General features: G+C 42.1%; 38 protein-coding genes (1 of these 38 running past the window's edge). 32 read left to right on the top strand and 6 right to left on the bottom strand.

Annotated elements, in window-relative coordinates:
* The 6 genes from AC1DYT_RS21125 to AC1DYT_RS21100 all read left to right on the top strand — a co-directional run.
* Positions 1 to 354, top strand: the final stretch of a protein-coding gene (locus AC1DYT_RS21125; protein WP_477471506.1) for a cystathionine gamma-synthase. It extends 786 nt beyond the left edge of the window; only the last 354 of its 1140 coding nucleotides appear in the window; the start codon falls outside the window, past its left edge; the stop codon is at positions 352 to 354.
* Positions 355 to 437: 83 nt separating this feature from the next.
* Positions 438 to 1250 carry a TIGR02757 family protein gene (locus tag AC1DYT_RS21120; protein WP_477471505.1) on the top strand — a complete coding sequence of 271 codons (813 nt, stop codon included), beginning with the start codon at positions 438 to 440 and terminating at the stop codon, positions 1248 to 1250.
* Positions 1251 to 1387: 137 nt separating this feature from the next.
* Positions 1388 to 1615: a hypothetical protein gene (locus AC1DYT_RS21115; protein ID WP_477471504.1), complete on the top strand. Its 228-nt coding sequence runs from the start codon at positions 1388 to 1390 to the stop codon at positions 1613 to 1615.
* Complete coding sequence (locus AC1DYT_RS21110) at positions 1602 to 1895, top strand: type II toxin-antitoxin system RelE/ParE family toxin (RefSeq protein ID WP_477471503.1); 294 nt, start codon at positions 1602 to 1604, stop codon at positions 1893 to 1895. The genes AC1DYT_RS21115 and AC1DYT_RS21110 overlap by 14 nt, the downstream gene beginning before the upstream one ends.
* A gap of 9 nt (positions 1896 to 1904) precedes the next feature.
* A complete protein-coding gene (locus AC1DYT_RS21105) occupies positions 1905 to 2279 on the top strand; it encodes a DUF5655 domain-containing protein (protein WP_477471502.1) in 375 nt (124 codons plus the stop codon).
* A 106-nt stretch (positions 2280 to 2385) separates the two neighbouring features.
* Positions 2386 to 4020, top strand: a complete 1635-nt coding sequence (locus tag AC1DYT_RS21100) for an ABC-F family ATP-binding cassette domain-containing protein (protein ID WP_477471501.1) — start codon at positions 2386 to 2388, stop codon at positions 4018 to 4020.
* 395 nt (positions 4021 to 4415) lie between these two features.
* Here AC1DYT_RS21100 and AC1DYT_RS21095 read toward each other — a convergent pair whose 3' ends face one another.
* From AC1DYT_RS21095 to AC1DYT_RS21080, 4 genes are all read right to left on the bottom strand, one after another.
* Positions 4416 to 5102 (bottom strand): cyclase family protein, encoded by a 687-nt coding sequence (locus tag AC1DYT_RS21095; RefSeq protein ID WP_477471500.1) that lies wholly within the window; start codon positions 5100 to 5102, stop codon positions 4416 to 4418.
* Positions 5103 to 5420: 318 nt separating this feature from the next.
* A complete protein-coding gene (locus tag AC1DYT_RS21090) occupies positions 5421 to 5606 on the bottom strand; it encodes a hypothetical protein (protein ID WP_477471499.1) in 186 nt (61 codons plus the stop codon).
* Positions 5607 to 5701: 95 nt separating this feature from the next.
* Complete coding sequence (locus AC1DYT_RS21085; protein WP_477471498.1) at positions 5702 to 6085, bottom strand: hypothetical protein; 384 nt, start codon at positions 6083 to 6085, stop codon at positions 5702 to 5704.
* Positions 6086 to 6205: 120 nt separating this feature from the next.
* Positions 6206 to 7165: a hypothetical protein gene (locus AC1DYT_RS21080; RefSeq protein ID WP_477471497.1), complete on the bottom strand. Its 960-nt coding sequence runs from the start codon at positions 7163 to 7165 to the stop codon at positions 6206 to 6208.
* Positions 7166 to 7871: 706 nt separating this feature from the next.
* Between AC1DYT_RS21080 and AC1DYT_RS21075 the strand changes: the two genes are divergently transcribed.
* From AC1DYT_RS21075 to AC1DYT_RS21060, 4 genes are all read left to right on the top strand, one after another.
* Positions 7872 to 8690 (top strand): SDR family NAD(P)-dependent oxidoreductase, encoded by an 819-nt coding sequence (locus AC1DYT_RS21075; RefSeq protein ID WP_477471496.1) that lies wholly within the window; start codon positions 7872 to 7874, stop codon positions 8688 to 8690.
* Positions 8691 to 8751: 61 nt separating this feature from the next.
* A complete protein-coding gene (locus AC1DYT_RS21070; RefSeq protein ID WP_477471495.1) occupies positions 8752 to 9648 on the top strand; it encodes a helix-turn-helix domain-containing protein in 897 nt (298 codons plus the stop codon).
* 268 nt (positions 9649 to 9916) lie between these two features.
* A complete protein-coding gene (locus AC1DYT_RS21065) occupies positions 9917 to 10489 on the top strand; it encodes a DUF6088 family protein (protein ID WP_477471494.1) in 573 nt (190 codons plus the stop codon).
* A gap of 3 nt (positions 10490 to 10492) precedes the next feature.
* A complete protein-coding gene (locus AC1DYT_RS21060; protein WP_477471493.1) occupies positions 10493 to 11443 on the top strand; it encodes a nucleotidyl transferase AbiEii/AbiGii toxin family protein in 951 nt (316 codons plus the stop codon).
* A gap of 395 nt (positions 11444 to 11838) precedes the next feature.
* On the opposite strand, the gene AC1DYT_RS21055 is transcribed toward AC1DYT_RS21060, so the two are convergent.
* Both AC1DYT_RS21055 and AC1DYT_RS21050 read right to left on the bottom strand, forming a co-directional pair.
* Entirely contained in the window at positions 11839 to 12606 is a 768-nt protein-coding gene (locus AC1DYT_RS21055) for a hypothetical protein (RefSeq protein WP_477471492.1), read from the bottom strand.
* A gap of 29 nt (positions 12607 to 12635) precedes the next feature.
* Positions 12636 to 13694, bottom strand: a complete 1059-nt coding sequence (locus AC1DYT_RS21050) for a nucleoid-associated protein (RefSeq protein ID WP_477471491.1) — start codon at positions 13692 to 13694, stop codon at positions 12636 to 12638.
* A gap of 355 nt (positions 13695 to 14049) precedes the next feature.
* Here AC1DYT_RS21050 and mnmE point away from each other — a divergent pair, with 355 nt between their 5' ends.
* The 22 genes from mnmE (at position 14050) to AC1DYT_RS20940 (ending at position 57650) form a co-directional block, all read left to right on the top strand.
* On the top strand, positions 14050 to 15408 hold the full coding sequence (gene mnmE / locus AC1DYT_RS21045) for a tRNA uridine-5-carboxymethylaminomethyl(34) synthesis GTPase MnmE (protein ID WP_477471490.1): 1359 nt from the start codon (positions 14050 to 14052) through the stop codon (positions 15406 to 15408).
* A gap of 415 nt (positions 15409 to 15823) precedes the next feature.
* The gene (locus tag AC1DYT_RS21040; RefSeq protein WP_477471489.1) at positions 15824 to 16339 is read left to right on the top strand and encodes a helix-turn-helix domain-containing protein; all 516 of its coding nucleotides are present in this window, start codon (positions 15824 to 15826) and stop codon (positions 16337 to 16339) included.
* Positions 16339 to 17475 (top strand): site-specific integrase, encoded by a 1137-nt coding sequence (locus AC1DYT_RS21035; protein WP_477471488.1) that lies wholly within the window; start codon positions 16339 to 16341, stop codon positions 17473 to 17475. The genes AC1DYT_RS21040 and AC1DYT_RS21035 overlap by 1 nt, the downstream gene beginning before the upstream one ends.
* 288 nt (positions 17476 to 17763) lie before the next feature.
* Entirely contained in the window at positions 17764 to 21879 is a 4116-nt protein-coding gene (locus AC1DYT_RS21030; protein WP_477471487.1) for a two-component regulator propeller domain-containing protein, read from the top strand.
* 585 nt (positions 21880 to 22464) lie between these two features.
* On the top strand, positions 22465 to 25626 hold the full coding sequence (locus AC1DYT_RS21025; RefSeq protein ID WP_477471486.1) for a SusC/RagA family TonB-linked outer membrane protein: 3162 nt from the start codon (positions 22465 to 22467) through the stop codon (positions 25624 to 25626).
* 224 nt (positions 25627 to 25850) lie between these two features.
* Complete coding sequence (locus AC1DYT_RS21020; RefSeq protein ID WP_477471485.1) at positions 25851 to 27212, top strand: RagB/SusD family nutrient uptake outer membrane protein; 1362 nt, start codon at positions 25851 to 25853, stop codon at positions 27210 to 27212.
* Between the two features lie 30 nt (positions 27213 to 27242).
* Entirely contained in the window at positions 27243 to 28457 is a 1215-nt protein-coding gene (locus tag AC1DYT_RS21015; protein WP_477471484.1) for a glycan-binding surface protein, read from the top strand.
* 205 nt (positions 28458 to 28662) lie between these two features.
* The gene (locus AC1DYT_RS21010; protein ID WP_477471483.1) at positions 28663 to 30840 is read left to right on the top strand and encodes a glycoside hydrolase family 3 C-terminal domain-containing protein; all 2178 of its coding nucleotides are present in this window, start codon (positions 28663 to 28665) and stop codon (positions 30838 to 30840) included.
* Positions 30841 to 31504: 664 nt separating this feature from the next.
* Positions 31505 to 35737, top strand: coding sequence for a hybrid sensor histidine kinase/response regulator transcription factor (locus tag AC1DYT_RS21005; RefSeq protein WP_477471482.1), 4233 nt, complete (start codon positions 31505 to 31507; stop codon positions 35735 to 35737).
* Positions 35738 to 36304: 567 nt separating this feature from the next.
* The gene (locus AC1DYT_RS21000; protein WP_477471481.1) at positions 36305 to 39484 is read left to right on the top strand and encodes a SusC/RagA family TonB-linked outer membrane protein; all 3180 of its coding nucleotides are present in this window, start codon (positions 36305 to 36307) and stop codon (positions 39482 to 39484) included.
* 25 nt (positions 39485 to 39509) lie between these two features.
* The gene (locus AC1DYT_RS20995) at positions 39510 to 41102 is read left to right on the top strand and encodes a RagB/SusD family nutrient uptake outer membrane protein (protein WP_477471480.1); all 1593 of its coding nucleotides are present in this window, start codon (positions 39510 to 39512) and stop codon (positions 41100 to 41102) included.
* A gap of 25 nt (positions 41103 to 41127) precedes the next feature.
* Positions 41128 to 42669, top strand: coding sequence for a glycan-binding surface protein (locus tag AC1DYT_RS20990; RefSeq protein ID WP_477471479.1), 1542 nt, complete (start codon positions 41128 to 41130; stop codon positions 42667 to 42669).
* Between the two features lie 305 nt (positions 42670 to 42974).
* On the top strand, positions 42975 to 44432 hold the full coding sequence (locus AC1DYT_RS20985) for a cellulase family glycosylhydrolase (RefSeq protein ID WP_477461198.1): 1458 nt from the start codon (positions 42975 to 42977) through the stop codon (positions 44430 to 44432).
* Between the two features lie 343 nt (positions 44433 to 44775).
* Positions 44776 to 45327 (top strand): hypothetical protein, encoded by a 552-nt coding sequence (locus AC1DYT_RS20980; RefSeq protein WP_477461199.1) that lies wholly within the window; start codon positions 44776 to 44778, stop codon positions 45325 to 45327.
* A gap of 662 nt (positions 45328 to 45989) precedes the next feature.
* Positions 45990 to 47468: a cellulase family glycosylhydrolase gene (locus AC1DYT_RS20975; protein ID WP_477471478.1), complete on the top strand. Its 1479-nt coding sequence runs from the start codon at positions 45990 to 45992 to the stop codon at positions 47466 to 47468.
* Positions 47469 to 47600: 132 nt separating this feature from the next.
* Positions 47601 to 49412, top strand: a complete 1812-nt coding sequence (locus AC1DYT_RS20970) for a family 43 glycosylhydrolase (RefSeq protein WP_477471477.1) — start codon at positions 47601 to 47603, stop codon at positions 49410 to 49412.
* A gap of 61 nt (positions 49413 to 49473) precedes the next feature.
* Positions 49474 to 51036, top strand: a complete 1563-nt coding sequence (locus tag AC1DYT_RS20965) for a glycoside hydrolase family 43 protein (protein ID WP_477471476.1) — start codon at positions 49474 to 49476, stop codon at positions 51034 to 51036.
* Positions 51037 to 51151: 115 nt separating this feature from the next.
* The gene (locus AC1DYT_RS20960; protein ID WP_477471475.1) at positions 51152 to 52813 is read left to right on the top strand and encodes an alpha-L-fucosidase; all 1662 of its coding nucleotides are present in this window, start codon (positions 51152 to 51154) and stop codon (positions 52811 to 52813) included.
* Positions 52814 to 53022: 209 nt separating this feature from the next.
* Positions 53023 to 53253, top strand: coding sequence for a hypothetical protein (locus AC1DYT_RS20955; protein WP_477471474.1), 231 nt, complete (start codon positions 53023 to 53025; stop codon positions 53251 to 53253).
* Between the two features lie 418 nt (positions 53254 to 53671).
* Entirely contained in the window at positions 53672 to 54937 is a 1266-nt protein-coding gene (locus AC1DYT_RS20950; RefSeq protein ID WP_477471473.1) for a glycoside hydrolase family 27 protein, read from the top strand.
* A gap of 402 nt (positions 54938 to 55339) precedes the next feature.
* Positions 55340 to 56695, top strand: a complete 1356-nt coding sequence (locus tag AC1DYT_RS20945) for a glycoside hydrolase family 43 protein (RefSeq protein ID WP_477471472.1) — start codon at positions 55340 to 55342, stop codon at positions 56693 to 56695.
* 133 nt (positions 56696 to 56828) lie between these two features.
* Positions 56829 to 57650 (top strand): carbohydrate binding domain-containing protein, encoded by an 822-nt coding sequence (locus AC1DYT_RS20940; protein ID WP_477471471.1) that lies wholly within the window; start codon positions 56829 to 56831, stop codon positions 57648 to 57650.
* The last annotated feature ends 21 nt before the right edge of the window (positions 57651 to 57671 follow it).

The raw sequence follows: 57671 nt of genomic DNA, 5'->3' as shown, positions 1-57671 counted from the left end.
TTAAAAGATCACCCAAGGGTAGAGAAAATATACTGGCCGGGCTTCCCCGATTCGCCGAACCACGAGGTTGCCAAAAGGCAGATGCGCGATTTTGGCGGCATGATTTCTATCGTTTTAAAGGATGCCGACCTGCAGGAAACCTTCCGCATCGCGGGGTCTTTTAAAGTATTCTCCCTGGCCGAATCATTAGGCGGCGTAGAATCCCTCATCAACCACCCCGTGAGCATGACGCACGGCAGCATCCCCAAAGCCGAGCGCGACAAAGCCGGCGTGGTAGATAACCTGCTACGACTGAGCGTAGGGGTAGAGGATATCGAAGATTTGCTGGAGGATTTGAAACAGGCGCTGGCTTAAATTAGAGCCAAGAGATAAGAGGCAAGAATCAAGAAAGGCAAAAAAGTCTTATCTCTTGATTCTTGCCTCTTGATTCTATTACAATGAACGATAACCTCAAAGCTTTCCTCGACCAAAAAGTCTCCCAATACAACCGCCCCGAATTTATCGCTAACGACCCGGTGAGCATCCCGCACCTGTTTACCAAAAAGCAGGATATCGAGATCATGGGCTTTTGGGCGGCAACTCTGGCCTGGGGGCAGCGGGTTACCATTATCAATAAGTGCAAAGAACTCATTACCTTGATGGATGGCGCGCCTTACGATTTCATCATCAACCACGAAGAGCCGGACTTAAAGAAGCTGCTCCATTTTAAGCACCGCACCTTTAACGATATCGATACGCTGTACTTTATTTCGTTTTTCAGGCACCATTATACTTACCATCAGTCATTAGAAGAAGCATTTGTACCGATGGGCACAAATGCAAATCAAAGGTTCCCCCTTCAGGGGGCGGAGGGGGCTCTTGACCATTTCAGGAGCTACTTCATGTCGCTTCCCGATTTCCCAAACCGCACCAAAAAACACGTTTCCTCTCCCTCGCAAAAATCTAGCTGCAAACGGCTGTGCATGTTCCTGCGCTGGATGGTGCGGAAGGATGAGCAGGGCGTAGATTTTGGGATTTGGAGCCGTATCAGTCCGGCAGAGCTGGTTTGCCCCTGCGATTTGCACGTAGACCGGGTTGCCCGAAAACTCAAACTCATCACCCGCAAACAAACCGACTGGCAAACCGCCCTCGAACTCACCCAAAACCTCCGCGAACTCGACCCGCTGGACCCTGTTAAATATGATTTCGCGTTGTTTGGGCTGGGCATTGAGGAAAGGTGGGGCTTGGAGGGTATATTGCCGGAGTTTTAGTGATTGAATGATTTCACCGATTAGTTTGATTTCACTGATTAGTGATTATCTTTAATCCATGCTACCCGCCGCCGACCTTCAGCTATCTGCTTCCCCAATTTAATTGCTTTTTAAATTAATGATTGTTAAATTTGATTATGACTACAGTAACCGTAAACATACCAGACGATAAAGACCTTCAGGCCTTAGAGGACGTGTTGGCACGCTTTGGCTTGTCATACACAGTTGATGAAGAGCCGGATTACCTTTTTTCAGAAGCGGAGATCGATATGTTGCTGAAACGGAAGCAGGATTTCATCGATGGCAAAACTACCGCGCGCGATTGGAAGGATATTGAAGACGACCTTAACCGTGCCTACTCTTAAACTTCTTAAGCAAGCTGAGCTTGAAGTGAAAGAAGCTTGTGATTGGTACGAGGAACAACAGAAGGGGTTATCGCTTAAATTCAGGAAAGCCCTTAGATACACTTTAGGCATTATAGAGGCAAATCCACTACTATATGCACAAAAATATAAAGGCGATTTACATTTCGCTCCTTTAAGGAAGTTTCCATTCATAGTTATTTATTGGGTTGATTTAAATTTGAATACGATAAATGTTGTATCAGTATTTCATACAAGGCGCAATCCAAACCAATTTGAATAACATCACAACATGACACCCGCCGACGACCGCCAACTATCTGCCTTCCTCACAGGTAAATCAGAATACACCCTGATGCTGTTCCATCATTTTATTGCAGAGTTCAGCAAAGTGGGGGATATACAGGTGGAGGCCACCAAAAGCATGATAGGCATCTCCAACAGCCACAAGCGTATTGCATGGGTAACGCAGTTGGGGAAAAGCTTTATCCATGTGGTATTCCCCTTTAAACAAGAATACCCGGATAACCTATGCTTTCAGAAAATAGCGCAGGTGCCGGGGCAGCAACAGTTTAACCATCATTTCAGGATGCTTGCGCCGGAGGATTTGAATGAAGAAGTGCTTGCGTTTATGAAGCTGGCGTATAATGAGGAAAACATCAGATAATTAGGGGGGCGAAAATCGGCGTAATCAATTCCAAATCGGTGCAATCCCGGTTTCAGTAAACTTAGCACTTTCTTTATCTTTGCCTGCAAATCAATATGCCCACACTGTGATCAATGTAAATAACATTTCCGTATCATTTGGCGGAACTACCCTGTTCAGCGACGTAACTTTCCCCATCAACGAGAACGATAAGATAGCCCTGATGGGCAAAAACGGGGCCGGTAAATCTACCATCCTCAAAATTATTGCCGGCGAAGCCAAACCAACCACCGGGAGTGTTACCGGCCCTAAAGAGGCGGTAATTGCTTATTTGCCGCAGCATTTGTTCACCGAAGACAAGGTGACCGTTTTTGAAGAAACCATGAAAGCTTTTGCCGAGGCGAATAAATTGCAAAAGGAACTGGATGAGGTGAACGAACAGCTCACTATCCGCACCGATTACGACAGTGACGACTACATGAAGCTGATCGAAAGGGTATCGGAACTGAGCGAGAAAGTTTATTCGGTAGAAGATACTAATTATGATGCTGAGGCAGAAAAAGTACTTAAGGGCCTGGGCTTCGAACGCAAGGATTTTACCCGGCAAACCTCGGAGTTTTCGGGCGGCTGGCGGATGCGCATCGAACTGGCCAAGATCTTGCTGAAAAAACCGGACCTGATCCTACTGGATGAGCCGACTAACCACATGGACATCGAAAGTATCCAGTGGCTGGAAGACTTCCTCATCAATTCGGCCAAGGCGGTGATGGTGATCTCGCACGACAGAGCATTTGTAGATAACATTACCAACCGCACCATCGAGGTGACCATGGGCCGCATATATGATTACAAAGCCAAATACAGCCATTACCTGCAATTGCGTGCCGACCGCCGGGTACACCAGTTAAAGGCCTACGAGGAGCAGCAGCGTTTTATTGCCGATAACCAGGAATTTATCGACCGCTTCAGGGGCACCTACTCTAAAACCCTGCAGGTACAATCGCGTGTGAAAATGCTGGAAAAACTCGCGGTTATTGAGATAGACGAAGTTGACACTTCGGCATTACGGCTGAAATTTCCGCCCTCACCGCGTTCCGGTCAATACCCGGTAATTGTAGAAGACCTCACCAAAACCTATGGCGACCACGTAGTATTTAAAAACGCCTCTATGGTGATCGAGCGTGGCGAAAAGGTTGCTTTTGTGGGCAAGAACGGTGAAGGTAAATCTACCATGATCAAAGCCATAATGAACGAGATTGAATTTGAAGGGAGTTTAAAGGTTGGCCATAATGCAAAGATCGGGTACTTTGCCCAAAACCAGGCTGCATTGCTTGATGGCAACTTAACGGTATTTGAAACCATTGACCAGATCCCTTTAACCGATAGCTCGCTCAAGATCAAAGACCTTTTAGGCGCATTCATGTTCAGCGGCGATGATACCACCAAAAAAGTAAAGGTGCTTTCCGGAGGGGAGAGAACCCGTTTAGCCATGATCAAGTTGCTGTTAGAACCTGTGAATTTGCTGATACTTGATGAGCCGACCAATCATTTGGACATGAAAACGAAAGATATCATCAAGGATGCGCTGAAAGACTTCGACGGCACCCTGATTCTGGTATCGCACGATCGGGATTTCCTGGACGGGTTGGCAAAAAAAGTATTCGAGTTTGGCAATAAACGCGTTCGCGAACACTTTGAGGATATCAAAGGGTTTTTGGCCTACAAAAAAATGGATAGCTTAAAAGAGATCGAACAAAGCTAAAAAGCAATACCATATCTGTGGAATAAATTAGTGTTGATGGTAACCGCTAGGATGAAGAGTCTGTATCATAAATATATACAGTGTTAAACAACAAAACTAAATGTGGTCAAGATATGCTTTGTGCCCTTTGCGCTAAACGGTATGCTAATCTTTGCGGACTTTGTGGTTAAATTTTACCACAAAGTCCACAAAGGGAGAAACACAAAGGACACAAAGCCAAATTTATTTCGAGTGTTCCGCCTTTGTGGTTAAATTTTACCACAAAGTCCACAAAGGGAGAAACACAAAGGACACAAAGCCAAATTTATTTCGAGTGTTCCGCCTTGGTTGGTGTTGTTACCACCAACAAAGGCGCTAATAAACCTGCTTTAAAAGATGTTACAATTGCCAATGCCTTAACAAGGCACTTTTGCCATAGCTCTTACCGGGAAGGTACCTATACCCTTAAATTTTGGCGGAATAGCGCTAAAAGTAAAACCATGTGATGGAAGCAGGTGCAGGTTGCACATATGCTCTACAATTAAAATACCCGCTCCTAAAAGTGTTGTGTGCGTTGGCCTTGTACGGCCCGAGGTATCATCTATATTATGGCTATCAATACCTACCAGTTTTGCGCCACTATCCCGCAAATAAATGGCGGCCTCCTCAGTTACAAAAGGGTGATTATCGTAATACAGTTCTGTGTTCCAGTGTTCTGCCCATCCGGTATAAAGCAAAACCGCCTTGTTTTTTAATTCGTAATTCTTTAAGTGTGCTGCGGTAATGGCTAACTCATCCGTAAACGGCAACCCTACAACAATGGCATCCAGGTCGGTAAAGCATTCCAGGCCAATCTGAGAGAAATCCTTCCCATCTGCAAACCGATGAAAAGGACAGTCCATATAAGTGCCGGTATTGGTAACCATTTCAATTTTACCTATCTGGAATTCGGTACCTTCCTCATAAAATTTTTTAGAGTCTTCCCTGCTTAGGTAATCGCACACAATTGGCGCAGGCAAGCCTTTATAGGTTATCAAGCCATTTTCGATAGTGTGGCTTAGGTCGATAAATTTAGTGGCTGGTTGTTTGTCGGATGATTGCATAAAAGATGATAGCTAAGATATAAAACTTTGCTATTAGCCATATAAATTTCCGCCAGTGTTGAACCCCTCATTATACAGAATCACCAAACGTTCCCATGGAACGTAAGCAAACCGACATTTTTATTTCTACCAACCACACGTTCCTATGGAACGAAATTGCTTTCCTCATCCCTTCGGGATGTCTGGCTGGTAGAAAAACGCAACAATACCTATAACGTTCCATCAGAACGTTTGATTAAATCATCGGCCTGTCCATTCATGGGCTATTACGCTCAAAAGGGGAATCGAACAATCTATCGCGCGCATTATTATCGGATGTTAAAATCCGCTTCCCTCCAGTTTATCGTTTGTGATAACTTTTCGCTTATCAAAGTAATTGGGTTCTTTCTTCAAGATATAATACATCAGTACCGACCATACGAACGGTATCAATACAGCAAGGATAATATTTATCCACTTTTGTTTTTTGGTGAGGAGAATCGATTTTGCGATGCTTCTGCCCATGTAGCCAGCTAATAACAAATGGGTTATAATTGGTAAAAACACGAGAAGTAGCCTTAATATCATTTCTATTTAAAATCAGATAATGTGTGTTTTGTTTACTTGTTTTTGTCGGCCATGGCTTTAGTATAGCCGTAATTAATACTTACTAATTCATCCTCCCGGATTTTTCTGCTTTTCAGCTCTTCATAAATAGATACAATCTCGGTTTTGTTCGCTACACCAATTTTTACTACATTGTAGGTCCATATCATAATAGCTATTTCTCTGTTACTGGCAAATAACCCCGGTGCTATTTGCTTCCCGTCCATTTCGTGCCCTTTAATGAGCGTCCAGGTATCCAGCTTGCCTCCGTCTTTAGATTCGCTGATGATCTTGTTGCGAAGCGCAACCGCCGGTTTTGAAGTAGAGTCGGTAGCCGTGGTTTGAGCAGATGCTTTAACCGACAATACGATAAACAACAGTAGTAATATTCTTTTCATTGATGATGTTATAAACAAAATTGGTGCAATCTTCCCAAAATCAGCGTAATCCTACCTATGCTTCTTCCTTAAAATAAACCGTATGATAATTCGCCCTCTTTATTATCGTACGCCCGCCCACTATTTGCTCTGCTTAATCAATTCGATCAAAGCTTCTTTTACGTTGGGCAGCGACGTGCATACCCTTGGGTCCATGATGTTGCCGCCAAAACCAACCTCATCTTCAGATGCGGACGCTTCTAATTTAACAAGTTCCGCTTTTATGGGCCTGGGTTTGTAAGCCTGAAGCGCCCAAACGCACATTACTTTCATGAAACCTACGTTGTGTGGGTTGCCAATTTCGGCCAGCAGCGTTTTGGTGCTTTCATCGGTATCGTAAGCGCCTAAAGCCCTGGCAGCCGATATTTGGTTATGCAGGTTAGCGGTGTCCCTTAAAAACGGCAGCAACTGGTTGTAGTGCCCCGGTAAGTTAAGGTGATAGATGCATTCCAGCGCCACGTGTTGATTGAAGAATAGGTCTCCGTCTGCCTGGCTCAAACCGGCTGGTTTCATGGCTAAATATTTATCTACGAAGCCGTTGATGTACTGCGTATCATAACCCAGGCCATGGTAATTGTTGAAGATGGCCGTCATGGTTTTTTCGTAGGTGTCGCCGTCTACCAGGGCCTGCTGGTAGCTATGGCGATAGGTAGCCACAACATGGCCATTTTGCACCGCCGCATATCCGGTGGTGGGCGTGGCAATACAGTACTGTTTTTTATCGTTCAGGGTGAGGAAAAAGTAGCAGCTATCGACGTTTGCAAAATGGAACTCGGGCCCTTCGCCCGATGAGGTGCTGCAAAGGTTCAGGAGATAGAAATTGGTTATCTTGATTTCGCCCGAGAGGGCACTGCCGCCCAATTGCTTCAAGATACTGATGGTTACGCCCTTGGTTTCGTCGTAACCGGTAATTTTTGCCAGAACGAAGTATTGGGACTGCTTCACTACTTTGTTATGCCAGGGCTCGTCCCAGGTGGTGGCTTTGGCGGCAGCGCATATCAGTAAGAATAAGGCAATCAGCAGGGATTTTTGCTTAGGCATAAAATTGGGGGTTTAGATTTAGTATCTAAAATTAGGCAATTAACAATTGACCAACAAATTAAGATTTGGTCAGCACGTATTTTGTGGTCAATTTTTACCGCAAAGGCCACAAAGGGAGGACGCAAAGGACACTAAGCCAAATTTATTTCGAGTGTCCCGCCTTTGTTGGGGTTGTCTCCAACAAACCGCGATGTTTAAATGCAACGTATTTACCGTTTTGCTGTAACGGTGGAAAAATGTACGGGCATTTCGTTTAATAAAGGCACCCGGTAGGTCGCTGGTGACAACACCAACAACGGCGAAGAATTAAAACAGGCATTAGAAGATGGCGTGAAAGAAGATGCACCTCTTTTGAGAGACAAAGCTATTGCAGACCTTTCTGTGTTACCATCCTATCCATCTCATCCCGATGTCGTTAAGTTCAATAGGGCATTGTTTGAAAAAAATCCTAAATCTGCTTAAAAGAAACTGATTACTAAGTTGATCTTACCTTTAGCATTAAGCAAAATCTGTTTCAAACATTGGTTGGTGATTGTATAGTAAGATCAATCTAATGAACTAATAATAAGATGGTTTTGATATCTGCAATACATCGTGAAAGGGACGGGATTTCGTAAAAACGTTTCATTATTGCCTACTTTTGTATCACAACAGCTATTAATAATTGACTGAACTTTGTCATTATCAAACATTAAAAAATTACATAATGGCAAAAACAATTTTTATAACAGGCGCATCACGTGGATTTGGCAGAATCTGGGCACAAGCGTTTTTACAACGTGGCGATAACGTCGTTGCCGCTGTACGCAACCCCTACGCACTAAACGACCTGAAAAAGGAATTCCCCTCTAATCTATTGGTCTTAGAACTTGACGTAACCGATAGAGCGGTGAGTTTTGAATCGATCCAAACGGCAAGAACACACTTTGGCCGCATCGATGTATTGATCAATAATGCGGGTTTTGGACACATTGGAGCCGTAGAAGAATTAAGCGAGCAGGACGTAAGGTCACAGTTTGAAACCAATGTACTGGGTTCATTGTGGACCATTCAGGCGGTTCTGCCCATCATGCGAGAGCAGAAATCGGGACAAATCATTCAGCTTTCAAGTGCGTTGGGCCTTAATACGGTATCATTGATGGGACTGTACAGTGCATCTAAGTTTGCGGTTGAGGGCCTTACCGAAACATTGGCTGGCGAAGTAAGTGGTTTTGGTATTAAGGTAACCATACTCGAACCCGGTGGTTTCTCTACAGATTTCTTCGGCACCAATTCTCTGGCACTAAGTGCAACCGTAAATGCCTACGATGGCATAAGGAAGGATTTTTATGAGCATGCCAATGAACAGGATTCCGGTAATCCCGAGGCAACTGTCCAAGCTATTTTTAGCTTGGTGGATTCAGAAAATCCCCCATTACGATTGTTGCTGGGTAAAACCACCTACCCCTGGGTTAAACACACCTATGGAGAACGTCTTAAAACATGGGAATCATGGCAGGACGTTTCGGTGGCAGCACATGGTTAATACAAGTTTGAAATCAACGGAACCTGGATTAACCGGGTTCCGGTTTTTATAATTGCTTAAAATGGATCACTTTAAAAAAATAAGCGAACTGCACGAAGCGCTTGGAATAAAGCCACCAGAGCACCCGCTTTTTAGCGTTGCGTATGGTGAACGGGAGAGCTGTGACGGTAATAGTGTAATCGAATTTTCTTCGGCATTTTACATCATAGGTTTTAAGAAGCTGAAATCGGGCAGCATGCAATATGGAAAGACAAAATATGACCATGACCGTGGTTCGATGTCTTTTGTAAAGCCCCATCAAAAAGTGGTCTTTAAAAATGTGGAACTAGAGGAGAAGGGGTTTCTGATTCTTATCCATGAAGACTTTCTGCCGGGAACAGTGCTTTACAACGAAATAAAGAAATACGGTTATTTCGATTATGAAGTCAATGAGGCATTGCACCTCTCACCTTCCGAGGAGGACATCATATGGAATTTGTATTTCAGCATTGACAAAGAATACAACAATAACACCGATGAGCTGAGCAAGGCCATCATCGTTAGCCATCTCGACTCCATGCTTAAATATGCACAGCGCTTTTACAAAAGGCAGTTCATTAACCGCACACAATTAGCTGGCTCCACAATTACCAAGTTCAATGAATTGCTCACAACTAACTTTGAGGAAAGAAAAATAAAAGAAATTGGATTACCCACAGTGGCGCTAATGGCAGAAAAGCTAAATATATCTTCCCGCTATTTAACTGATCTGTTAAAGGAAGAAACGGGAAAAACGGCACTGGAGCTGATTCATCTTTTCCTGATTGGTGAGGCAAAAAACCTATTGGCGGAAGGGGAATTGAATGTAACAGAGATCTCACATTTACTTGGGTTTGAAAACACAACATATTTTTCCCGACTTTTTAAAAAAGAGGTAGGCACTTCTCCCAATAAGTTCAAAGAACACTTCTTAAATTGACAGGAACCGTTCCGCGATGTTTAAATGCAACGTATTAAACGTTTTGCTGTAACGGTGGAAAAATGCGCAGGCATTTCGTTTAATAAAGACATCCGGTAAGTCGCTGGTGACAACACCAACAACTGCGAAAATTTTCCCGGTTTTTGTGGAGCGTTTATAGCACAAATCAGTTGCTATTTAAAATCTTTCATTCGGCTTTGCATGAATTTTTAATGAATATTCTTGCAATATACTTGATTTATCACGAACTTTGTAAAAAGCAAAAGAAATGTCAACGCTGGAAAAACTTAAAGCGCATTTGCAGGAAGGGCAGGTTTATCGCAGAAATGACCTTGTAAAATGGTCAAGGTCGGTGGATAGGCATTTGCATGCCTTATTGGAAGAAGGCGTATTGCAAAAATTATCACAGGGCGTTTATTATTATCCTAAAAATTCCACTTTCGGCAAAACCCCTCCAGAAGAAGAAAATTTAGTGCGCTCTTTCCTGAAAGATGACCGGTTTTTGCTGACTTCCCCGAATCTTTATAATACATTAGGTATAGGGACTACTCAACTATATAATCAGCGTACCGTTTATAATCATAAACGGCATGGCAAATTCAAATTGGGCAACCGTACCTTTGATTTTCAGCTTAAACATCATTTTCCTGAAAAGCTGACACCGGAATTTCTGCTTGTTGACCTCGCCGGTAACTTAAATAAACTGGCTGAAGACCAGCAGCAAGTGTTAACCAACGTTTTATCAAAGGCTAAAGGCATGAATAAAACTGAACTTCAACAGACCCTTGACCGATACGGAAACGGCAAAGCTAAAAGATTATTGACCCCTGTGCTGGTATAAAAAATGGCTGAATATCTTCATGAACACCCGGAATTTCGGGAACTGCTTCGCATATTGGAAGATGAAACAGGCATCCAGGCCGCTTTGATTGAAAAGGACTATTGGATTATGCATGTGCTGTATGGCTTACAGTCGCAGGGCTATGATTTTGAATTAAAAGGGGGAACCTCGCTTTCTAAAGGGTACAAGATTATTGAGCGTTTTTCAGAAGATATCGATATTCATATTAAGCCGCCGGAAGACCAAAAGGTCAATGAGAACCCTAAAAATGAAAAACCTGCCAATGTAGCGGCACGTAAGAATTTTTATGACTGGCTGGCTGAAGATATTAAGATCGATGGTATTGTGCGGGTAGAACGTGATACAGACTTTGATAATACCAAATCTTATTCCAGTGGCGGCATACGCTTGTTTTACAACAATTTCATCAATCTGGTAGCGGGTGTCAAGGAGGGGATTTTGTTGGAAGCCGGTTTTGACCGGGTAACGCCCAATGAAAAAGTAATGATCAGTTCCTGGGCATATGACCGGGCGGCAGCCCAGGGTGTCGAGGTCATTGATAACCGCGCAAAGGACATCGCCTGCTATCATCCCGGCTATACATTTGTTGAAAAATTGCAAACCATTGCGACCAAATTCCGGCGGGAAATAGAAACCGGCAATACAGGCGTAAATTTTATGCGGCAGTATTATGATGTTTACAGCCTGCTCGGCCGGGAAGATGTTTTGGCATTCATTGGTACACCAGAGTATATGGTCCATAAGGAAGAACGTTTCCCTAAGCCTGACTTTGCTACACCGGTAGCGCAAAACGAAGCCTTTCTTTTAACCGACTCATCAGTAAGGATTTCATTCAAAAAACGATATGCGGATACGGCGGCGCTGTATTATAATGGGCCACCGGATTTTGATGTGTTACTGGCACGGATACACCAGTATATCGACAAATTATAGAGGACTATATTTCGCTTTTACCCTGCTTGCGCCGTTCTTTGATCCGTTCAATAATGCTTATATTGTTTTTTGTTACTATTTTGTAACTCAAATCCTATAACTCGATGATAATCAACGCTACTGTGCTTTCTGTATCGGTAGGTAGCCAAAAAAAGTTTCTGTCCCCGCAAAAAAGTTTCTGTCCCCGTCTCCTCAATGCTATTAAGTTAAGGGAAAGCCGTAGGGTTAATTTCACGCAAAGTCGCGAAGGCGCAAAGAATTTTAAGCTTTTACTTTGCGGTCTTGGCGGCTTTGCGAGATAAAAAATCTTAACTCGATAGCATTGAGGAGGCCCTGCGAAAACATTAAGTTGGCTCAAACTATTTTAGTGCAATGCCAAATGACAACCCCATAACTTAATCGATGCTATCTACGTATCGCCCAACAAACTTGCCTTTATTTATCACCCAGGCTACATCGTAGCCGCCGGCGCCATCGCTGTTGCCGGGCATGTATAGATAGATATTTCCCTTTTTATCGAAAAACAGGTTAAGGTTTGCTATCCGCGGCTGGTAAATGTCGCTGAAAGCAGCCATGGGGATATTGACAGGGTTGTTGTTAACGATGAGGATAATATTACTAATCTCCATAGAGGGCAAATCGCCATCTACGCCCCAGGGTTTCTTGCCGTCCACCTTATCTACGAACAGTTTATTGCAATTGCTGCAGCCATCGTTGCTGCGGAGGATCTTATGTTTTTTTGCGTTGAACGGAATAGTAGTAACCGATAGGTAAATGGAATCGCTTTTGATGCTGAGCTTGTTTTTGGAAATGCGGTAATTGGTTTTATTGAGCCTGACATGCGGGAGCAGGGACAAAGGGGTCGCGTTTTTACGATATACGTATCCGCTTAAATATTTTGCGGTTTTTGCAGGCTTCAGTTCCGCTTCATCCGGCGACTCTACTTCGTTTTTACTATCGAAGGCTACATATACCCAGTTTTTGGCGGCTTGCTCGTCGGCAAATAAAAACAGCTGCCCATCGTACAGTTTGCCGGCTATTTTAGATTTGATGCTTTTATCGGTGCGCACATTTACGAATCCGTCGGGGTCGTTCACTATGGCCAGTTGCGCCCTGGCCGAAACACTAACAAACACCAGTAAACAGGCTATCAGGAGTTTCATAGGCCGCTTTTTTTAGTAAATATAAGTGCTTAGGCCTCCTCTTTAAAATAAACCTTATAAAAATTCATGGCTTTATCATCATCAAAGCCTTTCTCTATCAGTTTATTGTCGCCGTGGATATAGATATGGAAGTTCTTATCCAGCTTCAATACGCTTTTGTAAACGCGGGCTTGTTTTTTTACCGCGTTGCCCGATATCTCGAAACTATCGCCAATGGGGTTGCCGAATTCCTCCTCGCATTGGTTCTTGAAATTCTTGAAAGAGGTGATGGCCTCGGGATTGCTGATGACCTCCTCGCTGAATTCGTCGAGGTCGAAAGTCTCCTTTTCCTTAAAGTACTTCATCGATCTGTTCAGCAGGTCTATTTTATCGGCCTTGCTCATATCAAATTCATCGTCGAGTTTTTGGGTAACGAAGTTTTTGTAGATGCCCATCGTATTATTGGTACGGTTGAAGCTGTCGTTGCGTATTTGGAGTTGCAGGAACTCATCCTTCCAGTAAACGGCAGCATCCTGCCCGCCGGTTGCTTTATCAACCACCACCACTTTGTAGCCGTTTTCTTTTTCGATATTGAAGATGAGCACACCTTTATCCAGCTTGTTGATGTTGATGGCATCCTGCTCATAATCAACCGCGAAGCCGCCTTTATCGGGGTAAACCTTCAGGTAAGTTTCCTTATTTTCAGATTTGAAGATGCCGATGCAATCCAGCGCGTTGCCTTCTATCTGCACCTGGTTAAAATACACCACATAAAGCTCGCCGCCCTTGATGTTGGGGTGGGTGCTCACCTTGTACAGGTGTTTGGCAATCTGCTCAGATGCTTCCTGGAATTTCTCCTTATCCTCAAAAGCCATGGTAGCAAAGTGGTGCAGCTCGTTCAGGGCCAGGTCGCCGCTGCTGTGCATCAGGTGGTAAACCTCGTTGGCCTTCTCAAAAGGCTTCAAAAAATACTGCATCAACAGGTTGGGGATGATATCATCCTTCAACTCCAGGGGCACGTCAGATAGGGAATACATCTCGTTTTGCGACTGGTTACCCACATGGTGCACCGAAATTGTATCAAGCGAAGCTTCGAAAAAAGTTACCATAATTAGGGCGAAGGTAAATATTTGTCATGGAGTCACTGGGCCATTAAGTCATTATTTTTGAAGCCGGCTTATGAAATAGAGTCTATTTGTAAGTGTTTCATTACATTTTTTATCATTTTAGCTATTTTATATAAATTGCTGATAATGAATATTTTGATGATTGTATTTAAAGAACAGGGATGTCCCAAAGTGTTTCACTGATTTTGTTTAAAGCGCTGATAATCAATAATAATCAAAAACAAGGTGTCCCACTCGCAAAGTGGGACACTTTAATATCCGGTTGCTTGCCCCGTTCACGCTAAATAGCGACTTTTGCACTGGGTGGTTGGCAATGACCCAATGACCCAATGACCCAATGACCAACGAAACAGAAACTATCGTAGCACTTGCCACCCCCAACGGAATCGGGGCAATAGGGGTTATCCGCCTTTCGGGGCCGGAAGCTATTACTATTGCCCAAAAGGTTTGGAAAGGAAAAGACCTGACCAAACAGGCATCGCATACGCTGCATTTTGGCCGCATCATGGATGGCGAACTGGAACTTGATGAGGTAGTGGCATCGTTGTTTGTGGCCCCGCGGTCGTACACCCGCGAGAATGTGGTAGAGATCTCCTGTCACGGCAGCAATTATATCATCGAATCCATCATTAAGCTGTTCATCAAAAACGGTGCACGCTCTGCTAAAGCAGGCGAGTTTACTTTACGGGCCTTCCTGAACGGTCAGCTCGATCTTTCGCAGGCGGAAGCTGTTGCCGACCTGATAGCATCAAACTCCAAAGCATCGCAGCAAATTGCCCTGCAGCAATTGCGGGGTGGCTTTAGCAACCAACTCAGCATCCTGCGCGATCAGCTGGTAGCTTTTGCTTCCCTTATAGAGCTGGAACTTGATTTTGCTGAGGAAGACGTGGAGTTTGCCAATCGCGATCAGCTGAAAAAGCTTATCCACGAGATCACGAAAGTGATAGGCAGCCTGATACAATCCTTTGAGCTTGGCAATGCGATTAAAAACGGCGTAAATACGGTAATTGCCGGTAGGCCTAATGCGGGTAAATCAACACTGCTGAATGCTTTACTCAACGAAGAACGTGCCATTGTTAGCCATATCCCCGGCACTACACGCGATACTATAGAGGAAGTACTGAACATCAAAGGTATCAATTTCCGCCTGGTAGATACCGCCGGCATCCGCGAGGCCACCGATGCTATTGAGCAAATAGGAGTACAGCGCACCATGGAAAAAATTAGCCAAAGCGCGCTGCTGTTATACGTTTTTGATGCCGAACAGATAACCGCTGAAGAACTGCAAAGTGATTTAGAAAGCCTGCAAAAACCCGGCGTGGCCATGCTTATTGTTGCTAATAAGGCCGACTTGTTAACCGAATTGCAAATTACCAGCCTGCCAAAGGACGCCATTGTGATCTCGGCAAAAGAAAAGCAACATATAGATGAGTTAAAGCAAAAGATCTACGCCTCCGCAATAAAAGAAAACCTTACCGGCCACGAAACCCTGGTAACCAACATCCGCCACCTCGAAGCCCTGCAAAAAACGGAAGAAGCCCTCATCAGGGTGCTGGGTGGAATAGATAGCGTAACATCCGACTTCCTGTCGATGGATATTAAACAAGCCCTGCATTACTTAGGCGAAATAACCGGCGCAGTTACAACAGACGACCTGCTGGAGAATATATTTAGTAAGTTCTGTATCGGCAAATAGTCGATATAACTAATTGATTATCAATTAGTTATTTATTAAAGACAAAAAGTAAAAATCACTATTTTGATTTCTTAAATACCATGTTATCAGAAGGTTATAAATAAGACCAATTGGTATATTTATAATTTTTGTTACTAATAGAAAGTAATTCTGTTGCTTTTTTGGTTCCCAAAGTACCTTTTGTTCCTCACTTTTCAGTGTCATGTAAATCGTTGTAACTATCGATAACTAAATAGCATTAAATGACACTAAATGTTACAAAACACTACAATTTTAGGGAGATACAACGACCGATATCTTTGCGATGATTTGTTGGGGCGGGTGTTATGTGGATAATTAAATTGTAGAAATTTAAAATACATGAGTTCAAATTTCACGATCCAAAGAAAATGTGTGCATTGTAAACAAACATTCAATGCCAAAACCACTGTCACCCGATTTTGCGGTAAGCTGTGTAATAAACGTTTTAACGCTACAAAACAGAGAAATGAAAAGATTTGAAGCGGAAAATCTACAGCCTGTTATTTTGTCCGCTCAAGCAATGCAACCGCTTAAAAATGTAGAGTTTTTAGATACTCAAAAAGCTGCAATACTGCTTGGCGTATCGCGCAGCTTTATTTATTATTTAATAAACACTGGTAAACTCGTCGCCTACAATCTTTCCGTTCGCCGAACGATCATTCTAAAAAGGGACATCGAGCAGTTATTTCAATCGAAGTTACTTATGGCACCTCTTCCAAAAAAGCAGGTGTCCAAAATGCCCGTAATGGACGACTGTTATAATATGAGCGAGCTACACGAGAAATTTAAAATCTCAGACGCAGCGATATATAATTTAATCAAAAGAAATAACATAGATAAGTTCCAGGTAGGCCGATTCACTTATGTTTCCAAGAAAAATATTGATTCAATTTTATTTAATCAAATCTGATGGCAAACGTAACTATAAGAAGGAAATCGCTATCAAAAAGCCGCCAATCACTTTACCAGGACTATTCACCACCCATATTCAATCCATCCAAAAATAAACTTCAACGATATGAATATTTAAAACTGTTCATTTATGATAAACCTAATAGTAATATTGAAAGAAAGCATAATAAGGAAACAACAAAGTTAGCTGAGTGGGTTAGGCTTAAACGACATCTTGACGTACAGAGTGACAGGTTTGGGTTTTTATCTGAATCTAATAGGGGAGGTGATTTTATCAATTACTTTAAAAAATACACCGCAAGGCGTCAGAAGGCGGATTCTGATAACATGGCGATGGCTTTTCGGTATTTTGAGGATTTTATAACCAATAATAACCTGAAAACTTGTGATTTGAATGAATCAATATGTGAGGGTTTTAGATCTTATCTTTTGAGTGGTCCTGGAATCAGCTTTAGAGAAAAGCCAATTTCAAGAAATACAGGCGTTAGCTATTTTGCAAAATTTCGATCCGCTTTAAAAGAAGCGTTTAGCAAGGGATTGCTGGTGGAAGATTTCTATTCGTTAGTCAAGCCTATAAAAGCAAACGAAACACATCGCGAACGTTTGGAGTTGACGGAACTCCAAACATTAATATCGACGCCAATGGAACCAGACGTAATTAAGCGTGCTGCAATATTTTCTGCTTTAACAGGTCTTAGGTTTTCAGATGTTAAAGCCTTAAAATGGTCTGAGCTACGAGGTCAGCCTGGTAAGTACTACTTGCAATATCGCCAACAAAAAACGTTGGTTGCTGAATACATGCCAATTTCTGATGATGCTGTTACATTAATGGGCAGCAAAGGAAAGCTTCACGAAGCAGTTTTCAAAAACTTGAAATACTCTTCGATCAGAATTTTCTTAATAAGGTGGCTCGCAAAGGCTGGTATTAAAAAGAATATAACGTTCCATTGTTTCAGACACACCTATGCAACCTTACAACTTGAATTTGGAACGGATCTTTATACCGTTTCTAAGATGCTTGGTCATAAGCATATTAAAACAACGCAGGTTTATGCCAAAGTGGTGGATAGGAAAAAAAATCAAACGGTGAATAAAATTAAGGTAGATATAAGTAAGCTGAATAGGGTTGATTAGTTTTAGAGCCATCAATAAAAATGGGGCTGGTAGGTTTGATTCTGGCCCCTTTTTGTTAATTTGTATAGGACATCCTTTTTTTGATAAAGAATTAACAACTCCAATACGTAGAAAGGTTCGCTTTTTGCCGTTCCGAGAATATTAGCCAATAATTCAAATCCAAGCAAATTGAATCAAGCTATCAACTTCAGCTCAGCTTCATATTTTACCACTTCACATCCAGTTTAATTCCGCTATATTAGTCGGTCAGTCCTATAATGTTATTTCCTTTTATATCGGTTTCAAACAATGCGTTTAATTTTATTGATAACGGCTATTATCATAAGCGTCTTAAAAACAGCCGCTGCGCAAAACAGTCAATATCAATTTTCACATTTGGATATTACCGATGGGCTTTCAAACAATCAGGTAAATTGTATTTACAAGGATACGAAAGGTTTTATGTGGTTTGGGACCATGGCTGGCTTAAACCGATATGATGGTTATAAGTTCAAAATATTCAAAAATAACATCCGTGATACGACCTCTTTAAGTGATGATTTTATAATAAATATCGTAGAGGGACCCCTGAATAAGCTTTGGATACAAACACGCAATGGACTTAACATATATGACCCGCTAACCGAGCGGTTCGAACGAAATATTAACCGTACATTATTTGCTCTCTCCATTCCGGGTAACTCAATCAATAACGTAAAAAAAGACAGGTACGGCAATTTCTGGTTCTTGCATCCCACGCTTGGTGTTTATAAATATAATCCCAACACGAAAAAAACAATACATTTTGTACATAAGACCGGCGATACCACTTCGCTTTATGCTAATAGCCCAACAGATCTGTCAGAGGATTTAAATGGTGATATTTTACTGATCTATCAGAACGGAATTATTGAAAAGATAAATCATCATGCCAATAAAATCGATCAGAGAATTTACGCCGTTAACAAAATATTCAGCAATGAACAAAGTACGTTTAGGATTTTTATTGACCGCCAGAACGATTTATGGGTGTTTAATGTAAATAGTCCGCACGGTATATATTATCTGAATTTAAAACGTAATATCGTTAAGCACATCAATACAGCTTCTGCTGGCAGTCACTTAAATTCCGATGTTGTTACTAATATTATTCAGGATGACAAAAATACGATCTGGATAGCAACGGATAATGGCGGGATCAATCTTTTAAATAAAAGTGATTTCACAATTCAATATTTAGTAAAAAGGGAGGACAATAATAAAAGTTTGGCGCAAAATGCTACAATATCACTTTTTAAAGATAATACAGGAATTGTTTGGATAGGTACTGTTAAAGAGGGCATCAGTTATTATCACGGGGATATTATCAAGTTCCCCCTGTATAAACATTATTCCTCCGACCCCTCCAGCATAGGTTATGATGACATCAATAAGTTCGCTGAAGATAAAAAAGGCAACTTATGGATAGGCACTAATGGTAAAGGCCTTATTTATTTTAACAGAAAAGACGGCACTTTTAAGAGTTACTTGCACAATGCAGCCAATGCTAATAGCCTAGCCAATAATGTTATTGTTAGTTTATGTATGGACCATGAAAATAAGCTGTGGATTGGCACCTATTTTGGCGGGTTGGATTGTTATGACGGCAAGACTTTCACGCATTACCGGCACAACGACGCTATTCCCACAAGTATATCTGACAACAGCATATATGAGATCATGGAAGACTCTTCTCATCGCTTATGGATAGGAACGCTTAACGGCGGGCTTAATTTATTAGAACCTGGCAGCCAAGTCTTTAAATATTTTAAAAACGATACTCCCGGTTCTATTCTAAATAACTATATATCAGGTTTGGCAGAAGATGAAGACCACAATATATGGATCAGCACTTCCTACGGGATCAATGTCTTGCTGAATAAATCTCATAAATTCATTTATTATTTAGCCGACCCCAAAAACGGCAATAGCCTGATCAACGATAACGTCACCAATTTAACCGAAGATTCGAGGCATCTTTTCTGGATAGCTACCCGCAATGGCTTAAGTATTTTTGATAAATCAAAAAGGCAATTCACAAATCTCAGGAAAGAAGACGGACTACCCGATAACGCGATCCTGGATATATTAGAAGACGATAACCATAATATGTGGGTAAGCACACCCAATGGATTGTCGAACATTATAGTAAAACAACAAAATGGAAAATTGAAATTCCGGTTTGAAAACTATAATGAAACCGACGGTTTACAAGGGCGTGTATTTAATGAAAATGCATCGTTAAAGACAAAAAGCGGCGAACTGATTTTTGGAGGGCCGCATGGCTTTAATGTTTTTAACCCTTCATCGATAAAATTGAACAAAGGAGCCCCCAATTTAATCTTGACTGATTTTCAGCTTTACAACAAGAGTATAAATGCAGGCGACACTTTAAACGGGCATGTTGTACTTTCAAAATCTATAACGGAAACCAAAAACATAACCTTAAAATACAATGAAAGCGCCTTTTCGATTGAATTTGCAGATCTGAATTTTTTCAGTCCGGGTAAATCTAAACTGGAATATAAATTAGATGGCCTTGATAAAGAATGGATAACCAGCGACACGAGGATAAGAAAAGCTACCTATACCAACGTGGACGCTGGTAATTATGTGTTCCGGGTAAGGGCCTCAAACGCCGAAAGGATACCGAATACCGATAGTTTGACCTTAAGTATAAAAGTATTGCCCCCATTCTGGAAATCGCCAATAGCCTATGTTATTTATGTATTTTCCATACTTGGGATATTGTACTACATCCGCAAACAGGGCATTAGAAAAATAGAAACCCGCTTTGAGATTGAGCGTGAGCGAAAGGAAGCAAAAGATAAGCACGAGCTGGATTTAATGAAAATAGATTTTTTTACCAACGTTAGTCACGAATTCAGGACGCCTATTTCCTTGATTATGGCGCCGGTTGAAAAATTGCTAAAGCAGGCTGACGATAATTATAGCCGGCGAAAGCTTCAATTGATCCACGAAAACTCTAAGAGGTTGCTTAATATGATCAATCAGTTATTGGATTTTAGTAAAATAGCAGTAAAAAAACTTCAGCTTGACCTGCATGAAGCTGATATTATTAAAAGCATTAAAGAAGCATGCGATTTATTTATCGATGTGGCAGATAAAAAACATATCAGGTTTTCATTTAGGTGCGATATAGATTCGGTATTTGTGTTTTTCGATCAGGATAAAATTGAAAAAGTGCTTTTTAACCTGCTCTCCAACGCCGTTAAATTTACACCCGACTACGGTATTATTGGGGTGGAAGCAAAGCTGCTGGAAACCGACAGCAAAGAAATGACTTTGCTCGAAATCAGGGTGAAAGATTCAGGTATTGGTATCCCGGTTGAAAAGCATAATAAAATATTCGAGCGATTTTTTCAGAGTGACATGCCCGCTTCGTTAATTAACCAGGGAAGCGGGATTGGCTTATCAATTACAAAAGAGTTTGTTGATTTGATGGGCGGTATTGTTTCTGTTGAAAGTGAACCTGGAAAGGGAAGCTGTTTTATAGTTAGGCTGCCACTAAAAAAAACGGCAAAGAATAGCTTTGCCGGCGTTGAAAATATTCCTCAGGAAGTTGAAGTCCCTAAGCCTGACATGCCACGCCAGGAGAAGCGCAATAAAAATATTACCATTTTGATTGTAGAGGATAACCCCGATTTCAGGGCGTATCTCAAAGACGATCTGAGGCATCTATATACCATTGCCGAAGCTGCAAATGGTAAAGAAGGTTGGCAAAGGGCATTGGCTTTACATCCCGATTTGATCATCAGCGATATTAACATGGCCGAAATTGACGGCATTAATTTTTGCAAAAAGATCCGAAGCGATAAACGCACCGAACATATACCATTTATATTAATTACCGCTTTTACCGGCGATGAAAAGCAACTGGCCGGTTTGGAGACGGGGGCGAACGACTACCTTTCCAAGCCTTTTAATTTTGAAATACTACGTTTTAAGGTTCATAATCTGCTTAAAAACCATCAGTTAGTAAAAGAAACCTACCGAAGGCAAATTGAAGCTAAACCAGGCGATCTGGAGATCGAAACACCCGATACAAAATTCATGAAAAAGTTATTGACGGTCATTGAAGAAAATATTTCAAATGCCAGCTTTTCAGTTGAATTGCTAAGTAGCCAAATGAATATGAGCCATGGGGCTTTATATAATAAGGTATTTAAGCTTTCCGGCAAAACGCCGGTTGAGTTTATCAAGTCGGTAAGATTAAAAAGAGCCGTACAACTCCTGCTCACAAAACAATTTACCATAACGGAAATCTCCTATGAGGTAGGCTATAACGATGCGAAATATTTTTCTAAAGTATTTAAAGGAGAATTTTTGGTGACACCGTCCCAGTACCTCGACAGTATCGATTGATTTTTTTCTGCCTCGATCCCGACCCATTCAATAGTTTATAGTTGTGAAAAAAGCTGCTTTTGCAAAGGGCAGCCATAACCATTTTTTACCCCTGCATTTATTTTAATCTATTGATTATCAATGCGGTGGTTTTTAAGTAGCTGCATATTTTTCATACTAAACATCCAAATTATAGCTCTCCGTGATCTAAGCTCGCCGGTAACTTTACCCCAATATAATACAGCCAATTTATTATATGTAAAGCCCTGATTTATAAACCAACAACTTAGATTATGCCTAAAAAGTTACTATTTAAACGTTTAGCGTTTTTTGACCCTTTTCGTCCTGCGGGAATCCTTCTATTTAAGACTTCGCTGCTCGTAGGGTAGCCCCCATTTTAAAGCCTTTTTTATATAAGCCGATACGTGTACCGCCTAACTTTTTGGCGCAGTACCTGATCGGTGCATTAAATAATACTGAACACTAAATTTCAAACCCAATAAAGATCACCCTTTAAATTATGAAGAAAAAGCGACACTGAAAACTTAACAACCAAACCAAGTACAATAAACCAATTATTTGATTTCTATTAAAATTCCTTTATAAATGGAAAAAAGTTTACAAAAAAAATTAAGATACAGTATTTTGCTATTTATAGCAGCTATGTTTCTGGGCTTTTCAGCTTACGCGCAAAGCCAAAAGATCACAGGAAAGGTAACAAGCGCCGATAATTCCGAGCCACTTCCCGGCGTCAGCATCAAAATTAAAGACGGAAAAACCGGGGCGATATCGGGTGCCGATGGTACTTATGCCATCGACGCAAAACCGAGCGACGTGCTGGTATTCAGTTTTATCAGTTATGCCACTCAGCAAATATATGTAGGATCGCGTGGCATAGTTAACGTAGCGCTTACCCCATCCGTTAATGGCCTGGAGGAGGTTGTTGTAATTGGCTACGGTAAAGCGACAAGAAAAGATTTAACGGGCTCCATATCATCTGTCAGAGCAGCTGATATTGTACAAACGCAGCCTACAACAATAGACCAGGCTTTGCAGGGTAAAGCAGCCGGCGTTATCGTACAGCAAGTATCCGGGCAGCCGGGCGGGGATGTTAACATACAAATACGAGGCATAGGTGGCTTTACAAGTTCTCCGCCATTGTACGTTATTGATGGCGTACAGATCCCGCCTAATACACAATCCCCCATCTCCGGTAATGGTTCTAATCCGTTATCATCTCTCGATCCCTCCCAGATAGCCTCCATCGATATTTTAAAGGATGCTTCTGCTACCGCTATCTATGGTTCCCAGGCCTCAAATGGCGTGGTGATCATTACCACCAAAAGAGGGATTGCGGGCGCGGCTGCAATAAGCTACGATGGCTACTTTGGCTGGCAAAAGCTGCCAAAATATTATAACACGATGGACCTGCGGCAATACGCCACTTTTATGAATGAAAAAGCGGCCATCATCGGTTATGACGTTCGCCCGCAGTTTGCCAACCCACAGTATATGGGTCTCGGCACCAACTGGCAAAAGGCATTGTTCCGGACTGCTCCGGAGCAAAACCATAATGTGTCGATCAGCGGCGGCAACGACAAAACTAAATATTTTTTATCGGGCACTTACTTTTCCCAACAGGGAATCGCGTTAGGTTCAGATTTTAAGAGAGGTACACTTAAATTAAATTTAGATAATAAAACAACCAACTGGCTAAAAATAGGTACCAGTTTAGCTTTCGCCAGTGTATCTGAAAACGTAGCCACAAGCAATACCGGGGTAATTTTGCAGGCATTGCGGCAAACCCCCGATGTTGAAGTAAAAAACCCTGATGGTACCTGGGGCGGCAACGATCCGAATATATATGGCGCATACGGGGTTAACCCATTTGCTATAGCTACCATATTGACCGACGTAAAAAGCAGGTACCAGTTGATTGGAAATGCCTATGCTGAAATTCAATTTACAAAAGACCTTTCCCTGCGCAATGAAGTATCCGGAAATTTTGATTTTGCTGATGAAGATTACTTTAATCCTACTTACACGATGGGCGCTTATACCAGGACTTCTAACTCGGGAACAACCACCAGCGGCAAAAATCTTTATAAATCGATCACAAATTACCTGACCTACCAGCATACGTTCAATAAGAAATACTACGTGAGTACAACCGCCGGGCATGAGGCCCAGAAGGTTAACACCAGTTCAGTTTCGGCGAGCAGGACCAATTTTGTGAGCAACAGCGTTACAACAATAAGCAGCGGCGATCCAACTACCGCAACTAACACAGGTGTTAAAGGTAGTGGCGCATTGGAAGCTTATTTTGGGCGGGCAAACTTTACTTATGATGATAAGTATTTATTAACCGCAACAATCCGCAGGGATGGTACGTCAAAGATCGACTCTGCGAACAGGTGGAATACGTCTTACTCTGGCGCCATCGCCTGGAGAATTAACCAGGAGACCTTTTTGAAAAATGTAAGATCAATAAACGATTTGAAACTCAGGCTAAGTTACGGTTTGGTAAATAACCAGAACATTGCTGAATATGCTTACGGCTCAACATTAACCACCGTGGCTACAGGGCTTTCAGGCAATTCACAGTTAACTGCCACATTAGGGAATCCCGACATAAAATGGGAAACAACAAAATCTTACAATCTTGGTTTGGATGCAAGCTTTTTAAATAACAGGATTGAATTTTCTGGTGATGTTTACTACCGCAAGACAAATAATTTATTATTGAGCCTTACCGAACCTTATTATTCGGGCACGTATGCTGCAGGCGGATACTCGCCAGGCGCAGTGCTGGCCCCTTACGTTAATATTGGATCTGTTAGCAATAAAGGATTTGAGTTTACGCTGACAACCACCAACATTAAATCAAAAAACCTGAGCTGGAGAACCAGCCTGGTCTATTCGCAAAACAAAAACACCGTTTTGGCGCTGGCACCCGGAACACCGGCCATTTACGGTGCCAATTCCAAAACAGTTGTAGGAGGCTCAATAGGCGAGTTTTATGGATATCAAACATTGGGTATATACAAAAATGCGGCTGATTTTGCTAAATACCCTGCCGTGTGGCAAAATGGAAGCGGCCCGATTCCTATTACGCCGGGCTCTGGCGGGGTTTGGGTAGGCGATGTTATTTTTAAAGATAACAACAACGACGGTAAAATAGACGCCAACGATCAAACCCATTTAGGTTCGCCGCTGCCCAAATTTCAATATGGCATAACCAATACCGTTACTTATAAAAACTTTGATTTAACCGTTTTTATGACCGGCGAATACGGCAATAAAGTTTATAATCAGGTAAAAGTAGCCGGGAATGACCCCAATCAAAATTTTGGTTATTTCGCATCAGTACTTAATTATTCCAGGATTGGTCTAATTAGCCCTACTGGTTCCACATCGGATATTAACAATGTTTACATTACTAATTCGGGCACCAATATCACAAGGATCAGCCAAAGCAGCGGTGATCAAAACACCATCTTTTCCGACAGATATGTTGAAGACGGCTCTTTCCTGAAGTGCAAAAGCATAGCGCTTGGCTATAAATTCTCGCCAAGTCTTTTATCAAAAATTCACATAAGATCATTGCGGGTATACTGCAATTTATCTAATGTGTTTACGATCACAAAATACACAGGGTACGATCCTGAAATTGGTTCATGGAACCCCTTAAATGCAGGTATCGACAACGGTTATTATGCGCAGCCCCGCGTTTTGACCATTGGAGCCAACATATCCCTAAATAATTAAAAATTACTATTATGAAGCAGCTAAAAATATTTATTTCTTTATTAATTGTGATTGTGGTGGCAAACGGTTGCAAAAAGGAATTCCTCAACAGGCCACCTTTAACCGGCATCACAACCGATAACTTTTATAAAAGCACGGCCGACTTAAGACTGGCTACAGCCGCTATTTACGCGCAGCCATGGTTTAACTGGAACAATTTCGGCTACCTTGGTATTGGCGACGTTATGGGCGGTAACATGATGGCGCCTTACAATCCGCAACTCGTACAGTATACCACATTTTCACTAACCAGTGATAACAGTGACCTTGCAAATGCATGGCAAGGTTTTTTTGATATTGTTGCCCACTGTAACATCAATATAAAAGCCATCAACACAAAATTACCCGATAGTGTATCGGTAAAAAGTAAAAATGGTGCACTTGGCGAGTTAAGGTTTTTACGGGCCGCTGCTTATTTTCATATTGCCCAGTTATGGGGGGCTGTGCCGATCATTGAAGATAACGACAAACTAATTGCAAACCCTCTGGTGCCTCGCCACAAGCTTACTGATGTTTACAGGTTCATCATAAACGATTTAAGGTTTGCCACGACCAATTTGCCCACTTCAGATCAGCCGGGCAGGGTAACAACCTGGTCTGCACAAGGAATGCTGGCAAAGGTATATTTAACCAGGGCCGGTTTGGGCCAAAGTGGTACCAGGAACCAAACTGATCTGGACAGCGCCGCCTATTTTGCGGGCAATGTATGTAAGACAAGTGGCTTATCGCTTTTAGCAAATTATTACAACCTGTTCCGTACACAGTACAATGACAATCCGGAATCTTTATTCGCATTTCAATGGGCCCCCGGAGTTGGTTATGGTAACGGCAATAGTATTCAGACTTTTTTTGCTCCAAGTCCCCTGCTTATAACAGGCGGTGGCGGCTGGGGCGGCTCCTATGGTCCGACCATTGATTTGGCCAATTTATACACTCCGCAGGATTCTGTCCGCCGTAAAGCAACCTTTATGCTTACAGGTGATCATTACCCCGAATTAAATGCCGCAGCCGGTGGGTATATATCCGGTGGCTGCAATGTGAAAAAACATATTGTAGGCACTGCCGCGGATAACAACTCCCCAACAATGGACCTATGGTCATCCATTGAACACAATACCGTATTGCGCTTAGCTGATGTGTATTTAATTTATGCGGAAGCATTAATGGGCAATAACAACTCAACCACGAACGGGCAGGCATTGCAATATTTCAATGCGGTGAGAACAAGGGCGGGAGTATCTGCGGTAACCAGCATTACCACTACGTCGTTGATGAATGAACGAAGAATCGAACTGGCATTTGAAGGCCAGCACTGGTTTGATTTGGTCCGTCTTTCCTATTATAACCCACAGGAGGCAGTTAATTCACTTAATAAGCAAACAAGGCAGCAGTTTACATATGATCCAGGCACCGGTATAAAAACACCTGTTGCAAGTGGCCTGGTTATTACACCTGCAACAATTGCAAACTTCACATTGCCGATACCAGCGAATGACCAAACCGCCGACCCATTATTATTGCAAGCACCTGTGGCTTATTATAAATAGAATTAAAGCATTTTTTATTAAATAAAAATCATGAAAAAACTATTCCCAAAAAGCAATTATTGTTTATTGCTTGTTTTACTCGCAGCTGTGTTTTTTGCCCAGTCAGGCTGCAAAAAAGAAGCATCGTCATCCACCGGGATGCCTGCAATCACATCCATACGCAATTATGTTGCACATCCCGGCGATTCCCTTTTAAGCAAAGTTGGCACCGGCCAGTGGGTTGTTATTTCCGGTCAAAACTTAAAAGGTGCCCTCCGTATTTATTTTAACGGTGTTCCTGCTTCATTTAATGATGCCTGGTTCTCTGATACCAGCGCTATCGCATTGATCCCTGCTGTTATCGCTTTTCCAACAGTAGCCGCAAAGGAGCTAAATACCGTACGTTATGTTACTACACATGGCGAAACCACGTTTTCTTTTCCTATTGTAGCTCCCGCACCCACCATTTCCGGTATTTCAAATGAGAACGCTAATCCCGGAGATTCGGTTACCATAAATGGGTTGAACTTTTTCTATGTTCAAAGTTTAACTTATGCTGGTTTGCCCGTAACCGGTTATACTTCGTCAAACGATGGTACAGCCATTAAATTAGTCGTGCCAGCCGCGGTTACGCAAACCGGTGGAATTGTTTCGGTTACTACAAAATCAGGCTCGGCTACTACCGTTTATAACGTTCATGATTTTGTTGATGGTGTGCTGAATAATTACGATAACGTCAATAATTTCAGCTGGGGCTCCGGAACTTCAAACAGCTCTGCAACCTATCCCGGAAATAACGACAATTATGGTATAATGAACGCGTCGAACGTTGGTGGCGGAGATGGCTCCTGGTGGAATTGGGCCCGGTCAATTAATCTCAATTCGGTTCAGTGGGTGCCTGTCGCCAACCTGCAGGATCCAGTGGGTAATTATGCTTTAAAGTTTGAAATATCGGTCACTACGCCCTGGACAGGCGGCACAATCGGGATTTTAAAGGATTATTCCTGGAATTATGCAGTCAACTACAATCCATGGAAAAAAGGCAATGGCTCAACAACTGCCTTTACAACAAAAGGCTGGCAAACAGTAACCATGCCATTATCAAGCTTTGTAAATGGTTCGGGCCTTCCTGCCGCAAACCTGACTGATTTACTTGGCTCAGGTGGAGCGGGTGGCGTAAACTTTTTCTTTGTAAACAATGGTTCAACAACCGTTGCCTCGTTTGAAGCTGCAATTGACAATATCCGTATCGTAAAAATTAAATAAAAGCTTGTTTTAGTTGGTTAATATAATGCCATGGGCCTTTGAGAGGGCCCTGGCATTTTTTTATGATCAGTACAATTTGTTAACATAAATGACAGGAATCATACCAATCCAATCATACCACAATTCTACTTTAAACCGGATTTAAAACGCAATTGAACAAATAAGTCAGTGTAATTCACATATTATAAACAAATACATATAACGAATGGCCAATACCCATAAAAGTTGTCTTTTAGGCTGTGCATTAGCACTGCTAACTGTAGGCTCAGCCAAAGCGCAAAGCCTTGTAAATACTGCAACAGAAGTAAAGATCAACAAGCTGATCAAAAAAATGACTTTAGAGGAAAAAGTGAACATGATACATGCAAGTTCATCATTCACATCCGGCGGGATAAAACGCTTAGGAATCCCCGAACTGGTTATGTCTGATGGGCCACATGGTGTGCGTTCAGAGCATGGCCGGGGCTACGATGCAATCGCCAATGTTAACGATGCAGGCACCTATTTGCCTACAGGCAATACGTTAGCTGCTACCTGGAACCCTGCATTAGGGTACGCTTTCGGCGCGGTATTGGGCAGCGAAGCGAAATATAGGGGCAAGGATGTAATACTGGGCCCTGGTATCAACATTATACGATCACCGTTAAACGGGCGAAATTTTGAGTACCTGAGCGAAGACCCATACCTGATATCGCAGATGGCAGTCGGTTATATTAAAGGCGTACAGGATCAGGGTATATCCGCCTGTATAAAACACTTCGCCGCTAATAACGAAGAGGTTGACCGGGGAACCGTTGACGTTCAGATGAGTGAACGAGCCTTGCGCGAAATTTACCTCCCGGGTTTTAAAGCAGCCATCACGCTTGGCGGTGTGAATACTGCCATGGGTTCTTATAATAAGTTTCGGGGACAGTATGCTACGGAGAATGCATATCTGATAAACAACATACTGAAAGGAGAATGGGGATTTAAAGGCGTCTTGATGAGCGATTGGGGTGCTGTGCACAATACGATGGAAGCCCTGCAAAATGGTACCGACCTGGAAATGGGCACTGATCTGAATATGTTGCCCAATCCCAATTATCACAAGTTTTTTATGGGTGATACCGTGATCAGCCTTGTTAAAAGTGGCAAAGTACCGGTAGCCCTTATTGACGATAAAGTGCGACGCATACTGCGGATAATGTACAAAACCCACATGCTTGGTGGCGCAGCCCGCACACCCGGAGCTTACAATACCGTTAAGCACCAGCAAACGGCATTAAAAATAGCCGAAGAAGGTATTGTATTATTGAAAAATGAAGGCCAGGTACTGCCGCTTAAAAAATCGGTAATAAAAAGTATAGCCGTTATAGGTAATAATGCCGACCGGGAAAATGCTTACGGTGGAGGCAGCTCGCAGGTTAAGGCTAAATATGAAATCACACCGTTGCACGGTTTGAGGAATTTATTGGGTAATAACGTAAATGTACAATATGCCCAGGGCTATAAAATAGCAAAAGACGCCGTCGCTGATCCGCAGTTAATACAGCAAGCCGTTGACGCGGCCGCAAAAGCCGATGCAGCCATCATATTTTGCGGATGGACGCATGGCTACGATTACAATGCATGGGGTGATAATGCTTTTGATGCAGAGGGTGTTGACAAACCCAACATGAATATGCCTTTTGGGCAGGACGAACTGATAAAGGCCGTATTGAAAGCCAATCCTAACACTGTAGTGGTATTAATGGGCGGCGGCCCGATAGATATTAGCCAATGGGTAAGCCAAAGTAAAGCTATTATTGAAGGCTGGTACCCCGGTATGGAAGGTGGCAATGCGTTAGCTAAGATTATTTTTGGCGAGGTTAACCCATCAGGCAAGTTGCCAATGACATTCCCTAAAAAACTGGAAGACTCGCCCGCGCATAAATTGGGTGAATTTCCGGGCGTAAATGGCACGGTACATTATAACGAAGGCATATTTGTAGGCTACCGTTATTTTGATACCTATAAAATTGAACCCCAGTTTGCTTTTGGTCATGGTTTATCATATACAACATTTGATTATAGTAAGCTTACAGTACAAAGGGGTGCCGGTAAAAAAGTAGTAGTTAAATTTATGATAAAAAATACAGGTAAACTTGCAGGTGCAGAGGTAGCACAGTTATACGTAAAACAAGCCAAACCATCTGTTGATCGCCCTGATAAAGAATTAAAAGCATTTAAGAAAGTGTTTTTGCAACCTGGCGAAAGCAAAGAGATTAGCGTTACCCTTAATCAGGATTCGTTTTCTTACTATGATGAAAAAAGGAATATATGGGTTGCTGATGGCGGTCAATATAATATTTTGGTAGGCAGTTCATCCAGAGATATTCGTATTAGTAAAAACATGGACTTATAAAGCACATCAATACTTCATTGACATAACGTCATCTTTAAAATGCCAAAGCCTCTGCCAGATAATGGTCAGGGGTTTTGTTGGGATAAATAGAATCTTTTTCGACCTTACTCAAATAAGATTGGATCATTGAGGCACTAAAGGTCATTAAGTGTGAATGCTTTTCAAATGTTATCTGATTTGAAAAGCTGGATATACGAGTTTTGTTACTTAAAGTGATTTAACCAATTGATATTCAGCACTATGATATTATCTGTTAGAAAATGCTTGAAAAAAGTTACTAACGTATTTATTTTCAATGAAATAATGTATATATTCTTTCTTGTTACTCATTTGTTGCTCAAACCTCATAACTATCTGATAATCATTTGGTAAGTACTTTTTGTATCGGCAAGTAGGCCATGGACGTGCCGCCAATTTTTTTAATGGGATAATCCGGATAGCCTCCTAAACGACAACCTGTAACAATCCTCATTTCACTGCAAGTCGTACCATAACATCGGCAACTCGTTTGCTTCAGAGGGAGGTTATTTATATGCTGGTGATTAGATAAGGAATTGCCACTTTTACCTCGTTAATTACGAATTTATCTTACTTTTATGCTATCTAAGTGTACTGGCTTGCTAAAGGCCGGGTTGCTGGTTTCGAAAATCTCAACTAAGTTTTAATGCGTGTAAAATTTTATATTGTTGTTTCAGTGTTGTTGTTTGCTTACACGAACAATTTTGCGCAAAACAGCCAATACCAATTTTCGCGTCTCAATAAAAGCAACGGACTATCTCATAACCGAGTTAATTGCATATTTAAAGATACACAAGGCTTCATGTGGTTCGGCACGACGTCGGGCCTTAACCGTTATGACGGTTATACTTTTAAAGTATTTAAGCACGACGTAAATAATAAAAACTCCATTAATAATGACGATATAATTGGTATTTGGGAAGGGCCCGAAAAAAAAATATGGATAAGAACGCGGGCCGGATATTCGTTTTATGATCCCGAAACGGAGCAGTTTAACAATGATGTATTGCCCATACTCTATTCTTTCAAACTTCCCGGGTATACGTTCGCTTCCAAAATACTCCACAACGGCAATGGCGACTTCTGGTTTTTGTGCCCCGACTCGGGCCTTTACAGGTATAACGAGCTGAAGAAAACTGCCAGGCGTTATTATCATCACCATAGTTCCAAGCCATCATTATATTCAAATTCTGTTACAGACATGGAGCAGGATGCAAGCGGCAATATTTGGCTTGCTTATGACGACGGCGTAGTGGAGCTATTTGATGTAAAACGCAACGCAATTACGTACCATACAGATATTTTTAAAAAAGCTGCTAATAACAGGGGCAGGGTCTACTCGATAACTATTGATAGTGATGGCGATCTCTGGGTGTTTAACCCCAATATGGATTCCGGCGTTTATTATTACAGCCCCCGTACGGGGCGGTTCCGATACATCACAAAAGAGTCGGCAGAAACACCGCTTACGTCGAACGACATTACTAGTATTATTCAGGCCGACGACGGCCTTATGTGGATCTCCGCTGATCATGGCGGAATAAACTTATTGGATAAAAAAAGCGGCAAAATTACTTATTTACTAGATAGGGAAGATGACACAAAATCGTTGGGACAAAATACCGTGGCGCTTTACAAAGACAACACAGGCATTATGTGGGCCCGCACTGTTAGGGAGGGGGTGAATTATTATCATAAAAATATTATCAGGTTCCCGTTATACAGGCATTTTTCCTCGGATCCCCGGAGTCTTAGCTTTGAAGACATTAATAAATTTGCAGAAGATAAAAAGGGTAACTTATGGATCGGGACCAATGGAGGCGGTTTAATTTATTTTGATCGCAAAACAGGTAAGTTTACCCAGTATAAACACGATCCGGCAAACCCGAACAGCCTCAGCAGTGATATTATAGTAAGCTTATGTATCGACCATAATCAACAACTATGGATAGGTACGTATTTTGGCGGGTTGGACCATTTTGACGGGAAAAAATTTATCCACTACAAACATAATGACAAGGTGCCCACGAGCATTGCTGATGACCGCGTGTGGAATATCCTGGAAGATTCATCAAACCGGTTATGGATAGGCACTTTTGCGGCGGGTTTGCAAATATTTGACAGGGACAAAAAAATATTTTTGCCTCCCTTTAAGCAAACGGATATCAGGTGCTTGCTTACAGCCACTTTATTTGAGGACAAACTGGGAAACATTTGGACCGCTGGGTATTTTGGCGTAGATAAAATATTAAAAAATGGGCGTGGCGTTACACATTATAATGCAAAGAAAAACGACCCTAACAGTTTGATAAGTGATGACATCCGTAGTATTACGCAGGATAGCCGTGGCCTGATGTGGATAGCGACAGGGGACGGACTGAGCATACTGAACCCCGAAACCAACCGTTTTATCTCGCTGACGAAAAAGGACGGGTTGCCCGACAACCAGGTTTTGAATGTATTGGAAGATAACATGGGGGCCATGTGGGTAAGTACATCAAACGGGCTGGGCCGGATAACATTGACACCAGGCAATGGCACCTATAAATTTCAATTTGAACGTTTTGATGAAACAGACGGCTTGCAGGGCGGGGAGTTCATAGTAAATGCAGCTTTAAAAACCAATACAGGGGAATTGGTATTTGGCGGCTCGCACGGCTTCAATATTTTTGATCCACTGAGTATACATCCCAATATAGATAAGCCTAAATTAATTTTCACCGGTTTTCAGCTATTTAACAAGAATATAGCAGCCAATGAAGAAATTGATGGCCATGTTGTATTATCTAAAGCAATTTCGGCCACACAGGAGATAACGCTGAAGCACAGCGAGAATGTGTTTACCATTGAGTTTGCTGCCTTGAATTTTTTTAACCCCAATAAAATAACGCATCAGTATATGATGGAGGGGTTCGATAAAGGGTGGCTCACTGCAGACAATGCTACCCTGAAAGCTACCTATACCAACCTTGACGGAGGCGATTATACCTTTAAGGTAAGGGCTATTGGCCAGGAGGGGAAATGGAAACCCAGCTATATAAAATTAAAAATCAAAGTATTGCCGCCATTCTGGAAATCTACTTTAGCTTATGTTATTTACCTGCTGCTGATTACCGGGGCCCTCTTTTTTATACGCCGGCGCGGAATACAAAAAATAAGAAGACAATTTATAGCAGAGAAAGAAAAAATTATAGCAGAGAATGAAAAATTTATAGCAGAGAAAGAAAAACAGGAAGCAAAATTGATAATTGAACAGGAGAGGCAGGAAATTAAGCGAATGCAAGACCTGGATCAGTTGAAAACTAAATTTTTGACCAACGTAAGCCACGAGTTCAGAACGCCGATTTCGCTGATCATGGCACCGGTCGAAAAAATGCTTACCCGCGCTGACCAGGAACAGAAGCAACAGCTGGGCATGATAGGGAAAAACGCCCGGCGATTGTTGAACATGGTAAACCAGCTGCTCGATTTTAGAAAGATGGAAGTTCAGGAGTTGAAACTCCATAGCAAGCCTGGGGATATTGTGAAGTTCATCAACGAGATATACCTTTCATTTACTGATATCGCTGAACAAAAAAAGATCAATTTTATTTTTGATACCACGGTCGATTCGCTGTTTGCCAATTTTGACCATGATAAGATAGAAAGGATATTGTTTAACGTGCTTTCAAATGCCTTTAAATTTACACAGCCTGGCGGCCAGGTAAGCCTGTTGCTTAATGTAGATAGCGAAGCCGGCGATGCCCCGCTTGAAATTAGGGTGATCGATACCGGTATTGGTATTCCGCATGAAAAACAGGGTAAAATTTTCGAGCGTTTTTTTCAACACGATATTCCGGAGTCGATGATCAACCAGGGCAGCGGCATCGGCCTGGCAATTACGCATGAGTTTGTAAAGATGCACGGAGGCGAAATAATTGTTGAGAGCGAGCCTGGTTATGGAAGTTGTTTCATTATTAGACTACCCTTGCCAGTAAATGATAGTTTATTGACATCCATGAACCTTCCTGATGAAATTGAAAATGGATGGATAGCCGTCAGGCAAACCGAAGAGGAAAAGGTTTTGACGAAACCGCAATATCCCGATAAAAAGCCAGTAGTATTGTTAGTAGAGGATAATGAAGACTTTCGTTTTTATTTGAAAGACAACCTTAAAGGTATATTTTTCATTATCGAGGCTACAAACGGTAAGGAAGGATGGCAAAAAGCTTTGTCTCAGCACCCGGACATTATGGTAAGCGACATCAGTATGCCCGAAATGAATGGCATTGACCTCTGTAAAAAAATGAAAAGTGATAAACGGACTTCGCATATTCCGATTATTATGCTAACTGCTTTAACTGGTGAGGAGGAGCAATTAAAAGGATTGGAAATTGGTGCTAATGATTATATGACCAAACCTTTCAACTTCGAGATACTGCTTTCAAGGATCAGAAATCTATTGACCCTGCAGGACACATTTAAGCAAACGTATCAAAAACAGATGAATGTTGCTTTACAGGAAGAAGCTATAGAGTCTGAAGATGAAAAGCTTTTCAGAAACGTAGTTGAATATATTGAGCAGAACATTTCAAATGAAAAACTTTCTGTTGTAGAATTAAGCCGCCAGGTGAACATGAGCAGGGGAACACTTTATAAAAAGCTGTTAACGATTACAGGTAAATCACCTGTTGAATTTATCCGTTCGGTAAGGCTGAAAAAAGCAGCGTATTTGCTGGAGAATAGCCAGAAGACTATAAGCCAAATATCCTACGAAGTTGGCTTTTACGCGCCCAAATATTTTACAAAACTATTCAAGGATGAATATAAAGTCGTTCCGTCTGACTACGTCAATAGCGTTCGTCAAAATAGAATTTCGACAAAAGCCAACAATAAATAGTAAGCCAAACTTTATCCGTATTTATTTTTTACCTCTGTTCCTAAATACCATTATCCCAGTAGCTGTTCGTTAATTTGTTTGTTATTATTTGGGTTAAAATAAATTTAAAAAGAAATGTTTAACTAATTGTATATTTAACTATCTTATTTACAATTAGTTATCTACAATTGCACATTTGCGGTACATTCCCGCACAAATTAGCTACCGCCTTTTTGCCCCCCCCATGTAGCTTTACCTCCCGATGATATATGCTTTATACAGTTAACAAACTGTTCGCTGTCACTTTCCATATTCATCAAATTATAAACAAATAAACCGGACTAAATAAAATTTATTACGCTGAAAATGCTGCATACTCCAACGTATTGGTTTCTGCCTGCGTGCTTTTGGCGATCAATTGCTGGGGTAAAAATGAAAAATTATGCGGCAGTTTTCGCGGACCTGTTTTTCAATGGTTCATTTAATAATCATACAATAAACTGATAATAAATTATGAATAGAGAATAAGATCCAAGTTAAACCAACCAACAATGAACCAATTAAAAAACCTTAAAATCCTTTTATAAGATGGATATAAATTTACAAAAGAGAGTGAAATACCGAATTTCATTAATTATTATGGGCGTGTTCCTTTTTATTTCGGCCCATGCACAAACCTTAAGTATCACCGGGAAAGTAACAAGTGCTGACAATGGCGAGCCCATGGCGGGAGTAAACGTTAGGCTTAAAGGAACAACTATCGGATCTGTAACCGGTGTAGATGGTAGCTATTCAATAACCGCTGCACCCGGAAACATACTCGTTTTTAGCTTTTTAGGGTATTCAACCCAGGAAGTTAGTGTTAAACTTGCAAGTGCGATAAATGTTAAGCTAAGACCTACCTCCAGTAATTTAAATGAAGTGGTTGTAACAGGTTACGCCCGCACAAAAAGAAAAGATGTTACGGGTTCGATAAGTTCAGTATCAGGCGACGAGCTCCGTAAAACCCAACCCACTACTTTTGACCAGGCTTTGCAGGGCAAGGTTGCCGGCGTTGTGGTCCAGCAAGTATCGGGCCAACCCGGTGGTGGTGTGTCTATCCAGATACGTGGTGTGTCGTCAATAAGCGGCACCAACTCGCCTTTGTACGTGATTGATGGTATTATTATCCCGCCGGTAGGTGACCCTGGTAAAGGCGGCAATCCGTTAAGCTCCATCAACCCCAACGAAATAGCATCAATAGACGTATTGAAAGATGCATCGGCAACGGCCATATACGGTTCGCAGGCAACCAATGGTGTAATTGTTATTACCACAAAAAGAGGAAAGAAGGGGGCACCGCAAATAACCTATGATTTCTATTCAGGATATCAGGCGATAGCGAAAAGGCTTCCCACAATGAACCTGAAGGAACATGCGGGTTTCATTAATGCAAGAGGGCAAGTATGGGGCTTTGATGTAAGGCCAGAATTTGTCAATCCAGAGTACTTAGGTACCGGTACCGATTGGCAGGCGGAATTATTCCGCAGAGCGCCGATGAACAACCATAACCTTACCGTAAGCGGCGGCGATGATAGAACGCAGTATTTACTGTCGGCCTCTTATTTTGACCAGGAAGGTATAGCCATTGGATCTTCTTTTGCAAGAACCTCGGTGCGGTTAAATCTGGATAACAAAACTACTAACTGGCTTAAGGTTGGAACCAGCCTTCAGTTGGTCCACCTTAACGAAAATCAAAATTCAACAGCTTCGGGCGTTATTGGTTCGGCGCTATACCTTACACCCGATATCCCGGTGAAAAACCTTGATGGCTCATGGGGGGGTATTACTAACACAAATGGTTGGGTGTCCTCTACTCCTAACCCTGTGGCTATGGCCGAGATCATAAAAAACCTTAGAAAAAGAAACCAGGTATTCGGCAACCTATACGCCGAAATACAATTTACCAGAGATCTGTCCTTAAGGAACGAAGTGTCGGGTAATTTCGATTTTAACACCGAAGATAATTTTTACCCCACTTATACCTTCGGCAAAACCGTTAACAATACTAATAATGCCTCAACATCAATGGGTCAAAATTTTTATACGGTAATCCGCAATTTTTTAACGTATAATCACAAGTTCGGCAAGTATTATGTCAATGTATTGGCGGGGCATGAATCGCAGGTTGGGTCTTTTCAAAATGTATACGCCTCGCGGTCAAATTTCCCTTCCAATAACGTACAGGCCATTAATTCGGGTGATGCTACTACCGCCAGAAATGGCGGCGACTACGGTTCAGGCGGCGCGCAGGAATCTTATTTCGGCCGTATCAATGTATCATGGGATGATAAATACCTGCTTACCGGCAATATACGGGCCGATGGTTCATCAAATTTCTTCCGTACCAATCGCTGGGTAAACACTTACTCAGGCGCATTCGCCTGGAAGATCAATAACGAGGCATTCCTGAAAAATGTTAAAGCTGTAACTGAATTGAAATTAAGGATTGGTTACGGGGTTACCAATAACCAGGGCATCCCGGGCAATACCTTTGTAACCCAGTTGCAAACAGTAGCTAATGGTTTATCGGGTATAGCGCAGTGGCAAAGCAATTTGTTGAATAAAGATGTAACATGGGAAAAAACAGACTATTACAATGCCGGGCTTGACGGTGCATTTTTTAACGGGCGGTTAAGTTTTTCACTGGATGTTTATGACCGTGAAACAAGCGGACTATTGTTAAAAGTTCCGCTGCCTTTATATAGCGGCACTACGTCCGGATACTCCCCGGGATCTATGCAGGCACCATTTATCAATATTGGTAAGGTACGTAACAGAGGCTTTGACTTCAGGGTTAGCGGTACCAACGTTAGTACTAAAAATTTTACCTGGAAAAGCGATCTTACTGTATCGCGAAATGTTAATACCGTGCTGGATCTGGGCCCGGGTGGTGCTGATGCCAGCTTAACCCAAACATCCTACACCATAAACCAGGTGGTTGAAAAAACCGTAGTAGGCAGATCTATAGGCGATTTTTATGGCTATGTATTTGACGGGATTTTCGCAACCGCTAACGATTTTAAAACGCATGCCTTGCCTGCTGACCAGGCCGGTAAAACTTATCCGATCTCGCCTTCAGGTGGTGGTATCTGGTACGGCGACCGTATGTTTAAAGACTTGAACGGCGATGGCATTATCGACACCAAAGACCAGACCTTTTTAGGCTCTCCTATTCCTAAGTTCCAGTTCGGGATCAACAACTCGTTCACCTACAAAAACTTTGACCTGAATTTCTTCCTGAGTGGCAGTTATGGCAACAAAGTATTTAATGAACAATCAATAAGACAAACCAATTCGCAAAATAATACAGCCTATTTTAAAAAGGTGTTGAATTACGCGAGGGTAGAACTGATCGACCCGGCCGGTTCCGCGTCAGACATTGATAACGTGCATGTTACCAACCCCGGCACAACCGTTGTGGGCTTAAGAAACGACAATACCAACGATAATAACCGTTCTAACAGCCTGTTTATCGAAGACGGTTCGTTCCTGCGGTGTAAAAACATCACGCTGGGTTACCGGCTGCCCGAAAACCTTTTGTCAAAAATACACGTGAGCAACTTCCGGATATACGCTACAGTAACCAATGCTTTTCTCATAACAAAATATTCCGGAATGGATCCTGAGATCGGGTCATGGAATCCGCTTCAGGCGGGTTGGGATTACGGTTATTATCCGCAGCCAAGGGTATTTACGCTTGGCGCTAACATAACTTTCAGCAAATAAGGCAATCACCAACAAAATAGATATTATGAAACCAATTAACAAAATATTCGTTTTCGCGCTATTGGCGGTAGCATTTACCGCGTGCAAAAAGAGCTTTTTAGATCGCCCATCCAACTCACAGATCAGCTCTAATAATTTTTACCAAAGCCCCGCCGACGTGCGGCTGGCTACGGCAAGCCTGTATGGCGGTGCGCACTGGTGGCAATTTAATAATAGTGCCCTACAATTGGGCGATATATTAAGCGGCAACGCTACCTTCCCGTGGAATGGTGATATCGTTCAGCTTTATACCCGTACTATTACTGCCCAAAACCCTATTATATCAAGCGCATGGACTGGTTTGTACAACGTTGTAGCTCAATGTAATACCGTTATCAGTGCTATAAAAAACGCCGGCCCCGATGTCTCAACAGCTGATAAGAATGCTGCCATAGCCGAAGTCAGGTTTATCCGCGCAGTTGCCTATTATCATTTGGCTGTTTACTGGGGCGCGGTACCCATTATTGAAGACAACGCCAAACTGTTAACAGACCCTTTACTTAACCGTAATCTTGTTTCTGACGTGTATAAATTTATTGCCGCCGATCTTACATATGCAGCGCAAAATCTTCCAAAAACCGATCAAACCGGGCGTGTTACCACCTGGTCGGCACAAGGAATGCTGGCCAAAGTTTACTTAACCATGTCCGGTGTCGACAAAAGTGGTGGTATGCGCGACCAGGCATTGTTGGATAGCGCTAAATTATATGCAGGCAACGTGTGTAAAAACAGTAATTTACAGTTGCTTGGACAGGATGACCCGAACCATATGGGTTATTATAATCTTTTCAAAACGCAATTTAATGATAGCCCCGAATCATTATTCGCGCTTCAGTGGGCGGCCGGCGTCGGTTACGGCAATGGCAATACATTTGTAACCTTTTCGCCGAGCAATGAGATCAACCCTCAAAAGAATGGCGCATGGGTAGCTTTATCACCCAATTACGAGCTATATCAGCTTTATTCTGATAAGGATTCGATCAGGCTCAAAGCGAGTATGTTTCTCACCGGTGTACATTATCCTGAGCTGAATGCAGCGGGCGGCGGGTATACAGCAGACGGTGTGGCTATGAAAAAGCACATTGTTGGCAATGAGAAAGATAATAACGCGCCTACTATGGAAATCTGGTCATCTCCGGAACACAATGCTATTTTAAGGCTGGCTGATGTGTACCTGATCTATGCCGAAGCTATTTTGGGAAATGATGCCTCAACCTCAAATGGCGATGCGCTGAGGTACTTTAATTTGGTTAGAACAAGAGCGGGTGCAGACCCTGTTGTGTCGCTAACCTTTAATACCATATTGAAAGAGCGGAGAGTTGAACTTGCTTTTGAAGGGCAATACTGGATAGACCTGGTGCGGTATTCTTATTACAACCCGCAGGCAGCCGTTAATAACCTTAACAACCAAAAACGGGCGAAGTTTTCATACGACTATCCAACGCGGACAGCCAAAGTGGATACAAACTCAGTAGCACCTGCGTTGCCGGCAACCATCAGTTCGTTTACATTGCCAATTCCGGCATCGGAGATGACAGCTGATCCTAAATTGGCTCAACCACCTGTACCATATTATTAATTTAACATAGTTAAAATATATTATTATGAAAAAGATTTTAAATACCCGCCTGTTTTTTTTGCCACTGCTATTAGTAATAGTGGCCTTACTGCCCGCTTGTAAAAAAGAAGCAACAACAAACAGCGCCCCGCCTTCCATTACAAGCATAAGGATGTATAATGTATCTCCTAAAGATACGCTTATGAGTACCGGTAATCCCGCAACTGATACCAGTTGGTCTGGACGAACAGGACGATATGTGGTTATAATCGGGCAGAATTTGCAAAAGGCAACTCAAATCACATTTAATGGAGTTCCTGCCAGCTTTAACCCTACTTTGTTTGCACCCACCAGCGCAGTGGTGCAAATACCTGACATTGTGTATTCAAAAGTTGATTCTACTAAACTCTATACTATAGAGTATACCACGTCAGCAGGTACCACAAAATTTTCTTTTAAATTAGGTCCTCCTGCGCCTGTTATTTGGGCCATCTCCAATGTATTTGCCAACCCGGGCGATTCGGTTTATCTTTTTGGTGCAAATTTAGTATTGGTTCAACACCTGGTATATGGGGGCACCGATATCCCCAAATTTAACTCGAGCCTTCATGGGGATTCCCTTGGCTTTTTGATGCCGGCAACAACATCCAACAAGCTCGTAACAGTTACTACCAGATCTGGTATTGCCCGGGATACAATAAAAGCCACACCAGTTACTTCCTGGATTTCCAACGAAAATCCCAGCCCTGGCGATTCGGTTTATATTTATGGCACTTATTTTAAGGACATTCAATCGCTAACCTTTGCGGGTACCGCAGTTACTACTTTTACAACATCAAATGATACAAAGTCAGTTGGTTTTGTTGCGCCTGCGCTATCGCAAAGCGGACCGGTATCCATTACCACAACGTACGGCACTGGTACTACTCCTTACAATGTTTATACTCCAACATATCTAAAAAACGGTGTTATAGAAAATATGGATGGTTCTGGTGTTCTTTATGCGGATTATGGTGGTAATGCTTCTGGCTGGGGGGACGGTATAGGTGGTATTGATGCTAACATCAATAACCGATACGGCTGGTTTACCGAAACAACTGCCTTTAATGGCGTAATGGGCACAAACCATACTATGTTTATTTTTGTGAATACCGGTGTTTTGAGTGGCGGCTCTTCTAATGGTGGTATTAATTTAACAAGTAATCAATGGGTACCAGCAGCCAACCTTACTGATGCCCCGGACAACTGGGCCTTGAAAATGGAAATAAGTGTACCGACAGACTGGAATGGTGGTGCACTGGATATTAAAACAGATGTAGGCGGCTATATATACAGATGGGAACCATGGAAAACCGGAAAAGCGTACAAAACAAAGGGGTGGGTTACTATAACTATCCCGTTGTCGTCGTTTCGTGCAAGTAATGCATTGGGCGAGGGTATGGGAGCTCCCTTAACTAATATCACCGATTTGGTGGGCTCATCAGGAAAAACCGGCGCTTACCTATATAGGCATAATTATGGCGCAGCAACTACAACAACTGGCTTTTATGCTGCATTCGATAATATCCGTATTGTAAAAATTAAATAAGCTAAAGCCCCCACGGCAGCATATCGCTGTGGGGGCTTTTTGTCTAGAAAAATATTTGTTAAAAAGGATAGGAAAGCGAAACGAGGAAATAGGCAAGAGAGTTTAGGAGGATCCCGATATGACAACCTCTATTTTACCATTTTGGATTCGCGCCATAACGGAGAAGAATTTAGAAGAACGAATTAACAGTAAAAGATCAACGTACAATTGAGCCTCTATCATAGCGGGCGACAAAAAGATATCAATGCTGATATTTTTTAGTGCGGGGGATTTGTATACAATTTCTAATCAAATGATAGAACAAAATGAAAAAAAACTATTTTTTTAAATCCGTAGTATTATTTACTGCGATCATTGCGCTTTTCGCCTGCACAAAGGCGAAAACTCCGGCACCGGCCCTCACGGTTAGCGTGTCGACGATTTCTTTTGCGCCCGAAGGAGGAAGCCAAGACATAAACGTTACCAGTAATGCCGACTGGAGCGTAAGCAACCCCGCTTTTTCATGGCTGCAATTAAGCGCAACTGCCGGCAAGAGCGGGAGTACCGTTATTCATGTGACGGTGACGTCGCCAAATGGAACCGGGGCAAGCCAGTCGGCCATTTTAAACATAAGTTCATCAAACGGGCAGGCCAGAAGGGTGACGGTTACCCAAGCCCCCACCATATACCCAAGTTATAACACCTCGCCAATAGCGCCAGACATGACTGGAGTGACGAGTACTGCCGTGCAACTGGCTGCAAAATTTCAAATGGGAATAAATTTTGGCAATACCATGGAATCCCCAAACGAAGGTGATTGGCAGAATAGTAAATTGACCCTATCGTATGTGAAATATGTAAAACAATTAGGTTTCAATTTTGTACGGCTTCCCTGTAACTGGGCTTGGACTCATTTAAGCGATCGAAAAAAGGCAACAATTGACCCTGCATGGCTTGCGCGGGTGAAAGAAGTGGTTGGATGGTGTGTGGCTAATGATATGTATGTGATACTGAATTCTCACGATAGTGCCAATGCCAATGCAATTAAGCAAGATTCTGTTAATGCGATGCAAAAGGCACTTTGGGAGCAGATTGCTACAACCATGCGTGATTTTGATGAGCACCTTATTTTTGCCGGCTTGAATGAACCTCCGGCCGATAATGCCGCGCAGATGGCCATACTTAATGGTTACCACGAAACATTCATCAAGGCAGTTCGCTCTACCGGAGGCAAGAACAGTTACCGGGTGCTGGTGGTGCAGGGGCCTCACACTGATCCTACTTTAACTACTACTTTGATGACTACACTTCCTCACGACCCGGTACCTAACAAGTTGATGCTCGAGGTGCATGACTACACGCCCTATGCATTTACCATTCTGGCGGATGGAGATGCAAGCTGGGGCAAAATGCTTTACTATTGGGGCGCTGGGAATCATTCTACTATTGAGCCGGACCGCAACGCCACCTATGGAGAAGAGAATGCGATCACTACTGAATTCCAGGCGGTGAAACAGAATTTTATTGACAAAGGTATCCCTGTGATACTGGGTGAATATGCAGCCTGGAGGAGGACTGCCGACGTCACCAACGCCAATTATCTTCCTAAGGATATGGCTATGCACAACAAATCTGTGGATTACTGGACAACTTTTGCGACCAAAACGGCTAAAGCGAATGGTCTTATGCCATTCTGGTGGGAGGTAGGGTTTCTCTTAGACAGAAGTAATAATGTGGTAAAGGACCAGCCTATGTTTGATGCCCTTATTGCCGGATATAAGTAAAAGTAAGGTTTGTGGGGGCAAATAAACGGATTCAACAATCCTCAAATAATCCAGGACAATTACACTAAAAAACTGCAGGTGTCACGAATAAGAGTTCGTTCGTGATATCGGCAGGTTATAAAAAATATTATAAGATGTTTTTAGTGCGGCGATTATTTATAAAAATAATATTGAACTAAGGCTTTCCCAGGGTAACGGTACTGTGAACCGAATGGAGAAGTATGAAAATAATGCATCAATAAGCACTAAAAGGAATATACCTAAAACTATTTATACCAATTTTTTCAAACAAATAATCAACAACTTTTAATCAACAATTATTAATATTTAAAACTCAAGTAAAATGAAAAAAATCGCTCTATTATTTTTGGCTCTAACAACAGGGATGTTTGCCAAAGCACAGCAAACTGTGTATTCCGAAAATTTTGAATCAAATGTTGCCGCCGTTAGTGATCGCTATACGTATACATTTGCACCAACTACAAAGGCAGGAACATGGAATGGCGGAGTAAATTTAAAAACCGCTGGCGATGCCAATATAAATTTGCGTCAAGGGTGGGGTGACGGATTTGTATTGAAAATAGAATTCAAAGGTGCTCCTGTTACCATACCTAATATCAATGTGGCTGGTTTTACAAATTTAAACCTGTCTTATGAATTTGCTGTTGAAGAAGGAGGAGATGCTGTAAAACCAAAAATTGAAGCAAGTATTGATGGCGGTGCTTCTTGGGTAACTCTACCTACAGTTGCCAGTGGTGCAGGGTGGAATAAAGATGCAAAATCGGTTGCTTTGCCTTCAGGAAATTATAAAACAATAAGCCTCAGATTGAATCCTAATACTGAAACTTCTAATGCTATAATGTTTGATAATATTATTATTACCGGAAAGCAGTAAGCCTGGCGACTGAATCGAACCAATCATGTGACAATTCAATTAAGGTTTAGATTGAAGGAGTAAAATCAAATTACTTCTTCAATCATTTAAGTTGGTTAAAAATAAATCATTGAATTTTTTATATGCAGGCCAGACGCATTACTATTGAGCCAGACTGCAACGCCGCTTTTGGAGAAGATGATGTGATCGATTCTGAATTCCAAAAAGATTAAACAGAAGTTTGTTGATAAAGGTATCCCTGTGATACTGGGTGAATATGAAACTTTTAGACGGACTCCCGAATGCAAAGTGGTACTTCCTTGGATATGGCGGCGCACAATAGGTTTGTGGATTACTGGCTAATTTATTCGACCAAAACTATGAGAGCGAATGGTATTTTACCATTCTGGTGGGAGGTAAGTAATGGTTTTGACAGAGCCAATAATGTGGTAACGGACCAGCGGATGGTAAATGCCATTATTGCAGGATATAAGTAAAATTAATGTTAGCCAGAGGCAAATAAACGTGATTCAACAATCCTCAAATTATCCTGGACAATTACACTAAAAAAACTGCCGGTGTCACGAATAAGAATTTGTTCGTGATACCGGCAGGTTATAAAAAATATTATAAGATGTTTTTAGTGCGGCGATTATTTATAAAAATTTCAATTATAGAGGAAAATGAACAAAATATATGTTTTTAGATCCGTAGTATTTCTTACTGCGATTATTGCACTAATAGCATGCAAAAAGGCTAAAACTCCTACCCCGGAACTAACGGTTACCCAGTCTGCTATAGCATTTACGCCCGAAGGCGGAACAGAAGATTTATCTTTTACCTGTAGTAGCGATTGGACCATCAGCAATCCCGCTTATTCGTGGTTGCAATTAAGCGCAACATCAGGTAACAGCGGCAGCACTGTTATTCAAGTAACAACCTTGTCAGACAATGCTACAGGGGCAACCCGCTCCGCTGTTTTATACCTGAGCGCTTCCAACGGGCAGGCCAGAAGGGTGACGGTTACCCAGGCTCCCACCATATACCCAGGTTATAACACCTCGCCTATAGCGCCAGACATGACTGGAGTGACCAGTACTGCCGCGCAACTGGCTGCAAAAATGGGAACGGGAATGGGAACAAATATTGGCAATACCATGGAGCCCCCAGGCGAAGCTGATTGGCAGAATGGTAATAAAATTACCGAACCATATATAAAATTTTTGAAATCAAAAGGTTTCAGTGCGATACGACTTCCTTGTTCATGGAATTGGAATCATCTAAGCGACCGGAAAAAGGCAACAATTGACCCGGCATGGCTTGCGCGGGTTAAAGAAGTAGTTGGGTGGTGCGTGAATAATGATATGTATGTGATAGTGAATATTCACTGGGACAACGGCTGGCTGGAAAATAATATTACCGATGCTAAGAAAGATTCTGTTAATGCGAAGCAAAAAGCACTATGGGAACAGATAGCTACAACCCTGCGTGATTTTGATGAGCACGTTCTATTTGCCAGCGCGAATGAACCTAAGGCTGATAATGTCGCGCAGATGGCCATACTCAATGGTTATCACGAAACATTCATCAATGCCGTTCGCTCTACCGGGGGCAGAAACGCCTACCGGGTGCTGGTTGTGCAGGGGCCTCACACTAATATTTCTATAACTGCTACTTTGATGACTACTATGCCTCACGACCCGGTACCTAACAAGTTGATGCTCGAGGTGCACGACTACAACCCTGCTGGATTTACGTTACTAACGGATGGAGATGTAAGCTGGGGCAAAATGGTTTACTACTGGGGGGCTGGGAATGTTTCTACTATTGAGCCAGACCGCAACAACACCCCTGGAAATGGAGATGAGGCTGCGATCACAGCTGAATACCAAAAGATGAAAGTGAATTTTGTTGATAAAGGTATCCCTGTGGTGCTGGGTGAATATGCAGCCCCGAGGAGGACTGACCCTAACAAGCCTATGCCTAAGGATACGTTGATGAACAACAGGTCTGTGGACTACTGGGCAACTTTTACGACCAAAACGGCTAAAGCGAATGGTATGCTGCCATTCTGGTGGGAGGTAGGAAATATGTTAGACAGGGCTAATAATGTGATAATAGACCAGCGCATGTATAATGCCCTTAAGGAAGGATATAAGTAAAATTAATGTTTTCTGGAATAGCGTTACTGTGAACAGATCACACAGTGCCGCCTTCCCGTGAGCTAAATACCAAATTTGCCTTGACGTACATGATCGGTATTGATCGTGAAAAAATAAATCAAACTAACAAAAATGAACAAATTAATAAATATGAGAAAGGGTCTTGGTATATTTTTAGGCTTACAACTCTTTTTCACATTGCTTGCTTTTTCATGTAAGAAGAAACAGGTTGAGCCTCAACTTCAATTCACTGTTTCTTCTGCGCAAGTTGTTTTTGAACCCGAAGGAAGTAGTTCCGATGTTTCTATCACCAGCAATGTTAAGTGGACGGCGACAGCCAACACCTCACTTCCATGGTTAACGATAAATCAGTCATCGGGAGGCCCGGGAAATGCTACGCTTAAATTAACCGCGAACGCTAACAACACCGGGGCTATTCGCGAGGCGATAGTGACTATCACAGCTTCGAATGGTAATGCCAGGCGAATTCAAGTTACGCAGCCAATTAATGAAGATCTGGAAGTAAAATGGGCAAAAGTTTCGCCGAAACTTCTCACCAATAATGCGAATCCTTTATTAGATTTTATGTTTACGGCCGACCCGACAGCTATAGAATACAACGGAAGGATTTATGTGTATGCCACGAATGATCATCAACAGTTTGAGAAGGTAGGAAAGGATGGAAAAAATAGTTACGAACATATCCGTACATTGGTCATGATGTCTTCCGATGATATGGTCAACTGGACTTATCACGGCCTCATAAATACAGCAAAGCTGGCGCCATGGACTTCTGCGTCATGGGCACCTTCCATTACATCCAGGCTGGAAGCAGATGGTAAAACGCACTTCTATTTGTATTACTCCAATAGCGGTGGTGGCTCAGCCGTGCTTACTTCCACCTCTCCCGTTGGCCCCTGGAAAGACCCATTAGGAAAGAACATAGTGGACCGCTCTGTCCCCGGTGTGGATGTCGATGCTCCATTCGATCCCGGAGTTTTGATTGACGACCAGGGCACAGGCTGGCTGAGTTTTGGAGCCGGAACGCCTAAAACGAAATATATGCCGGATAATGCCCGAATCGTCAAATTAGGAGCAGATATGATCAGTTTGGCCGGCAACGTTTCTAAGATACCTGCTCCTTATTTTAATGAGGCCAGTGACCTTAACTTTATCAATGGGACCTGGGTGTATAGCTATTGTACGAATTGGGACGAACGCACGGAATGGCCTTATACCAATATTGCTAAACCAACCGCATGCAACATATCTTACATGACGAGTAAAACACCCTTAGATAAGGATAGTTGGAAGTACCGCGATAATTACTTTAGGAATCCTGGCGAAAACGTGGGTGATAAAATAGGCCCGTTGACAAACAATCACAGTCACGTATTCAAGTTTAAAGGGAAATATTATCTTGCTTACCATGCCATGTATCTACAAGATTATTTTGGCACCACGGGTGGTTTTCGTAATGTGGGTATCGAGCCAATGCAGGTGGATGAATCAAATGATGTGACTTTCCCCATGGTCAACGCAACTTTTAAAGGCCCGTCACAACTTAACCTATTAAATCCATTCGTTCTTCAGCAAGCAGAAACCACTGCAGGCACTTCGGGGCGCGTCCAGTTCGATACTGTTGGTAATGTGGGTAATATGGTTGCCAAAGGGCAAATAGATAAACAATGTCTCATGGTGCGGGGAGCCGATTTTAGCAAACAGGTCCCTGCCAAATTCGAAGCCCGGGTGAAAGGAACAGGTACAATTGATGTTTATGTAAATAATCTTAAAGGCCCGGCTCTTGTTTCCCTGAGGTGTGATGCGAAGGACTGGACCATGCTCTCAAAGCAAATAGAACTGAACGTACCTAAAGGAGTGGGAAATATCTATTTTGTATTTCATGGAGAGGGTTTTTTGTTTGATGAATGGAAATTTTATTAAGTCCGGTTGCATTCAGATGTGAAACAGGTTCAATAAATCATCCACCAATTCTTTTCCACTAATGATCAAATTTTTTTTATCCGGTGTTGCGCTTTTAAGTTGCCTGTTTGGCTCAAATAATGTTCATGCACAACAAGCAACCAATCCATTAATTTTTGCCGATGTGCCAGATATGTCTATGATCAGGGTTGGTAAAAATTATTATATGAGCAGTACAACAATGCACATGAGCCCGGGTGTGCCCATTATGAAATCTACAGATCTTGTCAATTGGAAAATCATCAACTATGCCTATGATACTTTGGCCGATATGCCGGAGCTAAATTTGACCGAAGGTAAAAATGCATACAGCAAGGGTTCGTGGGCCAGCAGTCTGCGCTTCTATAAAGGGATGTATTATGTAACCACTTTTGCATATACCACAGGTGTAACTTATATTTTTAAAACGAAAGATATAGAAAAAGGAAAATGGGAAAGAATTTCCTTTAAACCAGCGTATCATGATCATTCTCTGTTTTTTGATGATGATGGCAAAGCCTATTTAATTTATGGTGCGGACAGGCTTAAAATTGTTGAATTAAATGAGGATCTAACGGGAGTTAAACCAGGCGTTCCGGAGAGGGTTCTCATCGAAAACGCCCACGCACCAGCAGGAAACGACATGGGCCTTGCAGCTGAAGGATCTCAATTATATAAAATAAACGGAAAATATTATCTATTTAATATTTGCGCCCCACGCGGTAAAAACCGAACTGTAGTTATACATAGGGCAGATAATATCAATGGTCCCTGGGAAGGAAAAGTTGGCTTACAGGATAGAGGAATTGCTCAGGGAGGATTGATAGAAACTTACGATGGACGCTGGTTCTCTTATCTTTTCCGCGATTTTGGTTCTGTCGGCCGAATTCCCTATCTGGTTCCTGTAAAGTGGGAAAACGGTTGGCCCATATTAGGAGAAAACGGTAGAGCCCCGGATACATTAGACCTGCCAGCCAGTATAGGTTTGATTCCGAATTTGGTTGCTTCTGATGAATTCAAACGACAAAAAGGACAGGCAGCACTCCCTTTAGTATGGCAATGGAATCATAATCCGGATAACAAACTTTGGTCAATACAAGAAAGAAAGGGATATCTCCGATTAAAAACAGCCCGAATTGACACCTCATTTGTACAGGCAAGAAATACACTTACGCAACGTACTATCGGCCCAGTATGCACGGGTTCAACTTTGTTGGATGTTTCCAAAATGAAGGAAGGTGATTTCGCTGGATTAAGTGCCTTTCAAAAAAAATTCGGACAGGTTGGAATAAAGTTCGAAAATGGTCAAAAATTAATAGTAATGGTAAATGCCAGTTCAGGTAAACCTATAGAAGTACAGCAAGTTCCCTTGACACAAAACTACGTTTACTTAAAAATTGATTGTGATTTTACCAATAAAAAAGATGAAGCTAAATTCTCGTACAGCATAGATGGAAAAGTGTGGAATCCTATTGGAAATATATTGAAAATGACGTACGACATCCCGCATTTTATGGGGTATCGTTTTGCCTTGTTTAATTATGCAACAAAGAATACTGGCGGATATGTAGATTTTGATTTCTTTCATATTACGGGCACGATTTAATGATAAGATTTAGCGCCTGACAGGTTGATGTTTGAAGAGCATAACTAAACGCCTTCTCAGTTTATATAGGGGATGGAGATGTATTAATTAAAAAACTTGTAAAATTTAAATATCAATGGAACGTAGAACATTAATAAAAGGAATGGCTGCAACATTGCCTTCATTATGGTTATCCCGGGCTATGGGTAATAATTTGGGGGGTGAACAATATTTAAGTGAACCCATCGCTGATGGCCCATTTAAACCCATATGGGAATCGTTGGAGAATTATAAAACACCTGAATGGTATCGTAATGCAAAGTTTGGAATGTGGGCACATTGGGGACCACAATGCCAGCCTGAATCCGGCGACTGGAATGCAAGAGGAATGTACCAGGAAGGATCCGGGCAATACAAAATTCATTTGGAGAAATACGGCCATCCGTCAAAATTTGGATTCAAAGATGTGATCAATGAATGGAAGGCGGAGAAATGGGATCCCGAAGAATTAGTGAGCTTGTATAAAAATGCGGGTGCACAGTATTTCATGGCGATGGCCAATCATCATGACAATTTTGATTTGTACGATAGTAAATATCAAAAGCATTGGAACGCAACTAAGATAGGCCCGAGAAAAGATTTGATTGGGGGTTGGGCAAAAGCTGCAAAAAATAATAGTCTTCCTTTTGGTGTGAGTATTCATGCATCGCATGCATGGCGCTGGTTTGAAGCTGCACAACGTTCAGATAAAACCGGTACCTATGCGGGCATTCCTTATGATGGAAAACTTATCAAGGCAGACGGAAAAGGAAAATGGTGGGAAGGATTGGATCCGCAGGAACTCTATGCACAAAATCATCCTTTAAGTAAAGACAGCCTGGATGATAATTCCATTCACGGGCAGTGGGGCTGGGGAAATGGCGTATCCCCGCTAAGCACGGCCTACATTGAAAAATTTTACAACCGTACAATTGACCTTATAAACAAATACAATCCTGATGTAGTCTATTTCGATGATTCGCAATTGCCCTTATGGCCTGTCAGTGATGTAGGCTTGAAAATCGCAGCTCACTTGTACAACAAGAGCATTAAAGAGCATGGAGAACTTCGTGCTGTTCTTAATGGAAAAATGTTGAATGAGAACCAACGCAAAGCAATGGTATGGGATATTGAGAGGGGGCAGGCAAACGAAATTCAACCATTGCCCTGGCAAACCGATACCTGTATTGGCGATTGGCATTACAATAGGAGCGTATACAACGACAACAGGTATAAAACTTCAAAAACGGTGATTCAGACTTTGGTTGATATTGTGAGTAAGAATGGAAACTTGATGCTAAACATTCCTGTTCGTGGTGATGGCAGCATCGACGAAAAAGAAAGGAAGATCGTTGAAGAAATAGGTGTGTGGATGAAATTAAACAGTGAAAGTATTTACGGTACAAGACCGTGGAAAATATTTGGTGAAGGCGGTGCGCAACAAACATCTACGCAACTAAGCGGCCCTGGTTTTAATGAAGGGCAAGCGAAACCATTTACTTATGAAGATTTCCGCTTTGTTACTAAGGACGATGTGCTTTACGCCACAGCGATGGGTTGGCCTCAGGATGGAAAACTTGTTATAAAAACACTTGCAAAGAACAGTGCACACTTTCCAAAAGAAATTAAAAAAATTGAATGGTTACCGACTAAGCAGTCTCTACCATTTGAAAGAAATGAAAATGGACTGACCGTTTCTTTATCGGGAAGAACTTCTGATGATTTAAATTATGCAAATGTGATAAAGATTTTTTCGTAAAGTTTGGTAAGGTGCTTGAACAGGGTGTTCCAAATGCCATTAAAGCAGGATACAAGTAAACGCTGATCCAACGATCGTTAAATTATCCAGGATAATTACACTAAAACTGCAGGTGTCGCTAATAGGAGTTGATTAGTGATACCAGCATGTTTCCGCAAGTTCAAACTGATATATTCAATTAGCTCTAAATAGTATTAAAAAATAGGAATATGAAAGATCAAATTATTTCAAAAGAGCCGGAATTAGATGAAAGTGAAATTAAGGCTTTGATAGAGAATTTTGAAACGATCGGTATTTTGCTGAAGGAGCACCCTGCCTTCTTCAGTAACCCTATCATATCGCCTGAATCGAAAAAAATATTTAACGAGGGCCTGGTACTTATTAAGAGCTTCACTCAAAAATGTTTAGAGCATTATGGGTTGAGGTACCTTTCAGAATAGCGCAAATTAAAAGTGGTTAGTAATTCGGCGAGTGTAATAAACTCACCAGACCTGTTTATTCTTATTGAAAATGAAACTAATGTTAGGCTCATCCCTACAAGGGAGGGCAGTTACAACCAATTATTAATCTGCGGCAAATTATGTGTCGCCACCTAACCATCTTTATGAAAAAAACTCTAAATTATTTATTAGGCATCCTGACATTAACAAGATGCAGTAGGCAAGAAATTGCTGATTTAAGCGTAAAACCAGTTATCACAAACACTAATAAGTCGTTCGACGCAACCAGTTACGTATTATTTACAATATAAATCTCCGATAGATGACCACAACTTTGAAAATTTCGACTTTTTTAATAGTATTTAGTTTTTGTACATCTGTAAAGGCACAAAACAGGAGTGTTGCGCTAACCCCCCCGATGGGATGGAACAGTTACAATTGTTACGGTATGACGGTTCATGAGGATGAGGTAAAAGCAAATGCTGATTACGTTGCGCAAAACCTGAAGGCGCATGGCTGGCAATATATAGTGGTGGATTTTTTATGGTCCTATGATAGCCGAAGTGGCGACCCGTTTCAAAAAAGACTTAAAGATGGCTCCTATAGCCCCTGGCTGGCAATGGACAAATGGGGGCGTTTAACCCCTGATACAATTAAGTTTCCGTCGGCATTTGGCGGTAAGGGGTTTAAGCCATTGGCTAAATATGTCCATTCGCTGGGGTTGAAATTTGGTATTCATGTAATGCGTGGCATCCCACGCCAGGCAGTATGGGCAAAATCACCCGTAATGGGCACTAATGGCATAACTGCTGATATGATAGCCGATACTAATTCAAAATGCGCCTGGAACAACCACATGTTTGGCCTGAATATGGCTAAACCCGGTGCGCAGGAATACCTGAATTCAATATTGAAGTTATATGCCGCTTGGGACGTTGATTTTATTAAAGTTGATGACTTATCGGCTCCTTATCGCACTGCGGAGCTTGAGGGCTACCACGAGGCAATTGATAGTTGCGGCAGGGCCATCGTGTTCAGCACATCACCGGGGGCTACGCCTGTTTTTAAAGCTGATAACCTAAAACACAATGCCAATATGTGGCGGGTGGCCAATGACTTTTGGGACGAGTGGCCCGCCGTATTGGAAATGTTTAATTATGGCAAACAATGGGAAGGCATTGGCGGGCCCGGCCATTGGCCCGATTGTGATATGTTACAGATAGGCAAGTTGTCAAAACGGGGCCCTGTAGGTCCCGAGCGTTATAGCAAATTTACAATAGACGAGGAGTATTCGCACATGACATTTTGGACCATCTTCCGCTCCCCGTTAATTTTGGGCGGCAACCTGCCCGAAAACAGGGAACAGGAATTGAAACTGTTTACAAACGATGAGGTGATAGCCGTTAACCAACATGGAACCGATCCGCGCCAGTTATACAAAACTAATGATGCAATGGTTTGGTATTCGCACGTACCCAACAGTAAGGATATTTATGTCGCTTTATTCAACCTGGCGGCCCAGCCGCAGGATGTGGATGTAAACTTTGCCCAACTTGGCCTGACAGGAAAGGTAGCCGTTCGGGACCTTTGGGAAAAACAAGATGTAGGTACCTTTAAAGACGGATATAAAAAAAGGATCAATACACACGGGGCCGCTTTGTTAAAACTATCGTTGCTTAATTAAGATGATCTTGGTGGTAATACACGCTCAAACAAAAAACTATAAATGAGCGTGTTAAGTGCGCGAGTCGCCGTAGTCACAATTTTTAAAATGATAAACACTTATTTCCGGTACCATTTTATCAATTTCTTTCAAATAGGCAGGCTATTCACACAAAACAATTACATGTTTTTTTGACAAATTAACATTTAGTACCCTATTTTCTAACTTTTATCCCTCAGCATTAAATTATCTCTTCTTTAGTTTTGCCACTCCATTAATAAACCTGATACCAATTCAAATATTGCTAAATAAATTTTTTAAAAAAAAGTATGCCAATGTTTGAGCGCATTCCGAATAATGGAAATGCCCCGTTGGCCTTATAAATAAGTGAAAAAAAAACAATAAATAATATTGACTTTAACGATGAAAAAAATATTACCCATTTCAAGTTTGTGCCTGTTCCTGTTTACGGCAACAAGCTTGAAAGCGCAAAACCCAATTATCCAAACCAGGTTTACAGCCGATCCGGCACCCATGGTGTACCACGACACCGTGTTTTTGTATACAGGCCACGACGAGAATAAATCTACAACGTTCGTTATGAATGATTGGCACTTATTTTCAACCATAGATATGGTGAATTGGACCGATAGGGGCGCGCCGTTATCGGTAAAAACATTCTCATGGGCAAGTAAAGATGCCTGGGCCGGGCAGTGTATTTTTCGTAATGGTAAATTTTACTGGTATGTGCCAATGACCCGGGCCGACGGCAAAGGTATGGCTATTGGGGTAGCCGTTGGTACAACAGCCGAAGGGCCATTTATTGATGCCATTGGCCACCCCTTAGCTTATACTGGTCGTGGCGATATTGACCCTACGGTATTTATTGATACCGATGGCCAGGCTTATCTGTATTGGGGAAACCCACAGTTGTTTTATGTGAAATTAAATCAGGATATGATCTCTTATTCGGGAGAGATACAAACAGTGCCGCTTACAGAGCAAGGGTTTGGGAAACGTACCGGAAATCCCAACCGTTTTACCCAATACGAGGAAGGCCCCTGGTTTTATAAACGAAAAAAAATGTACTATATGGTATATCCTGCCGGCGGTGTGCCGGAACATATAGCTTATTCTACCAGTACGGGGCCAACTGGTCCGTGGGTGTACCGGGATACACTTATGCGCATTATCAAGAAACGCGGCGCATTTACAAACCACCCCGGGATGATAGATTACCATGGTAAATCATACTTTTTTTATCATAACGAAGCTTTACCGGGCGGAGGGGGCTTTACAAGGTCGGTTTGTATTGATCAATTTACTTATCAACCTGATGGTACAATTCCTATGATCACCCCTACTACCGAAGGCGTGATCAAAGCAGTAAGAAACCTGGATCCTTTTGTTCGTCAGGAGGCAGAAACAATAGCCTGGGAATTGGGTGTTAGTACCGCAAAAGGTAATAATGGAATATACGTAACAGATATAGATAGTGATGATTATATTAAAATACGAAGCGTCGATTTTAAAAGCGGCCCAAAGTCATTCTATGCAAATGTGGCAACAAATACAGATGGGGGTATAATAGAGATACGCATTGACGAGCCTGACGGTTTCTTACTGGGCACTTTATCCGTAAAAAACACAGGCGGTTTGGAAATATGGGGAACGCAATCCGTTGCGGTTAACAAAGCAAAGGGTATTCACGATGTGTACTTTGTGTTTAAAGGTGGCCCGGGGCATTTGTTTAATTTCAACTGGTGGAAATTCAATTAGAAATAAATAAGGGCTCAAGAATTTACTTAATGTAGTCGTTCGCGTAAGATTTGTACCCGAGGGAAATTTCAACGGGAATGCCCCGTCGGCCTTATAAATAAGTTTAAAAAAACAATAAATAATATCGATTTTGATGATGAAAAAACTAATACCCATTTCAGGTTTGTGCCTGTGCCTGTTCCTGTTCACTGCAACAAGCTTGAAAGCGCAAAACCCTAAGCTTACGCTTGATTTAACCAAGCCCGGCGCAAACGTAAGCCCGCAACTGTATGGGCTGATGACCGAAGAGATCAACCATTCGTACGATGGGGGTTTGTATGCAGAGCTGATCAGAAACAGGATATTTAAAGACAACCCAAATACGCCGGAAGCGTGGAGCGTGATCAACGAGGGCGGCGCGAAGGCCACAATTCAATTAGTTGCCCCAAACCCCAACAATGTACCCGTCGATCAGCGGCACCACGCAATTAATGGCGCGTTAACTACTTGTTTAAGGCTATTGGTTGATACCGGCGGCGGCCGGGCCGGCATTGCCAATGAAGGTTATTGGGGCATACCTGTTTTGCCGAATACAACATATAACGCTTCTTTTTATATGAAGGGCGCAGCAAGCGGGCCACTCCCTCTTAGCCCCTGGGACCCCAAGCCTACAACCCCTCTTCCTGTAATTGCGAATAACACTGCCGGGCCCATAACCGTAAGCATAGAAAGCAATGACGGTAAAACGGTGTATGCTTCGGGGACTATTAATTTGGTAAAAAGCGCCTTTTGGAAAAAATACGAGCTTAAATTAACAACCGGCGCTGCCGTTAAACCAACAACTGATGCCCGTTTTGTTATTTCGACAAACCGTACCGGGGTTTATTATTTTAACCTCGTGTCATTATTCCCGCCGACTTACCATAACCGTCCGAATGGGAACCGGGTAGATTTAATGAAGTTATTGGCGATTTAATGAAGTTATTGGCTGATATGA

The sequence above is a fragment of the Mucilaginibacter sp. P1_D10 genome, assembly GCF_056406215.1.
This window is presented reverse-complemented; position numbering and strand designations above follow the sequence as displayed.

Bases quoted from the DNA above. Each gene is read 5' to 3' on its own strand.
- AC1DYT_RS21025 (WP_477471486.1), top strand. From the start codon at position 22,465: ATGGAAAAAAGTTTACAAAAAAAATTAAGATACAGTATTTTGCTATTT.
- AC1DYT_RS20945 (WP_477471472.1), top strand. From the start codon at position 55,340: ATGAAAAAAATATTACCCATTTCAAGTTTGTGCCTGTTCCTGTTTACG.
- AC1DYT_RS20950 (WP_477471473.1), top strand. From the start codon at position 53,672: ATGGGATGGAACAGTTACAATTGTTACGGTATGACGGTTCATGAGGAT.
- mnmE (WP_477471490.1), top strand. From the start codon at position 14,050: ATGACCAACGAAACAGAAACTATCGTAGCACTTGCCACCCCCAACGGA.
- AC1DYT_RS20940 (WP_477471471.1), top strand. From the start codon at position 56,829: ATGATGAAAAAACTAATACCCATTTCAGGTTTGTGCCTGTGCCTGTTC.
- AC1DYT_RS21020 (WP_477471485.1), top strand. From the start codon at position 25,851: ATGGGCGGTAACATGATGGCGCCTTACAATCCGCAACTCGTACAGTAT.
- AC1DYT_RS20965 (WP_477471476.1), top strand. From the start codon at position 49,474: ATGATCAAATTTTTTTTATCCGGTGTTGCGCTTTTAAGTTGCCTGTTT.
- AC1DYT_RS21030 (WP_477471487.1), top strand. From the start codon at position 17,764: ATGCGTTTAATTTTATTGATAACGGCTATTATCATAAGCGTCTTAAAA.
- AC1DYT_RS21035 (WP_477471488.1), top strand. From the start codon at position 16,339: ATGGCAAACGTAACTATAAGAAGGAAATCGCTATCAAAAAGCCGCCAA.
- AC1DYT_RS21015 (WP_477471484.1), top strand. From the start codon at position 27,243: ATGAAAAAACTATTCCCAAAAAGCAATTATTGTTTATTGCTTGTTTTA.
- AC1DYT_RS21050 (WP_477471491.1), bottom strand. From the start codon at position 13,694: ATGGTAACTTTTTTCGAAGCTTCGCTTGATACAATTTCGGTGCACCAT.
- AC1DYT_RS20985 (WP_477461198.1), top strand. From the start codon at position 42,975: ATGAAAAAAAACTATTTTTTTAAATCCGTAGTATTATTTACTGCGATC.
- AC1DYT_RS20995 (WP_477471480.1), top strand. From the start codon at position 39,510: ATGAAACCAATTAACAAAATATTCGTTTTCGCGCTATTGGCGGTAGCA.
- AC1DYT_RS20980 (WP_477461199.1), top strand. From the start codon at position 44,776: ATGAAAAAAATCGCTCTATTATTTTTGGCTCTAACAACAGGGATGTTT.
- AC1DYT_RS21095 (WP_477471500.1), bottom strand. From the start codon at position 5,102: ATGCAATCATCCGACAAACAACCAGCCACTAAATTTATCGACCTAAGC.
- AC1DYT_RS21115 (WP_477471504.1), top strand. From the start codon at position 1,388: ATGACTACAGTAACCGTAAACATACCAGACGATAAAGACCTTCAGGCC.
- AC1DYT_RS21075 (WP_477471496.1), top strand. From the start codon at position 7,872: ATGGCAAAAACAATTTTTATAACAGGCGCATCACGTGGATTTGGCAGA.
- AC1DYT_RS20960 (WP_477471475.1), top strand. From the start codon at position 51,152: ATGGAACGTAGAACATTAATAAAAGGAATGGCTGCAACATTGCCTTCA.
- AC1DYT_RS21060 (WP_477471493.1), top strand. From the start codon at position 10,493: ATGGCTGAATATCTTCATGAACACCCGGAATTTCGGGAACTGCTTCGC.
- AC1DYT_RS21090 (WP_477471499.1), bottom strand. From the start codon at position 5,606: ATGGGCAGAAGCATCGCAAAATCGATTCTCCTCACCAAAAAACAAAAG.
- AC1DYT_RS21085 (WP_477471498.1), bottom strand. From the start codon at position 6,085: ATGAAAAGAATATTACTACTGTTGTTTATCGTATTGTCGGTTAAAGCA.
- AC1DYT_RS21080 (WP_477471497.1), bottom strand. From the start codon at position 7,165: ATGCCTAAGCAAAAATCCCTGCTGATTGCCTTATTCTTACTGATATGC.
- AC1DYT_RS21055 (WP_477471492.1), bottom strand. From the start codon at position 12,606: ATGAAACTCCTGATAGCCTGTTTACTGGTGTTTGTTAGTGTTTCGGCC.
- AC1DYT_RS21000 (WP_477471481.1), top strand. From the start codon at position 36,305: ATGGATATAAATTTACAAAAGAGAGTGAAATACCGAATTTCATTAATT.
- AC1DYT_RS20970 (WP_477471477.1), top strand. From the start codon at position 47,601: ATGAACAAATTAATAAATATGAGAAAGGGTCTTGGTATATTTTTAGGC.
- AC1DYT_RS21105 (WP_477471502.1), top strand. From the start codon at position 1,905: ATGACACCCGCCGACGACCGCCAACTATCTGCCTTCCTCACAGGTAAA.
- AC1DYT_RS21070 (WP_477471495.1), top strand. From the start codon at position 8,752: ATGGATCACTTTAAAAAAATAAGCGAACTGCACGAAGCGCTTGGAATA.
- AC1DYT_RS20955 (WP_477471474.1), top strand. From the start codon at position 53,023: ATGAAAGATCAAATTATTTCAAAAGAGCCGGAATTAGATGAAAGTGAA.
- AC1DYT_RS21005 (WP_477471482.1), top strand. From the start codon at position 31,505: ATGCGTGTAAAATTTTATATTGTTGTTTCAGTGTTGTTGTTTGCTTAC.
- AC1DYT_RS21010 (WP_477471483.1), top strand. From the start codon at position 28,663: ATGGCCAATACCCATAAAAGTTGTCTTTTAGGCTGTGCATTAGCACTG.
- AC1DYT_RS20990 (WP_477471479.1), top strand. From the start codon at position 41,128: ATGAAAAAGATTTTAAATACCCGCCTGTTTTTTTTGCCACTGCTATTA.
- AC1DYT_RS21120 (WP_477471505.1), top strand. From the start codon at position 438: ATGAACGATAACCTCAAAGCTTTCCTCGACCAAAAAGTCTCCCAATAC.
- AC1DYT_RS21065 (WP_477471494.1), top strand. From the start codon at position 9,917: ATGTCAACGCTGGAAAAACTTAAAGCGCATTTGCAGGAAGGGCAGGTT.
- AC1DYT_RS20975 (WP_477471478.1), top strand. From the start codon at position 45,990: ATGAACAAAATATATGTTTTTAGATCCGTAGTATTTCTTACTGCGATT.
- AC1DYT_RS21040 (WP_477471489.1), top strand. From the start codon at position 15,824: ATGCCAAAACCACTGTCACCCGATTTTGCGGTAAGCTGTGTAATAAAC.